Origin of the sequence: Streptomyces sp. NPDC053048 (assembly GCF_044547045.1) — a bacterium.
Lineage (GTDB): Bacteria > Actinomycetota > Actinomycetes > Streptomycetales > Streptomycetaceae > Streptomyces.
This window is the reverse complement of the sequence record NZ_JBITZS010000002.1, coordinates 1-56944: the sequence shown is the minus strand read 5'-3', so window position 1 is coordinate 56944 and position 56944 is coordinate 1. Positions and strand designations below refer to the sequence as shown.

Sequence of the window (56944 nt, the reverse complement as noted above, 5' to 3'; positions counted from 1 at the left end):
GTGTCGCGGGCGTTGGCGAACAGCTGGTTCAGGGCGCGGCGCAGGTTGTTGCGGGTGACGCCCTGGGGGCCGACGCCGGTCATCAGCTGCGTGTCCCAGTTGCGGTCGCCGTTGGCGTGCCGGGACAGCAGATCGGTGAGCGCCACGGCGTCCCTGACGCAGCCGTTCAATGACCCGAGGGTCGGATAGTCGTCGATCCCGACCAGAATGGCTCGCTTCACGCCGGCCCCCCGCTGACACGGTCCGAAGGCCACCACCATAGGGGACCGGACCGACACGTGGGGGGCGTCCGGAACGGACGCCCCCCGAAGCGGATCGTTCAGATATTGGTGAACGCCAGCTTCGCGCCCAGCGCCACGAACGCGCCCGCGAACGTACGGCGCATCCACGTGAGCACCCGCGGCCGGGAGATGACGTGGTCGCGGACGGCGGCGGCCAGCAGCCCGTAGCCGACGAAGATCACGAACGTCATCAGCATGAACACGGCGCTCAACTCGAGCATGCGCGGCACGGGATGGGCCTCGTCCGTGCTCACGAACTGCGGGAGGAAGGCCAGGAAGAAGATCGTCAGCTTGGGGTTGAGGATGTTGATGAGAACGGCCGTCACCGTCACCTTGGCCGCCGAGTGCTCCTCGCCCTCCGTCTCCACCTTCAGCGTGCCGCTCTCGCGCAGCGTGCTCCAGGCCACGTACAACAGATAGGCCACGCCCGCGTACTTGAAGATCTGGAAGGCGAGCGCGCTGGTGTGTAAGAGCGCCGCCAGGCCCATGATCGTGGCAGCCATGTGGGGGACGATTCCCAGGGTGCAGCCGAACGCGGCCACGATGCTCGCGCGGAAGCCGCGCGAGAGGCCGGTGGCCAGGGTGTACAGCACGCCGGTGCCCGGTGAGGCGGTGACGATGAACGACGTGACCAGGAATTCGATGCCCACGTTTGACGCTCCTCCTGTTGCGCTCGGCTCCCGGTCAAGTCGCGGTTCACCGACCGGAGTTCACTGTGCGGTTCCGGGCGCGAGTATGGCACGGGTCGCCGTCTCGATGTCCGGCGCACGCATCAGGCTCTCGCCGATCAGGAAGGCGGAGACGCCGGCCCGGGAGAGGCGGGCGAGGTCGTCGGGCCCGGTCAGCCCGCTCTCGCCGACGACCACCCGCCCGTCCGGGATCCGCGGCGCCAGCGACTCGGTCGTGGCCAGCGAGGTCTCGAACGTCCTGTGGTCGCGGTTGTTGACGCCGATGAGCCGGGTGCGCAGGCGCAGCGCCCGCTCGAGCTCGTCCGCGTCGTGGACCTCCGCCAGCACGTCCATGCCGAGCGAGAACGCGGTGTCCTCCAGGTCCTTCGCCGTCGCGTCGTCGATCGCGGCCATGATGAGCAGCACGCAGTCGGCGCCCCAGGCGCGGGCCTCGACGACCTGGTAGGGGTCGTAGAGGAAGTCCTTGCGCAGCACCGGCAGCGCGGTCGCGGCACGCGCGTCCCTCAGATGGTCCAGGCCGCCCTGGAACGACGGGGTGTCCGTCAGCACCGACAGACAGACCGCCCCGCCCGCCTCGTAGGCGCGGGCGATCGCGGGCGGGTCGAAGTCGGCGCGGATGAGCCCCTTCGACGGGCTCGCCTTCTTGATCTCGGCGATCAGCGCGTACTCGCCCCGCTCGCGCCGGGCCTCGAGGGCGGCGAGGAAGCCGCGCGGCGCGGGGGCCCGCTCGGCCTCGTTCTCCAGCGCGGCGAGCGGGCGCACGCGCTTCGCGGCCGCCGTCTCCTCCCGCTTGTAGGCCTCGATCGTGGACAGAAAGCCGGCCAATGCTGTTCCTTTCAGCAGTAGGGGGCGGTGGTCACGCGCTGGAGATCGCGACGAGGCGGTCGAGTCGGCGCCCGGCCTCGCCCGAATCGATCGACTTCACGGCCAGCTCCAGGCCGTCCGCCAGGTCCGCGGCCCGGCCGGCGACCACCAGGGCCGCGGCCGCGTTGAGCGCCGCCACGTCGCGGTAGGGGCCGGGCTCGCCCCGCAGGACGGCGAGCAGCGCGGCCGCGTTGTGCCGCGCGTCCCCGCCCTTGAGGTCCTCCGGCCGGGCCCTGGCCAGCCCCAGCTCCTCCGGCGTCACCCGGAAGACGCGCACGGTGCCGTTCTCCAGGGAGGCGACGGTGGTCGGCCCGGTGGTGGTCATCTCGTCGAGCCCGTCGGAGCCGTGGACGACGAAGGCGCGCTCCGAGCCGAGCCTGCCGAGCACCCGGGCCAGCGGTTCCACCCACGCCTCGGCGAACACGCCGACCATCTGCCGCCGCACGCCCGCCGGGTTCAGCAGCGGTCCCATCAGGTTGAAGATGGTGCGGGTGCCGAGCTCGACGCGGGTGGGGTGGACGTGCCGGGCCGCCGGATGGTGGTCGGGGGCGAACATGAAGCCGATGCCGGCCTCGACGAGACAGCGCTCGATGGTGGCGGGCGGCAGGCCGATGCCGACGCCGAGCGCGGCGAGCACGTCGGCCGCGCCGCAGCGGGACGAGAACGCCCGGTTGCCCATCTTGGCCACCGGCACGCCGGCACCGGCGACGATCAGCGCCGCACAGGTGGAGATGTTGTACGAGCCCGACGCGTCGCCCCCGGTGCCCAGCAGGTCGATCGCCCCGTCGGGCGCGCTGACCCTGAGCATTTTCGCGCGCATCGTGGTCACCGCGCCGGTGATCTCCTCGACGGTCTCCCCGCGCAGCCGCAGCGCCATCAGCAGGGCGCCCATCTGTGAGGGCGTCGCCTCGCCCGAGACGATGAGGTCGAACGCGCGGGCCGACTCCTCGAAGGTCAGCGCGGCGCCGCCGGCGACCTTGGCGATCAGGGGCTTGAGTTCATCCATGGGCCTCTCCTCGGGTCTCCGGGCGTGCGCGGGTCAGCTGGGCACGCCCCTGGCGGCGGCCCGCGCGTCCGCGCCGCCCGGCGGCAGCGGCAGGTCCAGGCCGAGCTCGACGTTCTCGCGCCGGTAGGGCGTCCAGTCGGTCAGGGCGGTGTCCAGGGTGCGGGCGAAGAGATGGCCGCTGTGGACGGCCGCGGCGATGATGCCGGGCCCCAGGCAGTCGCCGAGCCGCACCACGCGCCGGATTCCGGCCGCGCCCAGCACCGCCTCGCCCCGCGACTCGAGGTCCCGGTACAGCTCGTCGCGCGGCACCATGCCGGTGGTCAGCACGATCGCGTCCGCCGCGACGGTGCGCTCGCGGCCGGTGTAGACGCAGGCCAGGTGCGCGAGACCGGCCTCCGCCCGCGCCAGCGTCGTCGAGGGGTGGACGGCCGCGCACGACTCCAGCAGGCGCCGCTGGATACGCTTCTGCTCGGCCGTCAGCTGGGTGTAGGCCGACACCAGGCTCTCGGGCGTGACGAAGGTGACCTCGCAGCCCTGCTCGACGAGCCGTTCCGCGATCACGCCGCCCATGTAGTAGTGGTCGTCGTCGAACACGACGACGCGCCCGGAGGGCAGGCGGGAGTCCATGACGTCGTCCGGGGTGAACACCGGAATCCGGTCCAGCCCGGCGATCGGGTCGGCGTGGTTGCGGCCGACGCCGTCCGCGCGCCAGGTGGCCCCGGTGGCGACGGCCACCAGCGAGGCCTCGGCCTCGAGCACCATGTCGGCGGTGATGTCGTTGTCCGGCAGCAGCTGCACGTTGCGCATCCTGCGCAGCTGGGTCAGCCGCCAGTCGCTGACCCGGGCCCAGGCGCCCAGCCCCGGCAGCCGGCTCTCGCGGACGACCCGGCCGCCCAGCAGCCGGCTCCGGTCGGCCAGCAGCACGCTGTAGCCGCGCTGGCCCAGCGCGCGGGCGGCCTCCAGACCCGCCGGGCCGCCACCGACGATCATCACGGTGTCGTCGGTGTCCTTGGGCGGGATGTACTCCGGGTGCCAGCCGCGCCGCCACTCCTCGCCCATGGCCGGGTTCTGCGTGCAGCGCATCGGCACGCCCGACCGGTCGCCGGCCACGCAGATGTTGCAGCCGATGCACTCGCGGATGTCGTCGAAGCGCCCTTCCTCGATCTTGCGGGGCAGGAAGGGGTCGGCGATCGAGGGACGGGCGGCGCCGATGAGGTCGAGGGTGCCGCTCCTGACCATCGCGGCCATCGTGTCGGGGGAGGTGAAGCGGCCGACCCCGACCACGGGCTTCGTCGTCACGCTCTTGACGAACTTGATGTACTTCTCCTGGTGGCCCTCCTCGCCGAACCGCGAGGTCACCCCGTCGTCGTCGAAGTTGCTGAGGTTGACGTCCCACAGGTCGGGCAGTTCCGCGAGCATCTCGACGACCTCGCGGCCCTCGTCCTCGCCGACGCCGTGCGGCCCCGCCAGCCCGTCGACCCCGAAGCGGATGGCGACCGCGCAGGTGTCCCCGACGGCCTCCTTGGCGTCCTCGACCAGCTCGCGCAGGAAGCGGGCCCGGTTCTCCAGGCTGCCGCCGTACTCGTCCGTGCGGCGGTTGTGGCGCCGGGAGAGGAAGTGGATGGGCAGCGTCATGTCGTGGCCGGCGTAGACGTAGACGATGTCGAAGCCGGCGCGCTGGGCGTTGATCGCGGCCGTGCGGTACCAGCGCCGGGCGGCACGGATGTCGCTCTTGTCCATGGCCCGCGCGGTGACGGGGTTGATGCCCCTGGTCAGCTCGAGGCTCGGTGCTATCGGCACGGCACGGCTCTCGAGGTTGGCGACGTGCGAGCTGTTGTGCACCAGCTCCACGGCCGCCAGGGAGCCGTGCTCATGGATCAGGTCGGTGGCGCGGGCGAGGTAGGGGATGTCCTGCTCGTCCCAGAGCCGCAGTTCGCGCTGGTGGTTGCCGGAGTGGTGCACATCGCACTGCTCGGTGCAGACCACGCCCCAGCCGCCCTCGGCCTTCACCCCGCGCATCGCGGCCATCGGGCCGGGATAGGCGCGTCCCATGCCGTTGCAGTGCGGCACCTGGAAGAAGCGGTTCCTGGTCGTGACCGGACCGATCCGCACGGGCTCGAAGAGGATGTCGAAGCGGGAGGGCCGGGTCATACGGCTCCGCCCCGGGCCGGCGGCCGGGAGCCGAAGATCGCGCTGCCCACCCGTACGTGCGTGGCGCCGCAGGCGATCGCCTCCGCGAAGTCGGTGCTCATGCCCATGGACAGGCCCGCCAGGCCGTTGCGGGCGGCGATCGAGGCCAGCAGCTCGAAGTGCGGCTCCGGGGGCGCGCCGGCCGGGGGTATGCACATCAGGCCCACGACGTCGAGCCCGTAGCTCTGTCGGCAGGTGGTGAGGAAGGCGTCGGCGTCGTCGGGCAGGACGCCGGCCTTCTGCGGCTCGGCCCCGGTGTTGACCTGGACGAACAGCCTGGGCCTGCGGCCCTGCCGCTCGCTCTGCCGGGCCAGGGCCTCGCACAGGCCGGGCCGGTCCACCGAGTGGATGACGTCGAACAGGGCCACCGCCTCGCGGGCCTTGTTGGACTGCAGCGGCCCGATCAGATGCAGTTCGAGCGCGGGGAACCGCTCCCGCAGGGGTGGCCACTTCGCCTTGGCCTCCTGGACGCGGTTCTCGCCGAAGACACTGAGCCCGGCCTCGACGGTCCGCTCCAGGACCTCGGCGGGAACGGTCTTCGATGCGGCGACGAGCGTCACCGACCGGGGGTCGCGGCCGGCCCGGGTACAGGCGTCTTCGACGGCACGGCGTACCGTCTCGAGCCCGGTCGTGGGATCGGGGCGGTGCAGAATCTCGGTGGCCCTCATGGAACCTCCTTCCGGTCTGGCGGCCACGGAGGCACGCGCGACGCGCCCGCCTCCGTGGCCACGGTGAAGTGGTGCGGTGTTCCGTCGAGTTCAGCGCCGGGGCGTCACGCGGACGGGAACTCCAGCCGCCGCTCGGCGGAGTGAAGCGTCCGGCCGCCGACGACGCGCACGCCGGCCTCCGTCAGCCCGGCGGTGATCTCCTGCTCGAGGGCCGCCAGGTCCTGCGGCGCCCCCGCGTGCAGCGCCTCCGCCACGATCAGCACGCGGTCGGTCCGCGGCGAGACGACGGACCGGGCACTCTGCCGGAACGTCCAGCGCCGGGAATGCGCGTGACCGGCCGGGTCGGCGAAGACGATCTCGTCCGGCACCGGGTGCTCGATGCCGCCCTGGAACGTCTCGTAGGACTCGGAGCCGTCCGCCGGGCGCACGGTGATGCCTTCGGAGACCCTGGCGCAGTCGAAGACGGCGATGGGGATCGCGAAGGACATCGAGACGAAGTTGAGGTAATCGACCAGGGGATGGAATCCCGGCAGGTTCCTCTCCTTGCGGTAGCGGCGCAGCAGGGCCTCGGACGCACAGCGGTACTGGGTCGGCTTCAGCCCCATCTTCGAGAACGCCTCGCGCCATGCGGCGATCTCGGGCATCTCCGATTCGGTGCTCGCGGCCAGGCGCTGCTCGACCCGGGGGGCCAGCTTCTCCTGACGCGTGGGGTCGTCCTTCATGCCGAGTACGTTGTCGACGGCCAGAGTGAGCGCCCGCAGCCGCGGATGGGCGGTCCAGACCTCGTCGGCATGGGTGAAATACATAGAGCTTTTCCTTGCTTCGATGCTTCGGTTGCTTACGGGTACAGACGTCCTCGGTTCCATGGCCCGTCCGGACGTTCCCTGGTGAAAACGAGCCGGTCGTGCAGACGGAACGGCTGTTCGGTCCAGAACTCCATGGAGACCGGAACGATGCGGTAGCCCGCCCAGTGGGGCGGGCGCGGCACGTCGTCCGCGCCGAAGCGGGCGGATGCGCGTGCCACGGCCTCTTCGAGCTCCGAGCGGTCCGCCAGCGGCTGGGACTGCAGGCTGGCCCAGGCGCCGATGCGGCTGTCGCGGGCGCGGGAGGCGAAGTAGGCGTCGGCCTCGGCGGCGGTCGCGGGCCGGACCGGGCCGCGGAAGCGGATCTGCCGGCGCAGGGACTTCCAGTGCAGGACCGCGGCTGCCTGCATGTTGTCGGCGAGCTCGGCGCCCTTGCGCGACCGGGTGTTGGTGTAGAAGACGAAGCCCCCGGGGTCGTAGCCCTTGAGGAGCACCATGCGCACGTCGGGCAGTCCGTCGTCGCCGGTGGTGGCCAGTGCCATGGCGTTGGGGTCGTTGAGCTCGCTCGCCTCGGCCTCGGCGAGCCATTGGAGGAAGAGCGCGAAGGGGTCCCGGTCGTCGGCTCCCGGTAACGCGGCCGCGGACCCGGTGGCTGTGGTCGATTGCTGCAATGGAGGCATCCTCGCTGGTGAGCGGTGTCCCGACGGGGGGCTAGGGCTTGACTTCCTGCTTCGCTTCCAGCAGGTGGCGCCACTTGTCGAGCTCGTCACCGCGCGAGGTGACCAGGTGCGCGGTGCCGGAGGTGTCGACCAGCACTTCCGCGGCGGGCGGGATGTTGAGGAACTCCATGTGCTGCGTCGCGCAGTACGCGCCGACGTCGAGGATCAGCATGTGGCTGCGGGCGTCGACGGCCGAGGGAACCCAGTACTCGCCGGGCAGGATGTAGTCGTGCCGCAGGATGCTGCGGCCGCGCAGCGCGGCCCGGGTGCCGTCGGTGCCCTCGCGCGAGGGGATCTCGGCCATGTCCGCGTCGAGGAAGACCACGTTGTGGCGCCGGTCGCGCAGCTGGGCCGAGGGCATCAGCATTCTCGAGCCGTCGGTCACCACGAGGCTGCCCACCGAGTTGGTGATCACAGCGCGCTCGACGCTCAGCAGCAGTACCCCGGTGTCCGCCAGGACGTCCCGCGCCGGCTCGAAGAGGAACTTCACATGGCCGGGGATGCCCATGCGGTCCGCGATCTCGCGCAGGGCCCTGAAGTACTCGGCCCAGTCGAAGTGCTTCTCCGACTCGTCCCAGCTCTCGTAGACGAAGCCGTGGCCGCCCGCGAAGTTGATGGCGCGGGCCTCGGGGAAGTGGGTGTTGAAGATCTCGAACTGCTTCTCGATGATGCCGATCATCGCGTCGCGGGAGTTCCCGCTGCCGCAGTACACCTCGAAGCACTCCAGCTCGCGCCCGTACTCCTTCAACAGGGCGGAGAGCCGGTCGAGTTCGCCGTACTTGATGCCGGGCTTCCCGGAGTCCAGGCTGTCGATCCGCACGCTGATCGAGGGGGCCTCGGTGCGCAGCGAGTAGGTGACCTCGTCCAGGCTCGACAGGAAGGTCGGATGGCCGGCCCGGTCCCAGAAACCTATCTCCTCGTCGGACACGTGCCCGGGGGAGACGATGAACTTCTCGAATCCGAACCGGGTCAGGAGCCGGTACTCGCTGGGGAGTTGGAGCAGAATTCCCACTCCCGCGTCCCGCAGCGGCTTCAGCACGTGGGGGTTGGAGTTCGGGAAGAAGGGGACGTACAGCTCGACGCGTTCGCCGAGTCCGACGGCACGGGCGGCATCCTGGACGCGGCCGATGTTCTTCAGTATCTGTGCTTCGCTGTAGACAAAGGCCGGGGTTCCGACCTGTTCGCCGATCAGTTTGAGGTCGACCTCGTTGATCCAGGAATGGGTCAACTTACAGTCGCCCTGACAGTCGCTCTCGGTCATGTGCCCTCTGTTCTCTGGTCGCGGAAAAGGTGCGCCTGTGCTCAGGGGGTGCGATGAGTGCGGTACGACGTGCGAAGTGAGCGCTACTGGGTGGGATCTGATGGGATCGTCAGTGCGAATGCCGGACGCATGTTCGCCGACGTCCCGGCGGTCGAAGTCTACATACAGATCGGCCGGTTGGCAGCGACTGATGTCAGAAGCGGTCCGCTGAGCGGGCCGCCTCGATGAACTGCCTGATCAGGGCGGGATCCTTGACGCCGCGCCGGGACTCCACGCCGCTGGAGACGTCCACGCCCCAGGGCGCGGTGGCCCGTACGGCGTCGCCCACGGTGCCGGGAGTCAGCCCGCCGGCGAGCAGCCAGCGCCCGGCCGGCGGGGCGAAGGTGTCGGCGCCCCAGTTCCAGGGGACGCCGGCGCCGGGTGCCGGGGCGTCGAGCAGCAGCAGGTCCTCGCCCAGCTCGCCGCAGCGCGGGGTGCGCTCGCCGGCGGAGGTGGCCCGGATCAGCGTCCACCCGCCGGGCCGCAGGGCCTCGTAGTGGTCACGGCCCTCGTCGCCGTGCAACTGGACGGCCCGGACCCCGGAGGCCAGCGTCAACTCCCGCACCTCCTCGAGCGGTTGGTTGCGGAAGACCCCGACGGTCAGCACGCCGTCCGGCACCCGCCGTGCCAGCTCGCGGGCCGTCGCGACGTCCACCGTGCGGGGGCTCGCGGCGAAGACGAAGCCGATCGCGTCGGCTCCGGCCCGCACCGCGGCGTCCACGTCCGGGGCGGTCCGCAGGCCGCAGATCTTGATGAACAGTGGCGAGGAGGTCACGGGCCACAGCGTACGCCCGGCCCACCCCGGCGGGACGGGAGGGCCGGGCGTACCCGGTGGCTCAGTGCGTCAGTGGTTCAGTGCGTCAGATGGGCGTCCTCGTGCATGACCTCCCTGATGTCGTCACTGGCCTTGCCCAGCAGCTGCTCGGCGAGCCCGGTGAGCGCGCGGGCGGCCGCGACCTCCTCCCCGACGCGCTGCTGCCGGCGGTCGTCCGGGTTGCGGTTGGCGATGCCCTGCGCCGACAGCCGGGAGCCGTCGTGCATCCGCAGCCGCACGTCGGCCTGTGTGGTCGCGTCGATCTCGCGGAACTCCATCTCGATGTTGCAGTCGACGATCTTCTCCATGGTGATCACCTGCGCTGTGTGGTCGGTCCGCTGCCGGGTCCTGTCGTGCTGCGTCCTGTCGTGCCGGGTTCTGTCGTGCCGGGTTCTGTCGTGCTCCGCTGTTCGCTGTGCTCAGGTGCCGAGGTGCCGGGTGAACCAGTCGCGGGCGAGGTCCGCCACGCTCTCCAGCGCCCCGGGCTCCTCGAAGAGATGGGTGGCGTCCGGCACCACGGCCAGTTCGTTGTCGCACCGCAGTTGCTGCGCCGCCCGCCGGTTGAGGTCGAGCACCACGTCGTCCCGCCCGCCGACGATCAGCAGGGTGGGCGAGGTGACCTCGGCCAGGCGCTCCCCGGCGAGATCGGGACGGCCGCCGCGCGAGACCACGGCGGCGATGTCGCCGGCCTCCGGGTCGGCCGCGGCCCACAGGGCGGCCGCCGCGCCGGTGCTCGCCCCGAAGTAGCAGACGGGGACGGTCTCGCGGCGGCGCAGCCAGCGCGTGACCTCCGTCAGCCTGCGGGCCAGGGGCCCGACGGCGAACACGTTCGCCCGGTCGTTCTCCTCCAGCGGGGTGAGGAGGTCGAACAGGAGCGTGCCGAGCCCCGCGTCGTTGAGCGCCCGCGCCACGGCGCGGTTGCGGGGGCTGAGGCGGCTGCTGCCGCTGCCGTGCGCGAAGACGACGAGGCCGGGGGCGCCGGCGGGCATCGTCAGGTCACCGGCGAGCGTGACCGTGCCGTCGTCCACCGGGATGCTCAAGGGGCCGGAGTGGGCCTCGCCCGGGTTGTCGCCCGCGGCCTCGGCGGCGTTCCGCTGCAGGAGTTCGACGACCTCCTCGTCGGTGGTCTGGGTGAAGTCGTGGTACCACTCGCCGACCGCGGAGAAGGCGGGCGGCGTGCTGAGGCAGACCAGCTCGTCCACCTCGCCGCGGAACGCCGCGGCCGCGTCCGGGGGCGCCACCGGCACGGCCAGGACCACCCGCTCGGCGCCCTGCGCCCGCACCACCTGGCAGGCGGCCGCGGCGGTGGCGCCGGTGGCGATGCCGTCGTCGACCACGATCGCCGTGCGGCCCTCCAGCGGGATCCGCTCCCGTCCCTCGCGGAACTGCTCCGCGCGCCGGGCCAGTTCCGTCTCCTCGGCGCGCTCCACCTCGGCCAGGTCGTCGTCGTCGACCCGGCTCATCCGGACGATGTCGTCCCGGATGACGCGCACGCCCCCCTCGCCGATGGCGCCGAAGCCCAGCTCGCGGTGGTACGGCACGCCGAGCTTGCGGACCAGGACGACATCGAGGGGCGCGCCCAGCGCGTGGGCCACTTCGAAGGCCACCGGGACGCCGCCGCGCGGCAGGCCGAGGACGACGGGACGCTCGCCGCGCAGGTGCCCGACCCGTTCGGCCAGGCGCCGGCCGGCGTCCACTCGGTCGATGAATCGCATGAGATCCACCTCTGGCACCGGGGCCCGGCTCCGGAGAGCTCCGGAAGACGAGTGCGGCCGTGGTTCCAAGGAGCCTTAATTCCAATATGACGGGATTCAGGTGGATAGTCCATATCGGCCCGTGGGGCCCGCCGCGGGCCCGGGGCGCGTCCGGCGGGCCGCTGGTCTAGTCCGCCAGCGCCGCCCGTACCCGCGCCGCGACCGCCGCCGCCTCCTCCTCCGAGGCGTAGCGCGTACGCGGCCAGAAGAAGCCGCGCAGACCGTCCTTGCGGTTGCGCGGCACCACATGCACATGGAAGTGCGGCACGGACTGGCTGACCCGGTTGTTGGCGGCCACGAACGAGCCCGTCGCCTCCATGGCGCGCTCGACCGCGCCCGTGATGCGCTGGACCCGGGTGAAGAAGGGCCCCACCTCGCCGGCGGGCAGATCGGTGAGCGTCTCGGCGTGCACCCTCGGCACCACGAGCACATGGCCGGGGAACAGCGGCCGGGCGTCCAGGAAGGCCACCGCCGTCCCGTCCCCGAAGACCCGGTGACCGGCCGACTCGTCCGCCGCGATCGCACAGAAAACGCAGTCCACGACACCCAGTGAACCCCCCGGCGGGCCGGGCGCCACCCGCCCCGCCCGGCAACCGGCTGGAATCGCGCCACCGGCCGTGACGACCCTCCCGCCCCGGGCAGTGATCACCCATGCCCCTCCTCGTCGGAACCTCCGGATGGCAGTACAAGGACTGGCGCGGCGACCTCTACCCCGCCGACACGCCCCAGCGGCTGTGGCTGGAGGAGTACGCCGCCCGCTTCGCGACCGTCGAGAACAACAACGCCTTCTACCGCCTGCCCACCGAGGAGACCTTCACCGACTGGCGCGAGCGCACCCCCGAAGGCTTTGTGATGGCCGTCAAGGCCAGCCGCTACCTCACCCACATCAAGCGGCTGCGCGACCCCGAGGAGCCGGTGGCGCGGCTGATGCGGCACGCCGCCGGGCTGCGGGAGAAGCTGGGGCCGGTCCTGCTGCAGCTGCCGCCCACGCTGCGGGCCGCCCCCGAGGCACTGGACGCCACCCTCGCCTGCTTCCCCGAGGGCACGCGGGTGGCCGTCGAGCCCCGGCACGATTCGTGGTGGACGGACGGGGTACGCGCGGTACTGGAGCACCACGGCGCCGCGTTGTGCTGGGCCGACCACGACTCCCGGCCCGTGACGCCGCTGTGGCGCACGGCCGACTGGGGATATGTGCGCCTGCACTGCGGCAGGGCCCGGCCCTGGCCGCGCTACGGGCGGCAGGCGCTGGCGAGCTGGGCCCGGCGGGTCGCGGAGACCTGGCCCGACCGGGCCGACGTCTACTTCTACTTCAACAACGACCCGGGCGGTGCCGCCGTCCACGACGCGGCCGGCTTCGCCCGCGCCGCCGGCCGGCTGGGACGCACGGTGAGCCGGACAGCGGACGTGCACGGCTGAGTCCGCCGTTACAGACTGAAAGGTGAAAGGAGCGGCGTATGCCCAGAGGATCCAGCCCCAAGCGAGAGAGGCAGTACGAGCACATCAAGGAGAGCGCGAAGGACCGCGGCGAGGGCGAGAAGCGCGCCAAGGAGATCGCCGCCCGTACCGTCAACAAGGAACGGGCCCGCTCGGGCGAGTCGAAGACCGCCAGCCGCACCTCGCTGCAGGACATGTCGTCCTCCCGGCGCGGCGGCCAGCGCTCCCACTCCGGAGCCCAGGGCCCGACCAGGGACCAGCTCTACAACGAGGCGAAGAAGAAGAACATCCACGGCCGGTCGGACATGACCAAGGCCGAGCTGAAGAAGGCCCTGGGCCGCTGACGGCCCGCACAGCGGCCGGACCGCGAGAGGCCCGGCCGCTCGGGCCTGCCCTGCACCTTGTGGAAACCCGGCACCTTGTGGAAACCGCACAAGTCTGCCCGGTCAGCACTGCATAGGACCCCACCGCCGGAACCGATCGTTCATCGGTGAGGATGTGCAGATGCCAGCACACCTCGATCCCGCGGACCCCGGCTTCGCGCGCGACCCCTACCCCTACTACGCGCGCCTGCGCGAGCAAGGGCCCGCGGCACGGGTGGCACTGGCCAACGGCAGCCACGCCTGGCTCGTCACCGGCTACGAGCAGGCACGGGCCGTCCTGTCCGACGCCCGCTTCTCGAACGTACCGCCGCGCGGCGCCGGCCGGCCCAAGCCCGACTCCCCGGCGGAGCGCGCCCGCGGCTGCCTGGCACGGCACATGCTCAACACCGACGCCCCCGACCACGTCCGGCTGCGCCGCCTGACCACCGCCGCCTTCACCCCGCGCCGCGTGGACGCGCTGCGCCCGCGCATCGAGCGGCTCACCGACGGCCTGGTGGCCGAACTGTCCGGGCGCCTCGCCCGGGAGCGGACCGCCGACCTGGTGGACGCGTTCGCCTTCCCGCTGCCCGTGCTGGTGATCGGCGAGGTTCTGGGCGTGCCGGAGGCCGACCGGGCCGACCTGCGGGAGTGGACCTACCGCGTCGGCTCGCCCGCCGACGCGCTCGAGCGGGGCGCCGTCGACGAGGCCTGGAGCAGCCTGCACGCCTACTTCACCGCCCTGATCGGGCACAAGCGCCGAAGCCCCGGGGACGACCTCTTCAGCACGCTGGTGCACGACGCGGCCGAGGGCGGCCTCGACGACGGCGAGCTGCTGGCCATGGCCTTCCTGCTGCTGTTCGCCGGCTACGAGACGACCATGAACCTGCTCGCCTCGGCGTCGCTGCAGCTGCTCACCCACCCACGGGAGCTGGCGGCCGCGCGGCGCGGCGGCCCCGAGCGCTGGGCCGCCGTGGTCGAGGAGACGCTGCGCCACGGCAGCCCCCTGGAGGGCACCACCTGGCGGCGTACCACCGAGCGGGTCGACCTGGGCGGGGGAGCGGTCATACCCGCCGAGGCCTCCGTCCTCGTCGTCCTCGCCGCCGCCAACCGCGACCCCGCACACTTCCCCGACCCCGACGCCTTCCGGCCGGACCGCCATCTGGCCGCCACCGGACGCGCCGCCCCGCACCTGGCCTTCGGCCACGGCCCGCACTTCTGCCTCGGCTCCCGCCTGGCCCGGCTGGAGGCGGCGATCGCCCTGCCCCGCCTCTTCGAGGCGCTGCCCGATCTGACGCTCGCCGCCGACCCGCTCGAGCTCCCCTACCGGCCGGGCCTGCTGGTCCGGGGGCCGCGCAGGCTGCCCGTCCGCTGACGGCCCGTCGACGCGCCCGTCGGCCCGAACGGGTGAGGCGAATCGCGCCCCGGCGCCCGCTGCCCGAAGGTGGGGTGTGTGCAGGCCACCACCCACGACCGGCCGGATCCCGGTCCGGACCGCCACCGGACCGGCGCCGGCACCACCCCGGACGACCACATCGTGGTGATCTTCGGGGCCACCGGCGACCTCGCCCGGCGCAAACTGCTCCCCGGGCTCTTCCGCCTCGCCCGGTCGGGCCTGCTGCCCGCAGGGTACCGCGTCGTCGGCTCCGCGCCCGCCGCGGACGCCCTCGGCGACGAGGCGTTCCGCGCGCACGCCAGGGACGCCGTCGAGGAGTTCGGCGACAGCGAACCCGCCGGAGCGGACTGGGAGGCGTTCGAGAAGGCCCTGAGCTTCGGCGCCTGCGACCCCGGCGACCCCGGGCCGCTGCTCGCCGCCGTCGCCGCGGCCGAACGGGCCGTCGGCGGCCGCCCACGGCGGCTGTTCCACCTCGCCGTGCCGCCCGCCGCCTTCGCGTCCGTCATCGGCACCCTCGGCAGCACGGGACTGGCCGAGGACGCCCGCGTCATCATCGAGAAGCCCTTCGGCACCGACCTCGCCTCCGCGCGGGCCCTCAACGAGACCGTGCACGCCGTCTTCGACGAGTCCCGCGTCTTCCGCATCGACCACTTCCTCGGCAAGGAATCGGTCGACAACATCCTCGCCCTCCGCTTCGCCAACGGCCTCTTCGAGCCCGTCTGGAACCGCGACCACATCAGCCACGTCCAGATCGACGTCCCCGAGACCATCGGCATCGAGGGCCGCGCCGGGTTCTTCGAACAGACCGGCACCTTCCGGGACATGGTCGTCACCCACCTCTTCCAGGTGCTCGGCTTCGTCGCCATGGAGCCGCCCCCCTCCCTCGACGCCCAGGACCTGCGGGACGAGACCGCCAAGGTCTTCCGGGCGCTGCGGCCCGTCGACCCCGCCCACGTCGTGCGCGGCCAGTACGACGGCTACCGCCGCGAGCCCGGCGTCGCCCCCGGCTCCGACACCGAGACCTTCGTCGCCCTGCGCACCCACGTCGACAACTGGCGCTGGTCCGGCGTCCCCTTCTTCCTGCGCTCCGGGAAGTCGCTCGGCGAGCGCCGCCAGGTCGTCACGCTCCACTTCCGGCAGCCGCCGCTGGGCATGTTCACCGACGCCCCGCACAGCGGGGCCGCCCTGCGCTGCAACGCGCTGGTCGTCGACTTCGACGACCCCGGCTGGATCGCCGCCGACTTCCTCGCCAAGGAACCCGGACCGGCCATGCGCCTGGCCCCCGCCCGGATGACCTTCCGCTACGCGGACTCCGTCCAGCGCCGCCACGGCCTCGAGGGATACGAACGGCTGATCCTGGACGCCATGCTGGGCGACCAGGCCCTGTTCACCCGTTCCGACGGCATCGAACGGCTGTGGGAGGTCGCCGGCCCGCTCCTGCGCTCACCGCGCGCGGTGGAACCCTACGCCCCCGGATCGTGGGGGCCGGCGTCCGTCGACGCCCTCGTCGCCCCCCACCACTGGTACCTGCCGGACATGCCCCCCGGCGGACAGGGAAGCGGAGCCTCATGACGGACCTCGGCCTGCCCCACGACATCCGCGCCTGTCTGTTCGACATGGACGGCGTCCTGACGCAGACGGCCACCGTGCACGCCGCCGCCTGGAAGGAGACCTTCGACGCCTTCCTCGAGCGGCGCGAGGGCCCCGGCTTCCGGCCGTTCGACGCGGTGGACGACTACGACCGGTACGTCGACGGCATGCCCAGGGCCGACGGCGTGCGCTCCTTCCTCGACTCCCGCGGCATCCACCTCCCCGAGGGCGGCGACGACGACCCGCCGGACGCCGACACCGTCCACGGCCTGGGCAACCGCAAGAACACCCTCGTCCTCCGCAAGATCGAGGAACTGGGGGTGCAGGCCTACCCCGGGTCGGTCCGCTACGTCCGGGCCGCCCGCGACGCGGGACTGCGGCGGGCCGTGGTGTCCTCCAGCGCCAACTGCCATGCCGTCCTCCTCGCGGCCGGCATCGACGACCTCCTCGAGGTCCGCGTCGACGGGCTGGTCGCCGCCGAACAAGGGCTGCCGGGCAAACCCCACCCGGACACCTTCCTCGCCGCCGCCCGCGCCCTGGGCGTGACCCCGGACGAATCCGCCGTCTTCGAGGACGCCCTCGCCGGCATGGAGGCCGGGCGGGCCGGCCGGTTCGGCTTCGTCGTCGGCGTCGACCGGGCCGGCCAGGCCGAGGCGCTGCGCCGGCACGGGGCGGACATCGTGGTGGACGACCTCGCCGACCTGCTGGGAGAAACCCCGTGATCACTCATCCGGCCTTCAGGGTCGAACCCTGGTGCCTGCGCGAGACCGAACTCAACCTCGACGTGCTCTCCCAGAGCGAATCGGTCTTCGCGCTCGCCAACGGGCACATCGGCTGGCGCGGCAACCTCGACGAGGGCGAACCGCACGGCCTGCCCGGGACCTACCTCAACGGCGTCTACGAATTCCGCCCGCTGCCGTACGCGGAAGCCGGCTACGGCTACCCGGAGTCCGGGCAGACCGTCATCAACGTCACCAACGGCAAGCTGGTCCGCCTCCTCGTCGACGACGAACCCTTCGACCTGCGCTACGGAAAGCTGCACAGCCACGAGCGGGTGCTCGACTTCCGCACGGGACTGCTGCACCGCACCGCCGAGTGGACCTCCCCGAGCGGACGCAGCGTGCGCGTCCGCTCGACCCGGCTGGTCTCCTTCACCCAGCGCGCCGTCGCGGCCGTCGCCTACGAGGTCGAACCGCTCGACGGCGAGGTCCGCATCGTGGTCCAGTCCGAGCTGGTCGCCAACGAGCCGCTGCCCCGCTCCGGCGGCGACCCGCGGGCCGCGGCCCTGCTGGAGTCCCCGCTGGTCGCCGAGCAGCACGCGGCCCACGGGCCGCGGATCCGGCTGCTGCACCGCACCCAGCGCAGCGGCCTGCGGCTCGCGGTGTCGGCCTCGCACATCGTCAGCGGCGGCGAGCGGACCGAGATGTCCTCCGAGAGCAGCGAGGACCTGGCCCGCTTCACCATCACCTCGCGGGTCGGCTCCGGGCAGCGGCTGCGCGTGGAGAAGTTCGTCGCGCACGGCTGGTCGGCGATGCGCTCGGCGCCCGCCGTCCACGACCAGGTGGACGCGGCCCTCGCCGGGGCCGTCAGCACCGGCTGGAAGGGCCTGGTCGACGAACAGGGCGGCTACCTCGAGGACTTCTGGGCGCGGTCGGACGTCGAGGTCGACGGCGACGCGGAGATCCAGCAGGCGGTGCGGTTCGCCCTCTTCCACGTCCTGCAGGCCGGCGCGCGCGGCGAGGCACGGGCCCTGCCCGCCAAGGGCCTGACCGGCCCCGGCTACGACGGGCACTGCTTCTGGGACACCGAGACCTTCGTCCTGCCGGTGCTCACCTACACCGCGCCGCAGGCCGTGGAGCAGGCCCTGCGCTGGCGGCTGACCACCCTGCCCGCCGCCTGCGAGCGCGCCCGCCAGCTCGGCCTGCAGGGGGCGGCCTTCCCCTGGCGCACGATCAACGGCGACGAGTGCTCGGGCTACTGGCCGGCCGGTACGGCCGCCTTCCACATCAACGCCGACATCGCGGACGCCGTCGTGCGCTACGTCAAGGCCACCGACGACCAGGCCTTCGAACAGGAGGTCGGGCTGCCGCTGCTGGTGCAGACCGCCCGGCTGTGGCGCTCCCTGGGCCACCACGACCACCACGGCGACTTCCACATCGACGGGGTGACGGGCCCGGACGAGTACAGCGCCGTCTCGGACGACAACCTCTACACGAACCTGATGGCACAGCACAATCTGCGCGAGGCCGCGGCCGTCGCCGAGCGCCACCCCGATCTCGCGGCCCTGATGGAGGTCGACGACGAGGAGACGGCCGCCTGGCGGGACGCCGCCCAGCGCATGAGCCTGCCGTACAACCCCGAACTCGCCGTGCACGAGCAGTCCGAGGGCTTCACCCGGCACCAGCTGTGGGACTTCGCCCACACCGGCGACGACCAGTACCCGCTGATGATGCACTTCCCCTACTTCGACCTCTACCGCAAGCAGGTCGTCAAGCAGGCGGACCTGGTCCTGGCGATGTGCCTGCGCGGGGACGGCTTCACCCCGGAGGAGAAGGCCCGCAACTTCGCCTACTACGAACAGCTGACGGTGCGGGACTCCTCGCTGTCCGCCTGCGGACAGGCCGTCATGGCGGCCGAGGTCGGCCACATGCGGCTGGCCTACGACTACCTGGGCGAGGCGGCCATGATGGACCTGTCCGACCTCGAGGGCAACACCCGCGACGGCATCCACATCGCCTCGCTGGCCGGCACCTGGTTCGCCCTGGTCATCGGGTTCGGCGGGATGCGGGAGTACGACGGCCTGATCGCCTTCTCGCCCCGACTGCCCGAGCAGCTGGGCCGCCTGGCCTTCACGGTGCAGTTCCGCGGGCAGCGCCTGCGAGTGGAGATCACCGGCACGACGGCGACGTACACGCTGCTGGACGGCAAGTTCCTGGAGATCCGCCACTGCGACGAGCGGGTGACGGTCTCCTCCGAGACCCCCGAGTCCCGCCAGGTGCCCCCCATGCCGCCCGGCGCCGCCCCCGAGCAGCCCGCCGGCCGAGCCCCCGCCCGGCGCGGCCGCGTGCTCGGCCACGGCGAGACGGAGGCGCTGCGCTAGGGCGTGTGCTGGGTCGCCTTGCCGCGCCAGGTGCTGCGCCAGCCGTAGCCGCTGCGGCGCAGGCGGCGTCTGATGCTCGAGAGCACCGGGTGGCGGTCCTGCTGCTCGCGCGAGCGGCGGTCGAGCTCCTCCGCCAGCCGTTCGGTGCGCTTCTCCACGTCGAGTTCGTCCAGGATCCGGTCGATCTCGGCCAGCAGCGCCCCGTGCAGTTGCCACTGGCGGGGGTGCCGCCGTACCCCCTCGAGCAGCAGATGCGCGGCGCGGTCCCGGCTGGCCCGGCCCTCGGCGAGCTCCCGCACCAGGCGGTCCTCCGCCTGCTCGGCGTTGGCGGTGACCTGCGTGGTGATCAGCACGGCGAAGGCCTCGATCGCCCGGCCCAGGTGCATGAAGACCTCCTCCAGGGCCGGCGCCACCTCCGGGGCGAACAGCGGCTCGTCCCTGCGCTCCTTGGCGAGGTCGGTCAGGGTGCGGCAGATGACCCGCAGGACGACGGCGGCGATCTCCAGGGCGTCCAGCCCCGTCCGCAGCACGACCCGGAACAGCAGTCCCTCCTTCACCCGCGGGTTGAGCCGCAGACTGTCCTCCGCCTGCCTCAGCGAGGCGTCCACCTGCACGATGTCGTGGTCCAGCCTGCGGGCCTCGTGCAGCCGGGCCGCGGCCTCCTCGACGGTGGTGTGGCCCGAGACCTCCTCGCCGACGCGCTGCAGCAGCCGCCGCATGCGGCGGGCCAGGTGCTCGATGGCCTCGCCCGCCGGCTGCACCCACACCGGGGGAACGAACAGCACGTCGAAGAGCAGGCCCACGACCGCCCCGATCAGTGTCTCCAGCACCCGGTCCCACGCCGTGTCCGCCACCCGGGTCACGCCCAGGACGAGCATCGCGCTGATCGCCACCTCGGGAACGAATTCACCCACCCGTACGAAGCGCCCGATGACCAGCGACGCCAGGATGATCAGCCCCAGGCTCCACCAGGTGAGCCCCACCATCGCGCTGAAGCCGATGGCGATCAGCACCCCCGCCACAACGGAGTTCACCCGGCGGACGCTGGTGGTCAGCGTCGAGTACAGGGTGACCTGGACGACGAGCAGCGCGGTGAGCGGCGCGGTCAGCGGCGCCGGCTCACTGCTCAGCTGCAGTGCCACCACATAGGAGATCACCGCGGCCAGGGTGGAGCGCACCGCCTGCACGAAGGCGGGTTCCCTGCCGCGTCGCACCAGGGTGGTCAGGGGATCGGTGAGTTCGCGCACGCACTCCGTCTTCCCGCCGGGCGGTGCCGGGGACACGGTGGCGTCACCGTGTGGAGTAAGCGGAGGCCGTGCGCGGCACGGCTGGTTCGATTGGTTCAATCACCCCATGGACGATCTTCGCGTGGTACGGGTGTTCACCGGTCCGGACGGCGGGGGAGGCAATCCCCTCGGCGTCGTCATGGACGGGCGGGCCGTGCCGGACCCCGCGGCGCGGCAGGCGATCGCCGCCGGACTCGGGTTCAGCGAGACGGTGTTCGTGGACGACGCCGAAACCGGACGGGTGGACATCCACACGCCCAGCACTCGCCTGCCGTTCGCCGGGCATCCGCTGGTCGGCGTCGCGTGGCTGCTGCGCCGGCAGGGACGGCCGGTGTCCGTGCTGCGGCCGCCGGCCGGGGAGGTGCCCGTCTGGACGGAAGACGGGACCACCTGGATACGGGCACGGGCGCAATGGGCGTCCGGGCGGCGGACCGAGCGGTTGGCCACGGCGGGCGACGTCGAGGCGCTGCCCGGACCGCCGCCCGGCCAGGGCTGGCTGTACGTCTGGGCGTGGGAGGACGAGGCCGAGGGGCGAGTGCGGGCGCGTGGGTTCCCGCGGCGCGGCGACGGCATCGTGGAGGACGAGGCCACCGGCGCCGCGGCCCTCGAACTGACCGCACAGCTGGGGCGGTCGCTCGTGGTGCGCCAGGGCACCGGCTCCCGCATCCTGACGCGCTGTCACGACGACGGCACGGTGGACCTGGGCGGCAGCGTGAGCGACCTCGTCAGAACCGGCAGTGCCGGGCCGACGCCTCCCGGTTGGTCGTCACCGCCCGGTCCAGGTTGGTCGCCGCGCTGATCAGCGCGAGGTGGGTGAACGCCTGCGGGAAGTTGCCCAGGGCCTCCCCGGCGGCGCCGATCTCCTCGGCGTACAGGCCGAGATGGTTGGCGTGCGTCGTCATCTTCTCGAAGATGTAGCGCGCCTCGCCGACCCGCCCGGCCCGGCCCAGGGCCTCCACGTACCAGAACGAGCACAGGTTGAACGTGCCCTCCTGGTACGGCAGGCCGTCGGTGCCGTCGGACTGGTAGCGGTGGACGAGGCTGTCGCTGACGAGCTCGGACTCCAGCCGCCGCACCGTCGACAGGAACCGCGGATCGCCCGGCCCGGCGAACTTCACCAGCGGCATCACCAGCAGGGACGCGTCCAGCGTCGAGCCGTCCGCGTACTGGACGTACGCCCCCAGGTCCGGCGCGTAGCACCGGTCCTGGACGTACCGATAGGCGGCCGCCGCCGCGTCCCGCCAGCGCTCGACGGGGGCCGGCATGCCGCGGTGGCGCGCGATGCGCATGGCGCGCTCGAAGGCGACCCAGGTCATCAGCGCCGAGTAGGTGAAGCGCCGACGGCCGCCGCGGGTCTCCCAGATGCCGTCGTCGGGCTGCTCCCAGTGCTTCTCCAGCCAGTCCAGCTGCCGGCTCAGGGCCTCCCACAGGTCGTAGGAGATGGGCTCGCCGTGCTTGTTGTAGAGGTAGACCGAGTCCATCAGCTCGCCGTGGATGTCGAGCTGCAGCTGGCGGGAGGCGGCGTTGCCGATCCGGACGGGCCGGGAGCCGCGGTAGCCGCAGAGGTGGTCCAGGACCGTCTCCGGCAGCTCGGCCCGGCCGTCGATGCCGTACAGCACCTGCAGCCCGGTGCCCGGCGGCGCCTCGACGCAGCGCCGGTGCAGCCAGTCGATGAACGCGGCCGCCTCCTCCGTGAAGCCCAGCCGCATCAGCGCGTACAGGGTGAAGGCCGCGTCCCGGACCCAGGTGTAGCGGTAGTCCCAGTTGCGTCCGCCACCCAGCGACTCGGGCAGCGAGGTGGTCGGCGCGGCGACGAGCGCGCCGGTGGGCTGGTGGACCAGCAGTTTTAGAACCAGCGCCGAGCGTTCGACCGCCTCCCGGTAACGCCCCCGGTAGGTGGACCGGCGCAGCCAGCCGTCCCAGTACCGCAGCGTGTCGTCCAGCAGCCGGGACGCCTCGCCGGAGTCGAAGGGCCGTACCTCGCCGCCCCACTGGGCGGCCAGCTCCAGGGTCTCCCCGGGGCCGAGGACGACCGTGGCCCGCGCCCCGCCGTCGTCGGCACGCAGCGGCACGGACGAGCGCAGCACCAGCGTGCCGGCCGGGCCGCTGAAGACCGCCCCGACGCCCTCGACCACCTCGACCTCGTGCGGCGCGCGGGCGTAGTCGAAGGCCGGCCGGCACTCGAGCTCCACGGTGGCGCTGCCGCGCACCATCCGTACCTGCCGCACGATCTGCCGGACGTCGCCCGCCGGGCAGGACGGATGGTCGGGCACCATGAAGTCGTACAGCTCGGCGACGGCCCGCTGGGCGAGGAACCGGGTCAGCAGCACATTGGAGTCCGGCAGGTACATCTGCTTGGTGCGCTCGACGTCACGCACCCGCACCGAGAACGAGCCCCCGCGCCCGGCGTCGAGCAGCGAGCCGAACACCGAGGGCGCGTCGAAGCGCGGCAGACAGCACCAGTCGATCGTCCCGTCGACCCCCACCAGCGCCACCGTGTGCAGGTCGCCGATGACGCCGTGGTCCTCGATCGGCAGGTAGGTCCCGGGCCCCGGACGTGGCCCGACATCGTGCTTCATGTCCCGGGCCGCGACGTCAGCCGGAGCCGGGCCTCGAGTTCGTGCTCGCCGGGGATCGTGCCGTGGTCCTCGACGGCGAAGGCCGCCGCCAGCTCCTCCTTGACCTGGCGCACGGGGTCGGCGGCGCCGAACAGGTCGACGGTGACCGCCCCGGCCAGCGCGGGCGCGGTGATCCGCAGCGGGCGCCGGGTCCGCGCGTCGACGACCATGCACCAGACCGTGGGGGCGGTCGCGCCGGGATGGGCCGCCCGGCTCTCGCTGCGGGGCGGCGTGGGCACCTCGGGAAAGGCCTCCTCCAGCGCCGCGAACACCGCGCCCGCGTCGTCGTCGGCGCATCCGGTCAGATGAACGCTGACGTGGTCCGGACTCTCGGGACGGCTCATCACCCGTGCTCCTCTGCCGTAGTGAGCGCTGCGGCGCCGGCTCTTCCCCCGCCGACCCTACGAGTACCCCGCCGGCCCGGCGCGGTGGCGGCGGCCATCCGGGCGAGCGACGCCGCTGGTCTATGATTTCGATTCGGTATCGAACGTCGTCACCAGCCCGGTGAGGCGCACGAGGTGCCGAGAGATGCTCCTTCGGAGGCATTCCACCGTGTCCATCCAGCTGAACCACACCATCGTCCACTCCCGGGACCGCCAGGTCTCCGCCGAGTTCCTGGCGACCGTCCTGGGGCTGGAAGTCGGCCCGCCCATGGGCCCTTTCCTCCCCGTCGAGACCGGCAACGGCGTCACCCTGGACTTCGCGACCGTCGACCAGGGCGACATCGCGCCGCAGCACTACGCCTTCCTGGTGCCCGAAGAGGAATTCGACGGGATCTTCGCCCGGATCCAGGCGGCCGGGGCCGACTACTGGGCCGACCCGGCCCGGACGCTGCCCCGGCAGATCAACCACAACGACGGCGGCCGGGGCGTGTACTTCGCGGACCCCAGCGGCCACTACATGGAAGTGCTGACGCGCCCCTACGGCAGCGGTAGCGAGTAACGAAAACGCAGGCACAGCAAGACCTCAAAGGAATCCTTTGAGGTCTTGCTGTGTTTCTTTATTCGACTTATAGAACAAATCTCGGTAGCTTCGGCGGCGTCCGAAGGGGACGGAAAAATTCCGGGCCTCTTCCGCATCTCCGACCGAAGGCGGTGTTTCCGTTGGTGGGCGAGCGTCGAGCGGCGACTCCTTGGAAGTTCATGGCCGCGACAGCGATCCTGTGGGGTTCCGCGTTTCCCGCGATCCGCGTCGCACTGGACGACTACCCGCCGACGGCCATGGCCGTCCTGCGCCTGGTCTTCGCCGTCCTCTTCCTGCTCCCGTGCCTGTTCACCGGCCGCGTCAGCCGCCTCCGCCGCAGCGACATCCCGCGCATGGCGGCCTTCGGCCTCACCGGCATGACGGCCTACCAGCTCCTGCTCTACGCGGGCGAACGCCACGTCGAGGGCGGCACGGCGGCCATGCTCGTCGCCACCTCACCCGTCTTCGCCACCGCGCTCGGCATGCTCGTCCTGCGCGAACGCCCCGGAGCCTGGGGCGTTGCCGGACTCCTCGTCGCCCTCTGCGGCGCGCTGATCGTCGCGACGGCCGGCGGTGACGGAGGCGGCTCGCGGTCCGGCATGGTGATGATCGTCCTCGCTGCCGCCGCCCAGGCGACCTCCTTCGTCCTCCAAAAGCCCCTGCTGCGCCGCTACTCGGGCATGGACTGCATCTTCTACGGCAGCCTCTTCGGCCTCCTGCCGCTGCTCTTCTTCGCGCCGGAGGCGGCCGGCCACGTGATGGCCGCCGGCTGGCAGCCGACCGCCGCCGTGATCTGGCTCGGGCTCGGCTGCACGGTTCTCGCCTTCTGCACCTGGTCGCGCGTCCTGGCCGCCGCCACGGCGTCCACCAGCTCCCTCGTCCTCTACGCGGTGCCCGTCGCCGCCCTCGCCCTGGACGCCGTCCTGCTCGGCACCCTGCCGACGCCCATGGCGGGCCTGGGCGGCCTGACGGTGCTGGCCGGCGTCGGCACAGCCGCCGTACGCCGCCCCGCGGCACGGCCGGCGCCCGCGCCGCGTCCCGAACCGGAACCCGAGACGGCGCCGGAAGCGGCGACGGCCGGCGAGGCGACGAGGGACCGCACGCCGACGACCGTCTGAACGCCTGGACCACGGCCTGAACCTCCGCCTGGACATCGGCAGCCCGAGCACCCGCGGTCACCTGTGTGGACCAGCGGGTGCTTCAGGCATTCGCGGGTGCGGAAGGCAGGAGGTCATGTTCAAGAACACCAAGGCGTTCAGCGGCTTCGCGGTGAACGACATCGGCTCGGCCCGGCAGTTCTACGGCGAGACCCTCGAACTGGAGGTGTCCGGCCAGGACGACCTGCTGTTCCTGCACCTCGCCGGCGGCGCGAAGGTGGTGGTCTACCCCAAGCCCGAGCACACTCCGGCGACGTTCACGATCCTCAACTTTCCGGTGGACGACATCGAGGCGGCGGTCGACGAGCTGGGACGGCGCGGGGTCACCTTCGAGCGCTACCCCGGCATGGAGGCCGACGAGAAGGGCATCTTCCGGGGCGACGGCCCGCTCATCGCCTGGTTCACCGACCCCGCCGGGAACATCCTGTCCGTCCTGCAGGAGGGATAGGCCGGTCCCGCGTTGTCAGACCCCGGTGCGAGACTTCCCGAGTGAGATGGGCAGTGGCTGATGCGGGGGACGAGGGCGTTCGGCTCTGTCCGGTCGACGGTGAGGGGCGGGCGGCCGGGCCCGCGACGACGGAACCGAGCCTGGCCGAGGCGGTGCGGGCGCGGCCCGATGTCGAGCGGTGGGTGTGGCGGTCCACGGCCGGGACGTACGGCCGACTGCTCGCGGCGGGCGTCCGCGTGGAGCGTTGCTACGACGTGGAGGCCGCCGAGGCGCTGCTCATCGGCCACGAGGAGGGCCAGTCGGGCCAGCCGCGCTCGCTCGCCGCGGCCTGGGCGCGCTCGCGCGGGCTGCCGGTCCCGGCGGATCCGCCGGTGCGGGCGGCCGACGCCCAGCCCTCGCTGTTCGAGCCCGGCCCCGTGCCGCTGCCGCCGGGGACCGACGCCCTCGAGGCGCTGCTCGAGGTGTACGCCGGCCAGCTGGCGCGCACGGAGAGGACGGCGGAACCCGGGCGGATGCGGCTGCTGACCGCCGCCGAGTCGGCGGGGATGCTCGTCGCCGCCGAGATGGGGCGGGCGGGCCTGCCGTGGCGCGCCGACGTGCACCGGGCCCTGTTGCACGAGCTGCTGGGGGAGCGCTACCCCGGCGGGCAGGAGACCCGGCGGCTGGCCGAGCTGGCCGACGAGGTGTCGCGGGCGTTCGGGGCGCGGGTGCGGCCCGATCTGCCCGCCGACATCATCAAGGCCTTCGCCCGCGAGGGCATCGCCCTGTCCTCCACCCGGGCCTGGGAGCTGGAGGCGATCGACCATCCTGCCGTGCCCCCGCTGCTGGAGTACAAGAAGCTCTACCGGCTGCACACCGCCCACGGCTGGTCCTGGGTGCAGTCGTGGGTGCGCGACGGCCGCTTCCGTCCCGAGTACCTGCCGGGCGGCACGGTCACCGGGCGGTGGACCACCAACGGGGGCGGCGCGCTGCAGATTCCGCGGGTGGTCCGGCGGGCGGTCGTCGCCGATCCGGGCTGGCGGCTGGTCGTCGCGGACGCCGACCAGATGGAGCCGCGCGTCCTGGCCGCCGTCTCGCGCGACCCCGGCCTGATGGACGTCGCCGGCAGCGGCCGTGACCTGTACGCCGACCTCGCCGAGCGCGCCTTCGCCGGCGACCGCGACCGGGCCAAGCTCGCCGTGCTCGGGGCGATCTACGGACAGACCTCCGGCGACGGCCTCAAGCACATGGCCGATCTGCGGCGCCGCTTCCCGCGCGCGGTCGCGTACGTGGACGACGCGGCCCGTGCGGGGGAGGAGGGCCGCCTGGTGCGGACCTGGCTGGGCCGCACCTGTCCGCCCTCGACCACCTCTCTCGCCGACGAGGCGGGCATCCCCCAGGACGATCCGGCGGACGCCCCCGCCTACGGCAGTACGGCGAGCGCGCGTGCCCGGGGGCGCTTCACGCGCAACTTCGTCGTCCAGGGCAGCGCGGCCGACTGGGCGCTGATCGTGCTCGCCGCCGTCCGCCAGTCGGTCGCGGGCCTGCGCGCCGAGCTCGTCTTCTTCCAGCACGACGAGGTGATCGTGCACTGCCCGGAGGAGGAGGCGCCCGCCGTGGTGGAGGCCATCCGCACGGCGGGGGACCGCGCCGGGCGCATCGCCTTCGGCGACACACCCGTGCGGTTCCCCTTCACCACGGCCGTGGTGCGGTGCTACGCGGACGCCAAGGCGTAACGATTCGCCGCCTCCTGCCGCAGCGCGTTCTTGTCCGGCTTGCCGGCCTCGGTGAGCGGCAGGGAGCCGGCGAAGACGATGGACGCCGGCTCGTACATCGCCCCGCGCTCCTTGCGCACCAGCTCGCGCAGCCCCCGCTCCAGGCCGCCGTCGTCGCCGCCGGGCCGGGCGACGACGACGGCGTGGACGCGTTCCATGTGGTCGGCGTCCCGCACCCCGAAGACGGCGCTCTGCAGGACGTCCGGATGCGAGTTGAGGAGGTCCTCGAGCTCGGAGGTGTAGACGTGGCCGCCCACCACGATGATCATGTCCTTGAGGCGGTCGACGACCGTGAGGTAGCCCTCGTCGTCCAGGCGCCCCACGTCACCGGTGTGGATCCAGCCGTCGCGCAGCACCTCGGCGGTCAGCTCGGGCTGCTTCCAGTAGCCCCGCATGATCTGGGCGGACCGCACGCAGATCTCGCCGTGCGCGCCGCTGGGCAGTTCCGCGCCGGACTCGTCGCGAATGCTCACCTCGACGCCCGGCATCACCTTCCCCACCGTGCGCAGCAGGTGCGGGCGTTCCAGGTCGTGTTCCCCGGCCGTCAGCAGGGTGATGCCGCCCGCCTCGCTCTGCCCGTAGAACTGCACCAGCACCGGGCCCAGGCGCCGTACCGCGTCGGCGATCCGGGCGGGGGAGGCCTGGCAGCCGCCGTAGATGACGGCGCGCAGGGCGGAGGCGTCGGTGCTGTCCGCGGCGGGGTGGTCGAGCAGCTGGTACAGCAGCGGAGGCAGGAGGAAGAGGTGGGTGATGCGCTCGCGCTCGATGGCGGCGAGCACGGCCGCGGGGTCGAAGTCCTCGAGGAGGACCACCGTGCCGCCGTGGTACAGGGTGGAGTCGGCGAACATGCCGGCCGCGTGGGCGAGCGTGGTGCACACCAGCTGGCGCCGCTCCTCGCCCAGCGGGATCAGCTCGTGCGTCTGGGCGCCACTCAACTGCGCGAAGGTGCTGCAGATGCCCTTGGGGCGGCCGGTGGTGCCGCCGGTGTGCCGGATGGCGCACACGTCCTCCGGCCGGGCCCGGCTCGCGACGGGCTCGTCGGACTGCCGGGCGGCCTCCTCCAGCAGATCGGATCCGCTCCCGGCCGGGCCGAGGGTCAGGACGGTGTCCACCGGGGCCTGCGCGACGATCTCCGCCGCCCGGTCCGCATACCGCGGGTCGACGACCAGGGCGCGCGTCTCGACGTCGTGCACGATGGTGGCCTGGGCCTCGGCCGACAGCTTGTTGTAGAGGTGATTGACGCGGCAGCCCAGCAGGTGGGCGGCATAGCGGACGGCGATGGCCTCCGGCAGGTTGCCGCTCAGCAGCGTGACGGTGTCGCCCCGGCCCACGCCCCGCTCCCGCAGGGCACGCGCCAACCGGTGGACCAGCGCGCGCAGTTCGCCCCCGGTGACGCGCCGGTCCCCGTGGACTAAGACCTCCCGCTCGGGGGCCGCGCCGAGAATGTCGAGGTTGTTCTCCACGTAGTTGCGGAAGGGGGGCTGGGAGCCGGGCATGTTCATCTCCTGACGACGGTCCATATGGTTACCTCAGGCAATCATGATGCCATGGGTGATCATGGCCCCATGGACCGACAGAACAGCTTGACGCACATTCCGGCCCCCGAAGGCGTCGCCCCCGCCAAGGGCTACACCCACGTCGTGACGGGCTCGGGCCGCATGGTCGCGATATCCGGCCAGGTGGCCCTCGACGCGCACGGCGACGTCGTCGGCGCGGACGACGTGACGGCGCAGACGCGGCAGGTCTTCGAGAACCTGCGGCGCTGCCTCGCCGCGGCCGGCGCGACCTTCGACGACGTCATCAAGCTCACCTACTTCGTCACCGACATCGCCCATCTGCCCGCCATCCGCACCGTGCGGGACGACTTCGTCGACGTCGAACGCCCGCCCGCCAGCTCCGCCGTCCAGGTGGCCGCGCTCTACCGGCCCGAACTGCTCGTGGAGATCGAGGCGTTCGCGCTCGTGTGACGGGTGCGTAGTCGCCGCCTATGACGAACCGTTTCCGCCCGGCGGGCCGCTCACCCACCCCCGCCGTTTAGCAGCCCCGCCGCCACCCGGAGGTCCGACACCAGGCCCGCGTAGGCCTCGGCCCGTGCGGTGGGGTCCGAGCGCAGCACGGCCGACGGGTGGATGGTGGCCACCAGCACGCCTTCCCCCTCGCCGTCGCCGTCCAGCGACGGCAGCGGGAGCGCCACCCCGCGCTGCTGGGTCACCCGGAACGACGGGCCCAGCAGCGACTTGCCGGCCGTGGCGCCCAGCGCGACCACCACCTCGGGGTCGAGCAGCCGCAACTCCGCCGCCAGCCACGGCTTGCACGCGCTGATCTCGCGCAGGCCCGGCGCCTTGTGGATCCGGCGCTTGCCGCGCGCCGCCCGCTCGAACTTGAAATGCTTGACGGCGTTGGTGATGTAGGCGTCCCCCGGATCGATCCCGGCCTCCTCCAGCGCCCGCGTCAGCACGCCCCCGGCCGGCCCCACGAACGGCCGCCCCTGCCGGTCCTCCTGGTCGCCGGGCTGCTCCCCGACGAGCACCACCCGTGCCGAGGCGTCGCCCGCGCCGAACACCGTCTGCGTGGCCTCCACGTGCAGCGGACAGCCCCGGCAGCCCGCCGCGGCACCCCGCAGCGCCTCCAGTCCCGCCTTCGGGGGGACGAAGGGGCTCGCATCGTAGGCGGCCTCACCGTTGCCGGGGCCGCCGGGAGCCGGATCCCGCACGGAACACCTCCGGTGCCTGCTCACCACCAGTGTCCCCCCGGACGGCCTCGCCCGCCGCCCGCCGCCCGGCTACGGACGGCGGCTACGCACCGGGAGCGGGCGTCACTCCAGGTCGGCGCCCATGACCCGGGCGAAGGCCGCCGGATCCGTGTCGAACCCCTGCACCGTCCCGCGGAACTCCCACGCACCGTCGGCGTTCCGGGCGAACTCCGCGACGGTCGCGGCCGTGGCGTCCGCCACCCCGGCGAAGCCGTCCCGCCGCAGCTCGGTCGTCCCCTCGGCTATCCGCACCTGGGTGCCCTCTACGTCGGCGAACGTCCTGCGCCCCCAGCGTTGCTGGATGGCCACGCCGACCACCACGCGCGCGTACTCGGGCGCCAGCCGGCCCAGCTCCAGGGTCATGACCTCGTCGAAGCCGAAGCCCTGCCCCGTACGGCTGTCGCGGTTGAGGGTGATGGTGCCGTCGGGCGAACGGCTCTCGAAGTGCACGAGGTACGCCGGCGCTCCGTACGGCTCCTCCGCGCGGTAGGTCGCGGCGATGATGTCGAGGTCGTGAGCAGGCGATCCGGCGGGGCTCGGATCCCACTTCAGGGCCACCTCGACCACCTGGATCCCCTTGTTGAGACTGCTCATCCCGTCACTCTCCCCTCCCGCCGCCCCCGGCCCGACAGGGCGGGCACACAGGACCGCTGCCCGTCCGTCAGCGCATCATGCCACGCCGCCCCTCGCGCAAGGGCCGCAATCGGCTCCCCCGGTACGACCACCCGCCACCACCCGTACCGGGCGGTTTCGACCTCCGACGAACACCGGTGACCCGCCGGGCGGAGGCCGTCCATCATCGCGACACACCACCCCGCGAACCGTCGGAGGGAAACGTTGTCCAGCGCCCCCATACGCCTCGAGGTGCCGCCCGGAGTGAGCGCGGGCGTCGCGGTGTTCGACCGGCAGGCCGGTGCCTTCACCACGACGCACGACGCCCACGCGCGCTTCCGCTCGGCCTCGGTGGTCAAGCTGCTGATCGCCCTCGACCACCTCTGGTCGAGCGGGCGGCACCCCCTGCCCGCGGGCGACGGGGAACGGCTCGATCTCATGCTGCGCAGCAGCGACGACGACGCGGCGAGCGAGCTGTGGACCCGCAACGGCGGTGCCGCCATCGTCGAACGGGCGGCGGCACGGCTGCGCCTGGCCGACACCGTCCCGCCCCCCTCGGCCCATCCCGGCTACTGGGGATACACCGGCCTCTCGGCGGCGGACGTCGTCACGGTCTACCGGTACCTGCTCGACGAGGCACCCGCCTCGGTCCGCGAGCGCGTCATGGGCAGCCTGCGCGGGGCGACCCGCCTGGGCACGGACGGCTTCGACCAGTCCTTCGGCATCGCGGCCGCCTTCGACCGTCCGTGGGCGGTCAAGCAGGGCTGGTCGGGCTTCGATACGGACGGGCAGCCCCGGGGGAGGGCGGCGAGGCCGACGGCCGCCGCGGCCGGCGACGTGGACCTGGCGCGCGCCGCCCTGCACACCACCGGGACCGTCGGCGTCGCCGACCGCGGCATCGTCGCCGTCCTCACCCTCCACCCGAGGGGCACCGCCTACGGCAGGGCCCGCGCGGACCTGGGCAGGCTGACCCGCTCGCTGAACGTCCCCGGCGCCGTGCCGGCCGCCCCGCCGAGCCCCGGCGCGTAGGGCGCGCCCAGCAGTCCGGTGAGCCGCGTGGCCGAGGTGCCCAGTCCGGTGGGCACTCCCCAGGACGGTGCCGCCGGCCGCGCGGCGTGGTGCCGCAGCAGGTCGGCCTCGCCGTAGCGGCGGCAGTCGCGGTGCCAGGTGAGGATCGCGGACATCCAGTTCTTGAGCTCTTCCGCGTACCCCTCCAGCGTGGCGCGGGCCTCCGCGTCGAGGTCGAATTCCTCGAAGAGGGCGGGCAGTTGGGTGGCCAGGACGTGCTGGAATTCCCGCATGCGGGAATTCATCAGGTCACTGACGATGGCCAGGGCCTCGGTCCGCCCGCAGTCGAAGAAGTTCTCCACGACGAGGACGGCGTTGTGCACCTCGCCCTCGAACTCGATTTCCTTCTGGTACGAGAAAATGTCGTTGATCATGCAGGCGTAGTCGGCCGCCGCGTTCTCCATGGCCTGGACGGGCCGCGAGCGGTAGACCTCCGGCGGCACGGTCCTGCCGTGGCCGATCCGGGACAGGGCCATGGTCAGTTCCGAGCCGAAGGTCCTGCGGCGCATCTCGATGTAGTCGACGGGCTCGGGAACGCGGTTCTCCTTCTGGTTCGCCAGCTCCCACAGCCAGCTGTCCACCATGGTCTCGATGGCGGCACGGAACGTCCGGCGGGCCTCCTCCGTCATGGGGCCCGCCATCCGGGTCCACAGGTCGGCCAGCGAGCGCTCCAGCACGTTGGCCGGATGCGGCATGGCGTCGACGTCCAGCGGCATGAACTCCAGCAGCCGGGCGTTGCAGGCCTTCGCGGCCGTCATGTCGTGGGTGCGGCCGAAGACGGCGGGGTACAGGTCGTCGCCGTACGTTCCCCAGGTGAGCCAGTCCGTGCCCATGTCGAGCTCGTCCGGGGTGGCCTCCGGGTGGAGCCCGGCGGCGCACAGGGCGAAGTCGTAGTCCCGCAGCTTGCCCTCGTCCCAGAGCCCCGAGAAGGGGTCGTCGGGGGAGTGGGCCAGCATCCCCATCCGCTCGCCCCAGGCGATGTTGTTCCGGCGGGAGCCGTCCAGGTGGGGGCTGAGCCGGGTGGGGTAGGGCATGTCGAAGTCGGGCAGCGGCAGCGGGCCGACCTTGCGGAACGGCACATGGCCGTGGCTGCGCAGTCGCGCCGGCAGGGTCGCCACGACCGAGGGCACCAGGCGGGCCGCCGAGGTGCCCAGCCCGAGCGGGCCGCCGAGCAGCGGGCCGGCCGTCGTGCCGCCCCCGGCGGCCCCGTTCATGTACCGGCTGGAGCGCATGTGCCACTCGTGGCCGCCCGACTGCCAGTCCTGCAGGCCCTTGACGTAGGCGAAGACGTCGGCGCACTCCTGCGCGCCCAGGCCCTGCTCCAGGAGCAGCGGCCCGACCTCGGTGAGGGCGGTGTGCTCGAACTGCTGGAGCCGGGAGGTGAGCAGGTCGTTCACGGAATTCGCGGCCTGCTGGGTCTCGCAGCCCAGGAACCGCTCGAGGACCAGGACGGCGTTGGCCAGTTCGCCCTCGGACTCCGTCTCCCGCTGGTACGAGAACAGGTCGTTGCGCAGGTGCACCCCGTCGGCGAAGGTGTCCCTGAGCACCCGCATCGGACGGCTCGCCGCGATGCCGTCGGGCACCTCCGCGCCGGCCGCGTACTCGACGAGATTGGCGGACCAGGGTGCCCCGCCCACCTTGCGGCGCATCTCGATGTACTCGACGGGGTTGGAGATCCGTCCCTCATTGATGTTCGACAGCTCCCACAGGGATTCCTCGAGCAGGTGCCAGGTGCTCTCGCGGAACCGCCGGCGCCAGGCCTCCGACATCGCGGGGACGGTACGGGCCCACAGGTCCGCCAGCCCCGCCTCCACCGGATTGGTGGCCTCCGGCGGCGCGGGATCCCCGCTCAGCGGCATGAAGGCGGGCAGCCGGTCGAGATAGGCCTGGGCGCCGGCCGTGTCACCGGTGCGCTTGAACAGGTCCAGGAAGTGGTCGTCGAAGAAGAACACCCACACGTACCAGTCGGTGACCAGGTCCAGCTGCGGACCCGACGCGTCGGGGTGGGTGTACGAGCACAGCAGCGCGTAGTCGTGGGAGTCGAAATCCCCCTCGTCCCAGATGCCGGAACCCTCGACCATGCCGAATTCCCGGGCCCACGCCTTGGAATGCTCGCGGGCGCCCTCGAGATGGGGATTCAGCCGGGCCGGGTACGGCACATAGAAATCGGGCAGTTCAAAGGGGTTCGGCATCGCGTGCGCGGCCTTTCGGTACGGAGCCGGGAAAGGGCAGTCACCACGGCACGCTAGGCGCCGGGCCCGTGGACGAGCACAAGGAAAGTCGGATTTCCCCTCAATATGGTGAAGGGTGGGGCGTCCCCGGTTAACGATCTTGAAGGTGGGTGGGGCCGGGCACGTCGTCCGCCTGCCGCCGGATCACGGGCGCCGCCGGCGCACCCCGGCGTACGGTGCGCATCCGCAGCCCTCGCGGGCTCATGACCACGCCCAGCGCCGGCCGTACCCGCTCGCCGGGCACGGGCTCCAGCCGCCACGCGGCGGCGATGGAGGCCAGCGCGAGGGTGGCTTCCGTCCGGCCGAAGGCGTCACCGATGCACTTGCGGGCCCCGCCGCCGAACGGGACGAACGCCCCGCGCGGCCGCTGCGCGCCGGGACCGGCCTCACCGGCCGCGGACCAGCGGTCCGGGTCGAAGCGCCCGGGATCGGCGTACAGGTCCGGACGGCGGTGCAGGAGGTAGGGGCTGAAGGCGACGGTGGTACCGGCCGGAACGGTGTGCCCGCCCAGCCGGGTGTCCGCCGTGGCGACCCGGGTGAGCAGCCAGACCGGCGGATACAGCCGCAGGCTCTCGGTGACGATCCGGCCCGTCAGGTCCAGGCGGGGCAGGTGCTCGAGCGTGGCGGGCGCGCCCCCGAGGACGGCGTCGGCCTCCGCGCGCAGCCGCCGGGCGAGCCGCGGGTGGTGGCCGAGCGCGTGCAGCGCCCAGGCCAGGGTGCTGGCGGTGGTCTCCGTCCCGGCGATGAAGAACGTGAGGATCTGGTCGTCGATCTCGGCGTCCGAGAAGCCCCGTGCGGCCCCGCCGCCCGCCGCGTCCCGGGCCGCCAGCAACGCCGACAGCAGGTCGCCGTGGTCGGTCCGCTCGGCGCGCCGCTCGGCGATGATCCGCCGGACCGTCCGGCGCAGGCGCGCGTGGGCCCGGACGAACCGGCGGTTGCCCGGCGTGGGCAGCCGGTCCGGGCCGGCGGGCATCAGGGCGCGCCGGGTGATGCCCGCCATGACGGTCGCGAAGTCGTCCATGACCGTGCCCAGGGCGGACGGCGGAAGCCCGTCGGCGAACATCGTCGCGACGGCGGTCCGCGCGGTGAGGGTCATCATCTCCGCCAGGACGTCGACGGTCCGCCCGTCGTGCCAGGAGCGGGTGACCGTCGCGATCTGCCCGGTCATCACCCGCGCGTAGCCCGGCAGCCGCGTGGGGTGGAACGACGGCTGGATCAGCCGCCGTTGGCGCCGGTGCTCGCGGTACGGGCAGGTGCCCAGGCCGTTGCCGCCCACCTCCCGGATGCGGTCGTACAACGGCCCGCCCTTGTCGAAGGCCCGGTCCTCCAGCAGGACTTGGCGGGTCAGCTCCGGATCGCACACCACGACGGCCCGGAACGGGCCGATGCGCACCCGGACCAGATCGCCGCGGGCGGGCAGGGAGGACAGGAAGTCCAGCGGGCCGCGCAGCAGTGGCACCGCGTGGCCGAGCAGGGGCAGCGCGCCGGGCGCTGTGGCAGACGTGTACGTGGGCTTCACCATGGCTCCGAGGAATCGTCACGACCGGATCGAAGCTCAAACCGCCTCGTTCACGACCGTGCCCCCCGTTTTTGCCCTCAACCCTCAGTAACGGGAAACAGCGGGAGAAAGGGGTGCGAAATCGTTGGCCAGTGCACCTTTTCGCGCCCCCGGGCCGTCCGCCCGCCGCGACGCCCGGGACGCCCGGGGCCCGTAGCGCCGCGGGACCCCGGCATTGGCCCGTGCGGGCGCGTACGACTGGCCGCGCGGCCGGGACTCTGGTGACCTGGAGACATCCTGTGGGCCCGAGGAGGATGACCGATGGACATCGGCGCACTGACCGACGAGACACTCCGTGACCTGCGCCGTCCGCGCGACTACCCGGCTGTGTCACTGCTGCTGCCCACGACCCGGCGCTCGCCGTACAGCCCCGAGGACGCGGTACGGCTGCGCAATACGGTCGCGGAGGCCAAGCGGCGGCTCGCCGAGGATCCCCGGGTGACCCGGGCCGCCCGGACCGACGTCGAGAACCGCCTGGACGCGGCCGCCGCCGAGGTCGACCTCACCCACTCCACCGACGGGCTGCTGATCCTGGCCGCCCCCGGCGAGCACCAGGTCTGGTACCTGCCGCGTTCGGTGCCCCAGCGCGTGGTCGTCTCCGACACCTTCCTGACCCGCAACCTGGTCGCCGCCCGGATCGTCGAGGAACCCTACTGGGCGCTGGTCCTCTCGGAGAGCGAGACCCGGCTGTGGGACGGCGCCGGGGAGAACCTGACCGAGGTCGCGGGCGGGGGCTTCCCGGTCCGGCCCGAGCTGCCCGACCACCAGGACGCCCTGCCCGGCCGCAACTTCGACAAGGTCGGCAACCACCCGCTGTCCTCGCGCGAGGAGTCGCACGTGGAGCGCGAGCGCCAGTACATGCGCGCCGTCGTCGCCGCCGTCACGCCCGTCCTCGACACCCGCCCCCGGCCCCTGTACGTCGTCGGCCTGCGCGAGACGATCGCCCTGTTCGAGAAGCTGTACCCCAACCCGGGCGCCATCACGGCCCGGGTGGAGAGCGGCGGGGCGAACGGCAAGTCGGCGCACGAACTCCTCGGCGTCCTGCACCCGGCCTTCGAGGAGCGCCGAACCTCGCGCCGGGGCGACGTACTGCGCCGCCTCAGCGACGCCCGCGGACAGAAGCTCTTCACCTCGGGCCTGGACGAGATCTGGCAGACCGTACGGGAGGGCCGGGTGGCCCTCCTCGCGGTCGAGGACCACTACCAGGTCACCGCCAGGGTCGACGGCAACGGCGGCCACCCGCAGCGCGTCGAGGCCCCCACCGAGCCGCTGCTGGCCGACCCCTCCATCCACGAGGACGTCGTGGACGAGATCGTGGAGAACGCCCGCAACAGCGGAGCCGAGATCGAGTTCGTCCCGGACGACACCCTCGCCCAGGAGGACCGCCTCGCGGCCGTCCTGCGGTACTGACGAAACCGACGCGAACAACCCCGGCCGGAGGTTCCCTCAGCCGGGGTTGTTCGCGTGGGTGAGGGCCTCCCAGGCCACGAAGAGGTTGTCCGTCCCCCGGTACCGCCCCTCCCGGGCGACCTGCTCGGCGTCCGGGATCCTGATGCCCCGCCGGTTGCGCAGGTGATTGAGGACGACCTCGGTGTCCGGGCCCATCGCCGGCTTGACGCTTCCGTCGCACAGCCAGGACGGCACGGGGTCGCCCAGCTGGTAGCGGGCATGGAAGGCCAGTGCCGCGCGCAGCCGTTCACCGGCCTCGTCGTAGAGGTCGACACCCTGGTGCCAGGCGGTCTCCGCGATGTGCGCGGTGGCCGCGATGCCATAGCCGACGTGGGTGAAGTTGCGGCAGGTCTCCTGGGCGATGCCGTCGACGAACGTCTCCTGGCCGAACCAGTACCGCGTGATGTCCGCCCGGTTCCTGATGCGACTGCCCGGCGGACGCTCCGGCAGCCGCCCGTCCGAGTCCAGGTAGAAGTAGGCCGGGACGCGGTCCCGGAACCGGCGGACAGCCGTGGCGAACGCGTCCTCGTCGTCGAGGAACACCGCGATGCCCATCGTGGCGTCCGCCATGGCCAGGTCCCAGTTGCCGTTGTGATCGGGGGCGCCGGCCTCGGTCAGCGGCAGATAGGCGGTGCGCAGCATCGCGGCCGTGCGCCGCACCCGGCCGCGCGGCCAGTCGTCGTAGGTGTACCGCATGATCTCCGCGGCCCGTGCCCAGGAACTCCCGGCCCACGCCGCCTGCAGGGGCGCGTTGCCCTCGGTGTGCTCCTCCACCACGGCCGACCAGGCGTCCATGATCTCGACGGCCTTCCGGGCGTGCGCGCGGTCACGGGTGACGTACCACAGCAGCGCGTGCGTATACGCGGCGATGGCGTCCCGGCGCTCCTCCACACACCCGTGGCCGGGCCGGGATCCGGGCGGGCACCGCACGACGGCGACCGGCGCCGGGGTGTAGTCCAGCGACCCGTACCGGCTGGACCGCATCGTCTCGAACGCCGACTTCCACGGCTCCGCGCCACGGGCGACGCGGGCCCGCACACGGTCGAGCTGCGCCCGGGTGAGCAGCACGCCGGGATGCCGGAACGCCTGCCCCGGAGCCCGCTTCCGCACCGGCCCGCGCAGCGCCTCGGCGACGGGCTCCGTCACGGGCCGCTCCGGCGCCCGCTCGGGCGCCGGAGCCAGCAGGGGTATCAGGGCGGCGGTGAGGGCGGCGGCGAGGGATATCCGCGGCAGAACGCCTCTGGGGCACGGTCCGGGCAAGGCCCACCTCCGGTGCGACTCCCTGCAAGCCTCACGCCCCGCCGCCACCGCCGCCGGATGTGTTGCGCCGATCGGTGGCAACGGGCCGCGCGCCCCGGTGTGCCCGTCAGTGCGCGTGACCGCCGTGGTGGCCTCCGCCGCTGCCGTGGTGGAACGCCAGCACCTCACCCGGCATCACCACGAACGGCCGCATCATCCCCATGTCCTCGTGCTCCAGCACATGGCAGTGGTACATGAACCGGCCCTTCGCGCCGTGGAACCGGCCGATGACATCGACCATCTGCCCGGCCGGCACCTGGATCACGTCCTTCCAGCCCGCGTCGCTGTCCGACACCGGCACCTCGCCGCCGTACTCCAGCGGCGAACGCGTACCGCCCAGCGCCGTGTCGAAGGAGCCGTCCGGGGCGGCCGGGTAACGGAGCCTGCCGAGCACCTGGAAGTCGATGAGGTGGATGTGCATCGGGTGCGTGGGCCCGCCCAGGTTGAGGAAGCTCCACTGCTCCCACGCGTCGTGGGCGACCATGAAGCCGAGCGTCTCGTCGAAGGACCGGGCGCCCCTGCGGTACGTGCGCACCGCGCCGTCCACGCCCCTGAGCTGGATCACCCCCTCGCCCGGCACCGTCACCGAGCCCGGCTCCACCGGGTGCATCTCCCACATCCCCGGGTGGCTGTCGCCCGCGGTGCCCGGCGGGGTGAGGGCGATCAGACGGTTCCCGTGGCGCGGCGCGTTCCCATGGGTGATGCGCCGGAAGGACGCCGAGATCACCTCCGGCAGCACGAACGGGTCGTGCGCCTGTGCCTCGTCCACCCGGAACTGCATCACCTGCGGATACGGCACCCCGGCCGCGGCGTTGACCAGCCGCAGCCGGCGCCCGCGCAGCGCACGGAAGTCCATCAGCAGGTCCACGCGCTCGGCAGGGGCCACCGGCAGCGGCTCGTCCAGCGGCACGGGCCGCGGCAGCAGCCCGCCGTCCGTGCCGATCTGCCACACCGCGCCGCGCACCGGCTCCCCGCTCGCGTCGTCCACCAGCCGGAAGCGGAACGTCCGGGCGTTGGCCGCGTTCAGCAGCCGGAACCGGTACCAGCGCGCCGCCACGTCCAGATGGGGCCAGATCACGCCGTTGACGAGCGTGTACGGGCCGGAGAAGGCCCGGGTGACGTTCCTGCCCTGGGCGTCCTGGCCGGTGACGACCGTCTTGTGGAGCAGCCGGCCGGAGAGCCGGCCGCCGTCGTCCTGGTCGAGATTGCGGTCCTGGACGATCAGCGGGATCTCGTGCTCCCCGTCGGGAAGCCGCAGCGCGCCCTCCTCGTCGTCCCGTACCAGGTACATCCCGGCCAGGCCCGCGAAGACGTTCCAGCGGGTGATGTCCATGGCGTGGTCGTGGTACCACCAGGCCACCGCGCGGTGGTCGTTGGGGTACTCGCACAGCTGGCTGTCGCCCGGCGAGACGCCGTTCTCCGACCAGCCGTCGTTGCCGCCGCCGGTGGGCGCGCCGTGCACATGCGTCACCGTCCACGGCGGCAGCGCCGCCACCTCCTCCAGCGGCCGGGCGCCACTGCGCCCCGGCACCTCGGAGGGCGAGGGCGCGCCCGGCACGGGCACGGCCTCGACGGCCGTCACCGGGTGACGGCCCGTCAGCCCGTTGTGCCAGCCGATCCGCAGCCGGCGCCCCCGGCGGACGTCGATGGTCGGGCCGGGAAACTGCCCGGCGTAGGCCCACACGCGGGTCGGCGGCAACTGCGAGTGCAGCCGGACCCATGTCGTGGTCAGGTCGATGCCGATGCCCTCGAGCGCCTCGTCGGCACAGGGCCGGATCACCCGCGGCACCCGCAGGGCGTCGAGAAAGGGTGTCAGTCCGGCGGCGGTCTCCTCCTCGCCGGCCGGAACGCCCGCAGGCCTGATGGTCGTATCGGTCACGCGATGGCCCCCCGTCAACATTTCCCCCCGTGCCGACCGGACTCCCGGCGGCAGCTGTCACACATCCCACAGACGCGTGGCACACATCCCACAGCCGCGTGGAGTGCTCGTCGGGTTCGCTCCCTCCCGCGCGCCCCGGATCCCGCCGGGTCTACCGGGCGTGCAGCGTGGCCCGCAGGGGCACCGCGGGCTGCAGGAGCAGACCCACCGAGGGTCTGCCGTCGTGCGGGTCGGTCTCGAGACGGAAGCGCTGGGCCAGGGTGGCCAGGACCAGGGCCGCCTCGACGAGGGCGAAGCGCGCGCCCAGGCAGGTGCGCTGGCCCCCGCCGAAGGGGAACCAGGCGTGGTCGGGCACGGCGTCGGGCGCGTCGGCGTCCCAGCGCTCGGGCCGGAACTCGGTGGGGCCCGGGAACCAGCGGGGGTCGCGGTGCGCGGACCACTGGCTGCACCACACGACCGTCCCCGCCCGCAGCGGCACGCCGGCGAGAGCGGCGCCCTTGCCGGCCACGGCGGGGATCAGCCACGCCGGCGGGTAGAGGCGCAGCGCCTCCTTGACGACCTGCCGGGTCCACGGCAGTCGCTCGTAGTCCTCGTACACCGGGGGCCGTCCGCCGAGCACGCGGTCCAGCTCCTCGGCGAGCCGGGACCGGGCGGCCGGCGACGTGGAGAGCAGCAGCCAGATCCAGGTCAGGGCCGTGGAGGTGGTCTCGTGGCCGGCGGCCCACAACGTCACCGCCTCGTCCCGCACCTCACGGGGCGTCAGGGCTCGGCCGCTCTCGTCCCGGGCGGCCAGCAGTCGGCTCAGCAGGTCGTCCCGGTCCGCCGCGCTGTCGGTGCCGGCGGCGCGCCGCGCGTCGATCAGCCGCTCCACCTCGGCGTCGACCACCTCGACGGCGGCGAGCATCCGCCGCCGCGAGGGGGTGCGCACCCAGGACGGCAGGAACAGGTTGACGCCCCGCAGCTCGGTCCCCAGCTCGTGCTGGATCACGGTCATCGCGTCGCCGAGGCGGCCGCCCTCGCCCTCGAGGTCGTTGCCGAAGAGCGTGCGGACCACGATGCGCTGGGTGAGCCGGGTCATCTCGTGGCGGACGTCGACGCGTTGGCCGTCCCGCCAGCCGTCGGCCAGCGTCACCGAGCAGTCGACCATAGTGGCCGCGTAGGTACGCACATGGCGGGGGCGGACGGTCGGCTGGACCAGGGCCCGCTTGCGGCGCCAGTCCTCGCCCGTGCTGAGCAGGACACTGTCGCCGACGAGCTGCTTGAGGCCCCAGCCGATCCGCAGGGGCTCGTAGCCGTGCTCGACCGCCCCCAGGAGTTCGGCGATGTGGTCGGGGCGGGAGACGAAGACGCTGCGCAGCGGGCCGAGCGACCAGGTCACGAAGTCCCCGTAGTCGTCGCGCAGCCGGGTGAAGAACCCCAGCGGATCCCTGCCGAAGGCGGGGAGGTTGCCGAGCAGCGGCAGGCCGCGCGGGCCCGCGACAGGGCGTACGGGGGCTTCGGACGCGGCCATGGGGGAGGGCTCTCCGGACGTCGGGGCGGCGGACGGGCGGGACACGGGCGGTACGTCCATTCTGAGGCCGCCCACAAGGGTATGAAATACAGCTTTCGGGTGATAGCGCGGCGCGTTCGTGCGCGGCGCGTTCATGCGCGGCGCATGCCGCGCAGGACCTTGCCCTCGGTGCTGAGGTAGCCGTGGGCGTAGTCGAAGCGCGGGGCGCCGGCGAAGGTGAGGTAGAGCCATTTGAAGTTCTCGGCGAAGACGTAGGCGGGGCAGTGGTCGCCCTTGGGCATGGACCGGCGGGTGACATCGGTGACGACCGTGTAGCCGCCGGGGACGCGGTGGTGCTTCCTGAGGTTCTGGAAGTACCGCCAGGCCGTGGTCCGGTAGTAGGACTCGCCGGTCTGCCAGTACAGCTGGAAGGCGCAGTTGGCGTACTCGGGACGCAGCTCGTTCCCGGGGCGGACGGCCTCCAGGCGCGTGTAGTCGATCTGCTCGGGGATGACGGCGTACTTGTCGAGCACGGCCGTCCACGACCGGTAGTAGTCGGCCGCCAGGTCGTTGTCCCCGCCGACGGGCAGGATGGCCACGGCCAGCGAGGACTGCCGGCGGCTGATCACCGCGCCGGTGCCGAAGTCGACGTGCTTGAACCACAGCAACCCGTCGACGCGCTCGGCCTGGTGCCGGCGCAGCGCGTCGGCGAACATCCGGAACCAGTCGTGGCACTCCTCGTCGTCGAACATCATCCAGGCGCCCCACAGGTACTCGTAGAACGAGTCCACCGGCGGGTCGACCGCGCTGGACCGCCGGTCGGCCCATCTGCCGGTCTCCACGTCCATGCGGGTGGCGAGCAGGTCCAGCGCCGAGCGCCGCCGCACCAGCGCGCGCAGGGCGCGCTTGGCGGCCCGCTGGTACCGGGGGTCACCGGTGAGCTCGGACAGGACGCCGAACTCGAGGATGCTGGTGCCGATCTCGGCCACCGGGAGGATGCTGCCCGACACCCGGCCGGTGCGCAGGTTGACGTACCGGAAGGGCATGTCGGTGGGCGACTTGGTGAAGGCGGGCAGCAGCCGGTCCGTCAGGTCCACGCACAGGTCGAGCAGGCTCCGCCTGCCGGTGGCGAGATAGCCCGAGAGCAGGCCGCCGACGAGGCGGATGGTGGTCTCGAAGACCTGGAAGTCGGCGTCGATGTCGAAGTCCAGGTGGTCGACGATCCACCGGACGCACCGGTCGGCCTCGTCGTCGAGGCCCATCAGGTGGTGGGTGTCGAGCGCCTCGACGATCGACAGGCCCACCGGGTGCCCCTTGGCGAAGAACTCGCGGTGGCGCCCGGAGACCGGCAGCACCTCGTCGTGGCCCCAGGCGTACCGCTTGTACCCCTCCCAGGCGTGGAGGAATTCCGCGCGGATCTCCCGCGCCTTCTCCGGATCGGGCCGCAGATCGGCCGTCGCGGGGACGCCCCGCCCGGCCGCCGCCGCGGGTCTGCCGAGCGTGCCGCCGCCCGCCATGAGGCCGCCCGCGCCTGCGAGCGCGTACAGCATGCCGCGGCGGGTCGCGTGCGCCCCGAACGATGTGTTGATCATGACGGGAGGGTCCTCCTGACCACTGCCTCCGGGCCCGGTAAGTGATCGGTGTTGGCAGTATGGAACGCCGTGGCCGCTCTCCCCGGCAGGCGCGGCGGCGGGCGCACCGAAGGCACGACCCGTGCGCGGGGCACGGGCCGGCCGGTCAGGAGGAACCCGGTGCGGTGGTGGCGGGGCGTCAGGCCCAGGGCGCCAGCGGGTACCAGATGAGATCGCGGCGGGCCAGGATCCGGACGTCCCAGTACAGGACCATGAACACGCCCGCCGCGATGAACGCCGCCGCCGTCACGGCCGAGGCACGGCTGGGTCTGGCGGCGAACCAGCCGTGCAGCCTGTCGCCCGCCAGGCCCGCGACGAGCAGGAACAGCACGGCCATGATCAGGATGTTGCCGAGCGCCTGGAGGCTGAACGCGGCGGCGCCGTAGAGGACGTTGTGGCTCTCCGCCGCGTCGCGGAACAACTGGCGGAACAGCGGGTAGGGGCGTCCGACGAGGAACGAGCCGATCAGTACGCCCATGACGACCATGGGGGCGCCGGGGAAGCGTCGTGCGAGCCGCGCGAGGGGATCGCGCACCAGACCCAGCGAGGCGAGGCCGAGCCAGGCCATGACCAGGCCGATGCAGCCGAAGACCACCATGGACTGGATGAGCCGCGGGGAGATCCCGCCCGCCCCGGCGGTGCTCGCCTGGAACTGGGGCATGCGGGTGCCGACCGCCGCGACGACCACGCCGTAGGCCGCCGACACCGCGACCGCTCCGGCGGCCAGCAGGCCGAGCGGCTTCAGCATGCGGGCCATCCGCCCCCGCCGGCCCGGTACGCCGCCCGCCAGCGGGGCGATGGCGCTGAAGGCGGCCACGTTGCAGGCGGTGAACGTGCCTGCCACGCCGGTGGCCAGGGCGAACGCTATGCCGCCCAGCGCCCCGGTGATGGGTGTCTCGCGCGCCTCGTGGCCGAGCAGGGTGTCGGCGACGTTGCCCCCGATGGTCCGGTCGACGAACTCCGCCGACCACACCACCGTCAGCGCGAACCCGAACAACGCGCCCAGCCCGACGATCAGGGCCCTGCGGCCGGGGAAGTGCCCGTTGACGAAGAGAGAAGTTCCTTGCGGGGGAGGGGAGATGGACGTTCTCCGGGTCTCGGGTCGGTGCGGTGCCTGGGTCATTCGGTGACCTTTCGCGGGGCATCGGGCCCGTCGGTCCGTCGGGCCGTCGGTCCGGAAAGGTAATCGCGGATCGTCGCCCCGAGCACCGGCTGGACGGCGATACAGCACGCCGGAAGAAGGCCCCGCACCGGTCGGGGCCGAGTGCGCCCTAGAGCTCCGGCCAGTCGTCCAGGGAGACGGAAACACCTGGCCGGTCGTCGGTGCCGGGCATCTGCTGCTCGGCCCAGATGACCTTGCCGCCGGGGATGTAGCGGGTGCCCCAGCGCTCGGCCAGCTGGGCGACGAGGAACAGGCCCCGGCCGCCCTCGTCCTCGGCGGCCGCGTAGCGCAGGTGCGGAGAGGTGCTGCTGGTGTCGGAGACCTCGCAGATCAGGGCGCGGTCGCGCAGCAGGCGCACCCGGATCGGGCCGGAGGCGTGGCGGATGGCGTTGGTGATCAGCTCGCTGAGGATCAGCTCGGTGGTGAACACCGCCTCCTCCAGGCCCCACCGTGTCAGCTGGCGGGTGACGTCGGCGCGCGCGCCGGCCACGACCGCCGGGTCGGAGGGCAGCTCCCAGGTGGCGACCCGCTCGGTCTCCAGGATGCGGGTACGGGCGATGACCAGGGCGATGTCGTCGGTCTGGCGGGCCGGCATCAGGGCGTCGAGCACCGCGTCGCAGGTCTCCTGCGGCGACCGGCCCGGATGCGCAAGCGTGCGGGAGAGGATCTCCAGGCCGACGTCGATGTCCCGCTGGCGGTCCTCGATGAGACCGTCGGTGTACAGGGCCAGGCTGCTGCCCTCGGGCAGCCGCAGCTCCACCGCCTCGAACGGCAGCCCGCCCAGCCCGAGCGGCGGGCCGGCGGGCAGCTCGGGGAACTCCACGACGCCGTCCGGATGGACGAGCGCCGGCAGCGGATGGCCGGCCCGCGCGAGCGCGCACGTCCCGTCGGACGGGTCGTAGACCGCGTACAGGCAGGTGGCACCCGCGATGGCGGCCTCCCCCTCCGCCCCCGTCTCCTGGTCGATGCGGCCGACCAGCTCGTCCAGGTGCCCCAGGAGCTCGTCCGGTGGCAGGTCGAGGGAGGAGAAGTTCTGCACGGCCGTGCGCAGCCGGCCCATCGTCGCGGCCGCGTGCAGCCCGTGCCCGACGACGTCGCCCACCACCAGGGCCACCCGGGCGCCGGGCAGCGGGATGACGTCGAACCAGTCGCCGCCCACCCCGGCCTGCGCGGGGAGATAGCGGTAGGCGATGTCGAGGGCGTTCTGCTCGGGCACGCCCCTCGGCAGCAGGCTGTGCTGCAGTGTCACGGCCATGGCGTGCTCGCGCGTGAAGCGGCGGGCGTTGTCGATGCACACCGCCGCACGGGCCGTCAGCTCCTCCGCCAGGGACAGGTCGTCCTCCTCGAACGGCTCGCTGTCCTGCGTCCGCCAGAAATTGACGATCCCCATCAGGACGCCGCGCGCCTTGAGGGGAACGGTGATCAGCGAGCGGAACCCGTAGTCCAGGATCGCCTGCGTGCGCTGGGGATCCTGGGTGCGCCAGCCGGCCGAGACCCGCAGATCGGGCACGAGCACGGCGTGCCCGCTGACGAAGCCCTTGGCCTGCGGGGTGGACGACGCGAAGCGGTGCACCTCGCCCGCCCGGTACAGGGGGTGGTCGTCGCGCACACCGCTGAACGCCACCCGGCGCAGCTCCGGCGCCTCGCTGCCCACGGCCGTCCGGGGTTCCTCGCCGCGCAGCACGGGCTCGGCCAGGTCGACGGAGACGTAGTCGGCGAAGCGGGGCGAGGCGACCTCGGCCAGCTCGTCGGCGGTGCGCTGGACGTCGAGGGTCGTGCCGATGCTCACGCTCGCGTCGTACAGCAGCCGCAGCCGGCCGCGCGCGACCTCGGCCCGGCCCGCCAGCGCGCGCAGTTCGGTGGAGTCGCGCAGCGTGGCCACGCTGCCCGGCGGCCCGCCCCGGCGGTCCGTCGGCCGCTGGTTGACCGCCAGCAGCAGCTCCCCGACGGGCACCACCTCGTCGGTGGCCACCCGCCGGGACTCCAGCAGCTCGGCCATCTGCGGGGCGAGGCCCAGCGCGTTGACGGGGCGCCCCTCCACGTCCGCGGGCAGGTCCAGCAGCCGGCGCGCCTCGTCGTTGACGAGCAGGACCCGGCCGTCGCCGCTGACGATGACCACACCCTCGCGCACCGCGTGCAGGACCGCGTCGTGGTGCTCGTACATCCGGGTCATCTCGATCGGGCCGAGCCCGTGCGTCTGCCGCCGCAACCGCCTGGTGACCAGCGCCGTGCTGCCCGTCGCCAGCGCCAGTGCGGCGGCACCGGCGCCCAGAACGACCGGAAGCTGCCGGTCCACCGCGCTGCTCACCGAGCTGACCTTCAGGCCGGAGGAGACCATGCCCACGACCCGCCCGTTGTCCGTCACCGGGACCACGACCTGCAGCTCCTCGCCGAGCGGGCCGCTGACGTCCTCGACGGTGACATGGCCGGACAGCGACGGCTCGATGGTGCCGACGAACTTCCGGCCGATCTCCTCCGGGGCCGGGTGGGTGTAGCGGATGCCGTCGCGGTTCATCACGACGATGAAGTCGACCTTGCTCTCCCTGCGGGCGGCCTCGGCCAGCGGCTGGAGCACCGCCGACGGATCGGGGCCGCGCATGGTCTGCACCAGGCCGGGGGAGTGGGCGAAGGACTCGGCGGCCGCGAGCGAGCGGTCGCGCGCCGCCTGGAACCGGTCGCTCCGAGACTGCAGCAGCAGGGCCGTCACGGCGGCCACGACGAGCAGCAGCACGATGAGCACCTGCAGTACGAACATCTGTCCGGCGAGGCTGCGGTGTGCCACCGACCGCAGGCGCCGGGCCCACGGCACCCCTGAACCGCGGCGCCACTGTCGCCGCTCACCCCGGCCACCTCGGCGCCGACCGGCGAACCAGCGACGGGCCATACCCCATGTCTACCCCGCGCCCTTCCGCCGCGCGAACCGTACGCGCCACCCTGTGGGCCTCTCCGGATGCGTCCCCCGCCCGCAGGGGGCACCGTTGAGCGTACGAAGGGATGGACCGGCATGCCGCGGAACGGAGCACACGACGGCGGCGCAGCGGACCCGCCCGGCGGGCGGCGGGGGCAGGGCCCGGAGCACGAGGGGGAACGGGCGGCGGAACGGCGCGTGGGGCGTCACGAATCACCCGAGGAACGGGCGGACCGGCGCTGGGGCGAGCTGCTGCAGGAGGTGCGCGTCGCCCAGACGGGCGTGCAGATCCTCTTCGGCTTCCTGATGACCGTGGTCTTCACCCCGAAGTTCTTCGACCTGCCGACGACGGACAGGAACATCTACGTCGTCACGGTCGTGCTCGGCGCCGCCACCATGGGCGCCCTCATCGGCCCGGTGTCCTTCCACCGCCTGGTCACCGGCCACCGCCTCAAGCCCGAGACGGTCACCTGGGCCTCGCGGCTGACCATCGTCGGGGTCGTCCTGCTCCTGGCGACGATCGTCTCGGCGCTCCTGCTCATCCTGCGCATCGCCCTGCGCAACTCCGCGGTGCCCTGGCTGGTGGCGGGGCTGAGCGTGTGGTTCGTGCTGTGCTGGTTCGGCCTGCCCGCCTGGGCGCGGCACCGGTACGCGCGCAGGGAGCGGCGGGAGTAGGGAGCGGCGGGAGTGGGGCGGCCCGCGCCCCGGGCCGGCCTTCAGCCTTCAGCCTTCGTAGGCGTCCACGAGCGCCTGAATGTCGATCTTCTTCATCTGGAGCATGGCCTTCATGACCCGCTCCGCCTTGACCGGGTCGGGATCGGCCAGCAGCTCGGACAGCTTCCTGGGGTTGACCTGCCACCACAGGCCGAACCGGTCCTTCACCCAGCCGCACTGGCCCTCCTCGCCGCCCTCGCCGAGCCGGGCCCACAGCTCGTCCACCTCCTCCTGCGTCCCGCAGTCGACCGACAGCGAGACGGCCTCGTTGAAGGTGAAGTGCGGGCCGCCGTTGAGGGCGATGAACTGCTGCCCGGCGAGTTCGAAGGTGATGGTCATGACCGTGCCGGGCCTGCCGGGCCCCGCCTCGCCGTACCGCGTCAACACGGTCCGGGAGTCGTCGAAGATCGAGAGGTACTGGCGCACCGCTTCCTCGGCCTGGTCGTCGAACCACAGAAAGGTCGTGATCTTCTGCATGGCGTCTCCCTGCTGACCGATGGCTGACGCGGCGAGAATATCGCCATATCATGGCGATTCAGCGGCATTTCATCACTTGTGCCCCGCTGTCCGCCGGGCGGACGTCTCCTACGGCTTCACCGCGGTGACGAGCGCGGTACGCACGAACGGCCCGCACCACCACATGCGCGGTCCCAGGTTGCGGCGCTCGACAGAGCGCATGCCGAGCTCCGCCAGCGTCGCCGTACGGCCCCGCACCCAGATGTCGACCATGACCAGCCGGCCGCCCGGCCGCAGCACCCGCACCGCCTCCGCCAGTGCGGCGCGCCGCCGCCCGCGAGGACGAAGATTGTGCACGGCCATGCTGGTCACCACGATGTCGAAGCGGGCGTCGGCGAAGGGCAGCGCCGTCATGTCGGCGGTCAGCAGCTCCACGCGCTCGCGCAGCCCCTCGGCGAGGGCATTCTCGCGCAGCGCGCCCGGGTCGCTCCGCCACTGGTCCCGCAGCCGCCACAGGTCGACTCCCACGGCGCGCCCGGTCGTCAGACGACGGCCGACGAGCAGCACGACGGCGCCGCTGCCGCAGCCCAGGTCCAGGACGTACTCGTCACCGCGCAGCGCGAGCCCTTCGGCCAGTTCGCGCCAGACGACGAACTTCCCCCGGAGCGTGGTGTGCGCGTAACCCGCGGCGCAGCCCGCGAGGACCGCCGTGACGACGGTGGAACCGAGGAGAGCGGCCGACGGGGCCTCGACCAGCAGCGCCGCCACCGCCACCAGGGCCGTCAGCCCCGCCCCCGCCAAGAGAGCCGCCAGTTGCGGCGGCCCGTCGATCCCGTACGGGAACACCCTGCGTTGCTTCACCCGTCAACCATGTCCGGGGCCCGGCCACGGCCCCAGGTGGCAACGGCGCGGCCGGGGTTGTGCGGGAGGCCTGCGTGCGCGGGGGCGAGTCGGAGGCCATCTACGGGGGTTGAGGGCCCCGCGCGGGCGACGGACCCGGACACGCCCTAGGCTGCCGTGGCACATCGCTGGACCACGGGGAGCCGAGACATGCAGAGCAAAGCCACAGAAACGGTGCGTTCCGTCAACGCGTTGACCGCGGACTGGGCGCGCATCGCCGTTCGCGAGGGCGACCGGCCCGGCCAGGGCACCGTCTTCTCGGCGGCCGGGGTCTGGCCGCTGCTCGCGCTGCTGGCGGGCGGTGCCCACGGCCCGGCGCGCGGCGAGCTGCACGGGGCCCTGGGCATAGCCGACGCCCACAGCGCCACCGCCCTGGGCCGCCAGGTGATCGAGGCGCTGCAGGCGATGGACGGAGTCGACGCCGCCACCGGTCTGTGGACCCGCGCGGAGCTGCCCGTCCGGCCGGTGTGGCGATCCTGGCTGCCGGACGGGGTGCACGGCACGCTGACCGGCGACGCCGAGCGGGACCGCGCCGAGCTGGACGCGTGGGCGGCACGCCACACGCAGGGGCGCATCACGACGATGCCCGTGCCGCTCAGGCCCGACCTCATGCTCGTCCTGGCCGGGGCGCTGCTGATCCGGACCACGTGGACGACGCCGTTCAACGAGGGCTGGCTCATGCCCCGGCACGGCGCGTGGGAGGGCCGGCGCCTGGGCGGGCTCTTCCGCTCCACCGGCGAGCTCGACCAGGTGCGGCTGGCCCCGCACACCCCGGCCGGCCCGCTCACCCTCGCCGAGGTCCGCGGGGACAACGGCCTGGACGTCCATCTGCTGCTCGGCGACGAGGGTGTCCCGGGCGGCAAGGTGCTCGAGGCCGGCGTGGCCGTCCTCGACGGCGACCACGCGACGCTGCCCGGCTCGGCACTGGACTACGGGACGCCCGGCCCGGGGCTCACCGTCGCCGACGTCATCGGCTGGGACGAGCGGCCGAAGCTCAACGTCGCCACGCCGGCCTTCACGGTGCGCGCCGAACACGATCTGCTCCAGAACGCCGGTCTGTTCGGGCTGCTGACGGCCGTGGACGGTTCCCAAGGCCACTTTCCCGGCATCAGCACCGTGCCGCTGGCGATCTCCTCGGGGCGGCAGAGCATGACCGCGGGGTTCTCCGCCAAGGGGTTCGAGGCGGCGGCCGTGACCGCGTTCGCGCTGGCGGCGGCCGGAGTGCCGCAGCGGCGGTCGAAGCAGGTGGGCGCCTGCTTCGACCGGCCGTTCGGCTTCCTGGCCGTGCACCGGGCCTCCGGCCTGGTGCTGGCGGCGGGCTGGGTCACCGACCCCGACGAGGCCCCCGACCCGTCCGGCCCCGGGCTGGGCCCGGGGCTCGGGTGGTAGAACGGGCCGGTCGGCTCTCAGGCCGTGACCCGGCCGGCCGTGTGCTCCAGGATCGCGGCGGCCAGCGGCGCGTGCACCTCACGCGGCAGCGCGTGGCCCATCCCGGCGACCTCGACGACGCGGGCCCCGCGGACCGCCTGCGCGAGGTGCTGGGGGTGCGGCGGCGGGAAGACCGGTTCGGCGGGGGCGGAGACGACGAGCGTGGGAACGCCCGTCGTCGCCAGCTCGTCGGTGCGGAGCATGCCCGAGGGGTCGGCACTGCCGTGCGCCGTGCTGACGGAGTAGTGGCCGGTGTGCTCGACGATCCTCCGCTCGAGGGCGCGGAAGTACTCGGCGTCGAACGGCAGTCGACCGCCGCCCAGCACCCTCCAGTGCTCGACCCGTCGGTCCAGCTCGGCCTCCAGCCCGTGGTCCTCGACCGGCCGCGCCCACATCTCCAGCACCTCGGGAGCGATGCCGGGCAGCTCGCCGACCGGCGTCACCGTCCCGTCGGGGTGGGTGTACGGGGCAGTGCTGAGCGCGCACGTTCCCATCAGGGTGGCGCTCAGCAGCCGCTCGGGGTGGTCGGCGATCAGCAACTGGGCCAGCATGCCGCCCAGTGAGAGGCCGACGACGTGGGCGCGCTCGATGCCCAGGCCGTCCAGAACCGCGACGGCGTCCCGCGCGAGGTCGGTGACGCGATAGGGCGCGCTGTCGAACGACCAGGTGGAGCGGCCGGTGTCCCGGTGGTCGTACCGGATCACGCGGTGGTGCTCGGCGAGCGCGTCCACCAGCTCGTCCGGCCAGCCCATGCCCGAGGCCTGCGCGCCCATGATCAGCAGCAGCGGCGGGGCGTCGGCGGACCCGCGCTCCTCCACCCAGAGACGGATGCCGGGCGCCGCGTCGATGAAGTGCTGCATGTGTTCCCCCTGAGAAGTCGGTCGTGCCGTCGAGATGAGAAACGATACGAGACGTTGCGTCTTGCGGTCAAGCCTCGGCGGGTGCCGGATTGTGAGGCCGCTCATGGGGCGTGGATCACATACGAAAGTGATTAGTGAAGGGCTGGGTGCCGAATTCGGAGATTTTCGGGTGCGGGGTGTTCTTGAATACGGCGTTCTGCCGTAGGTCGCACCTTTGCCAGCGGGTTTTTCCGTTGCTAACAATTGCGGGGTCGCACGGCGCCGTCGATCGAGACGCGGCGCTCTTCTTTTGCGCCGAGGACGGCCACTGCGACTCTCGCGATTGGAAGGTTCAGCTCTTCATGCGCTCCACCATCTCCGGTTATACCCGTCTGCCCAAGGCTCACAAGTTCTCCGCCGCTGCTCTGGTGACCGCGGCCGGTGCTGCCGCTCTCACGTTCGCCGTCGTGCCGCAGGCTTCTGCCGCTGATGCGCACTCGGTGGCTGTGAAGCCGGTGGCGCAGAGTGTGAACGAGTTCGGTGAGACGCAGGCCGGTGAGCTGGCGAAGGCCGTGGATGCGGCTGCTGAGCAGGCCCAGGCTGCTGCCAAGGGCAAGGTTGCCGCTGTGGCGAAGGCCGAGACCGAGGCGAAGGCGAAGGCCGATGCCGAGCGTGCGAGCCGTTCCACCGAGCGTCAGGCCCTCAAGCCCGCCGCCGCCAAGCCCGCCGCCAAGCCTGCTGCGAAGCCGGCTGCTCCGGCGAAGAAGGCCTACGCGGACAATCTGGACGGCTGGATCAAGGAGTCGCTGGACGTCCTGAAGTCGAAGGGCATTCCGGCTTCGTACGAGGGCATCAAGCGCAACATCATGCGTGAGTCGACCGGTAACCCGCGTGCGATCAACGACTGGGACGTCAACGCCGTGAACGGTGTTCCGTCGAAGGGTCTGCTGCAGATCATCGACCCGACCTTCAAGGCGTATCACGTCGAGGGCACGTCCTGGGACATCTACGACCCGGTCGCCAACATCACCGCGTCCTGCAACTACGCGGCCGACAAGTACGGCTCCATGGACAACGTCAACTCCGCCTACTGATCTGATCCAGAACTGATCCAGCCCAGTCGGCACCAGCCTTCCGCCTCGGCCCCCGGGACTCCTCCCGGGGGCCGAGGCATGCGCGTTCCGCAAGCCCCCACGGCGGGCGCCCCCGCACCACTAGGCTCCCTGGGCGTGCCGGAGACAAGCGGGCATCACGAGGGCGGGGGCGTGACAGCGGGCGGGCGCCGTCGCCACGCGGCTGTCGCGGGGCGCTCGTCGACGACGCCCGGGACTCGCTCGACGCCTCGGTGCGGCTGAGCGTGACCGGCGGCGTCACCGCGCTGGTCGCCGCCGTCATGCTGTGGGGCACCGGCTGGTGGGCGGCCCTGGCCCTGGTGCCGTCGGCCGTCGCGGCCCTCGCCTACCACGGGGCCGTCCAGGCGGCCGTGGCCTACGGCGAGGCCGTACGCACCGCGTTCGACCTGCACCGCTTCGATCTCCTGCGCGCCCTGCACCAGCCCCTGCCGGCGGACCTGGCCGAGGAACGGGCGCGGGCCGCCGCCCTGTGTGCCTCCTGGCGCCAGGGCCTTCCGCCACCGGACCGCTACGAGCACCCGGGCGAACCGCAGGGCTCCTGAACCCCGTCCGGCCCCCGGAGTGGTCCCGTCGAGCACACGCTCGAGTTTCCCCGGCCTCCTGCCCCCGGGCGAGTGGTCCGACCGTCCACCGGGCACCGGGCCGTTCGCCCCTCGTGAGACTGAACCGCGACAACCTGATCATCGCGACAACAGGGGGACGACATGGCCGGCGGCACCGTACTGTTCGCACTGCCGGAAGACCCGCTCGGGCCGGATTCGGGGACCGAGCAACTGCGCAGGATCCGCAAGGCCGTGGAGGAACAGGGCCTGGAAGTGCGCTGGGCCCGCACCGCGACCGACGCACGGGCGGTGCTGCGCACCGAGGCCGGCCTCGCCGCTGCGGTCGTGGCCTGGGAACTGGCCCCCGGCGAGAACGGCGGGAACGCCAAGAACGGCGGGAACGGCAAGGACGAGCCGGGCGGCGCCACCGTACTGCGCCAGATCGGCCGGCGCTTCAAGAACCTGCCCGTCCTCCTCGTCATGACCGACGAGGCCGACGAGGACCTCGACCACCTCCCGCTGTGGGTGTCGGAGACGGTCGTCGGCTATATCTGGCCGCTGGAGGACACCCCGGCGTTCATCGCCGGGCGCATCGCCGGCGCCGCCCGCGCCTACCAGGAGGCCGTCCTCCCGCCGTTCTTCAAGGCACTGCGGCGCTTCGACGACGCCCACGAGTACTCATGGCACACCCCGGCCCACGCCGGAGGCGTCGCCTTCCTGAAGTCCTCGGCCGGACGCGCCTTCTTCGACTACTACGGCGAGCGGCTCTTCCGCAGCGACCTGTCCATCTCGGTCGAGGAACTCGGCTCCCTCTTCGAACACACCGGCCCCATCGGGGACGCCGAGCGCAACGCCGCCCGCGTCTTCGGCGCCGACCGCACCTACTTCGTCCTGCACGGCAACTCCACCGCCGACCGCATGGTCGGCCACTACTGTGTCTCCCACGACGAGATCGCCCTGATCGACCGCAACTGCCACAAGTCCGTCCTGCACGGTCTGGTGCTCTCCGGCGCCCGCCCCGTCTACCTGGTGCCCACCCGCAACGGCTACGGGCTCGCCGGACCGTTGCCCCCGGCCGGGATCGGCGCGACGGCCGTCGCCGACCGCATCGCCCGCAACCCGCTGGCACAGGGCGCCGTGTCGCCCCGTGCCGAGTACGCGGTCGTCACCAACTCCACCTACGACGGGCTGTGTTACGACGCCGTACGGGTGGCACGGGAACTCGCCCCCAGCACACCGCGCCTCCACTTCGACGAGGCCTGGTTCGCCTACGCGCGCTTCCATCCCCTGTACGCCGGGCGCTACGGCATGTCCGTCGGACCCGACACCTTCGGCGGCCCCGAACGCCCCACCGTCTTCGCGACCCAGTCCACGCACAAACTCCTGGCCGCACTGAGCCAGAGCGCGATGGTGCACGTCAAACCCTCGCCCAGGGCCCCCGTGGAGCACGAGCGGTTCAACGAGGCGTTCATGATGCACGGCACCACCTCACCGCTCTACCCCGCCATCGCCTCCCTCGACGTGGCCGCCGGAATGATGGACGGACCGCAAGGACACTGGCTCGTCGACGAGGCGGTCACCGAGGCCATCCGCTTCCGCCAGGCCGTGGTCCGCACCGGCCGGCGCATCGCGGTCGCCGGGGACCGGCCCGCCTGGTTCTTCGGCGTCTGGCAGCCGGAGACGGTCACCGACCCGGCCACCGGGCAGCAGCACACCTTCGCCGACGCCCCCGCCGACCTGCTGCGCTCGCAGCCCTCCTGCTGGCGGCTGGAACCCGGCGCCGACTGGCACGGCTTCCCCGGGCTCGGCGAGGACTACGCACTGCTCGACCCGGTCAAGGTCACGCTCACCTGCCCCGGGATCGACGCCACCGGCCGCTGGGCCGACGAGGGCATCCCCGCCCGGATCCTCACCGCCTACCTGGCGACCCGGAACATCGTGGTGGAGAAGACCGACACCTACACGACCCTCATCCTCTTCTCCATGGGCATCACCAAGGGCAAATGGGGGACCCTCCTCGACGCCCTGATGGACTTCAAGGCCCTCCACGACTCCGACGCGCCCCTCGACCGCGTCCTGCCCGGCCTCCTCGCGCAGCACCCGCTGCGCTACGACGGCATTACCCTGCGCGAACTGTGCCGGTCCATGCACGACCACCTGCGCCGGACCGACCTGGTCACCCTGCTGGACCGGGCCTTCCATGAACTGCCCGAGCCGGTCACCCCGCCCCAGTGGTGCTACCAGCAGCTCATCCGCGGCGGCACCGAACGCGTCCGGCTCGCCGACGCGCCCGGCCGGGTGGCCGCGGCCATGGTCACCGTCACACCGCCCGGAATCCCCGTCCTCATGCCCGGCGAGTCCACCGGCGCCCCCGACGGACCGCTGCTGCGCTACCTCGGCGCCCTGGAGTCCTTCGACCGCGCCTTCCCAGGCTTCCGCAGCGAGACCCACGGCGTCACCACCGACCCCGAAACCGGCGACTACATGATCGAATGCGTCCGCCCGGACCGCCGGCCCGGCCTCGCCGAAGGCGCGCTGCCGCGCCAGGCGGCGGGCGAGGCGGATCGGACGACTGGCTGAGCGCGCCGGGGCGGCCACCGCCGCCCCGGCCCTTACGGTGCGTGCATGGTCTTCGGCGTGGTGATGGCGTTCTGTGCCGCGGCGTGCATGGGCGTGGCGACGGTGCTGCAGGCCATGGGAGCCCGCACGGCGGCCGACGCCGACACGTCGGCCACGGGCGGATCCACGCTGCTGCTGACCCTGCGCCGGTGGCCGTTCCTGGCCGGCATCGCCCTGGACACGCTGGGCTTCCTGGCCGAGCTGGTGGCGCTGCGCTCGGTGCCGCTGTTCGTCGTGGAGGCGGCCCTCGCCTCGTCCCTGGCGGTCACGGCCGTCGTCGCGGCCGCCGTGCTCGGGATCCGGCTGCGACCGGTGGAGTGGGGCGCCGTCGCCGCGGTGTGCTGCGGCCTGGCCCTGCTGGCCCTCGCCGCCGGACACGAGGGCACGGGCGCCGGTGACACCCTTATGCGCCTGGTGATCCTCGGTGCCTCACTCGCGCTCGTCCTGCTCGGGTGGGCGGCGAGCCGGCTCGTGCGCCGAGGGCGAGCGGCCGTGCTCGGCGGGATCGCGGGCCTGAGCTTCGGCGTGGTCGCCGTCGCGGTGCGCCTGCTGCCGGACCTCGCCGTGCGCCCGCTGCTCGTCGCGCCGTCGGCCTACGCCGTGGTCGTCTGCGGCATCGGCGGCTACCTCCTGCTGATCGAGGCGCTGCGCTCCGGAGCGGTGACCGCGGCGACAGGGGCGATGGTGATCGGCGAGACGGTCTGGCCCGCCGCGTACGGGGTCCTCTGGCTCGGCGACACGACGCGGCACGGGCTCGGGCCACTGGCCGTCGCGGGCTTCGCCGTCTCGATCACGGGCGCCCTGGTGCTGGCGCGGTTCGGTGACGCGGAGCAGTACGCGGCATGAGGGCGTACGAGCGGTCACGCCGGGTGAGAGACGAGGGGGCCGGCTGTGAGGCCGCTCATGGGGCGTGGATCACATACGAAAGAGGGCAGTGGTGACCGCAGGCCGAAAATAAAGATGTGAATGGGCTTCCGTGACGTTGAATACGGCGTTCTGCCGTAGGTCGGACCTTTGCCAGCGGGTTTTTCCGTTGCTAACAATTGCGGGGTCGCACGGCGCCGTCGATCGAGACGCGGCGC

At 72.6% G+C, this 56944-nt stretch carries 50 protein-coding genes (1 of these 50 cut by a window edge); 20 read left to right on the top strand and 30 right to left on the bottom strand.

Annotated features, from left to right (window positions below):
• The 13 genes from ACIG36_RS05460 to ACIG36_RS05400 form a co-directional block, all read right to left on the bottom strand.
• On the bottom strand, window positions 1-221 hold the 5' portion of the coding sequence (locus ACIG36_RS05460) for a caspase domain-containing protein (RefSeq protein ID WP_399922380.1). 778 nt of this gene lie to the left of the window's left edge; the window shows 221 of its 999 coding nt (coding positions 1-221); the start codon lies at window positions 219-221; its stop codon lies off the left edge, out of view.
• Window positions 222-319: 98 nt separating this feature from the next.
• Window positions 320-931, bottom strand: a complete 612-nt coding sequence (locus ACIG36_RS05455; protein ID WP_399922377.1) for a LysE family translocator — start codon at window positions 929-931, stop codon at window positions 320-322.
• 60 nt (window positions 932-991) lie between these two features.
• Entirely contained in the window at window positions 992-1795 is an 804-nt protein-coding gene (gene trpC, locus ACIG36_RS05450; RefSeq protein ID WP_399922374.1) for an indole-3-glycerol phosphate synthase TrpC, read from the bottom strand.
• 31 nt (window positions 1796-1826) lie between these two features.
• A complete protein-coding gene (gene trpD, locus ACIG36_RS05445; protein ID WP_399922371.1) occupies window positions 1827-2840 on the bottom strand; it encodes an anthranilate phosphoribosyltransferase in 1014 nt (337 codons plus the stop codon).
• A gap of 33 nt (window positions 2841-2873) precedes the next feature.
• The gene (locus ACIG36_RS05440; RefSeq protein WP_399922368.1) at window positions 2874-4991 is read right to left on the bottom strand and encodes an FAD-dependent oxidoreductase; all 2118 of its coding nucleotides are present in this window, start codon (window positions 4989-4991) and stop codon (window positions 2874-2876) included.
• Window positions 4988-5698 carry a YggS family pyridoxal phosphate-dependent enzyme gene (locus ACIG36_RS05435; protein WP_399922365.1) on the bottom strand — a complete coding sequence of 237 codons (711 nt, stop codon included), beginning with the start codon at window positions 5696-5698 and terminating at the stop codon, window positions 4988-4990. The genes ACIG36_RS05440 and ACIG36_RS05435 overlap by 4 nt, the downstream gene beginning before the upstream one ends.
• Window positions 5699-5802: 104 nt before the next feature.
• Window positions 5803-6504 (bottom strand): B3/4 domain-containing protein, encoded by a 702-nt coding sequence (locus ACIG36_RS05430; protein WP_399922362.1) that lies wholly within the window; start codon window positions 6502-6504, stop codon window positions 5803-5805.
• Between the two features lie 32 nt (window positions 6505-6536).
• Window positions 6537-7172, bottom strand: a complete 636-nt coding sequence (gene pdxH, locus ACIG36_RS05425) for a pyridoxamine 5'-phosphate oxidase (protein WP_399922359.1) — start codon at window positions 7170-7172, stop codon at window positions 6537-6539.
• 40 nt (window positions 7173-7212) lie between these two features.
• Entirely contained in the window at window positions 7213-8448 is a 1236-nt protein-coding gene (locus tag ACIG36_RS05420) for a hypothetical protein (protein WP_399922357.1), read from the bottom strand.
• 226 nt (window positions 8449-8674) lie between these two features.
• A complete protein-coding gene (locus ACIG36_RS05415; RefSeq protein WP_399922354.1) occupies window positions 8675-9295 on the bottom strand; it encodes a phosphoribosylanthranilate isomerase in 621 nt (206 codons plus the stop codon).
• Window positions 9296-9372: 77 nt separating this feature from the next.
• Window positions 9373-9642: a DUF1876 domain-containing protein gene (locus ACIG36_RS05410; RefSeq protein ID WP_399922351.1), complete on the bottom strand. Its 270-nt coding sequence runs from the start codon at window positions 9640-9642 to the stop codon at window positions 9373-9375.
• Between the two features lie 111 nt (window positions 9643-9753).
• Entirely contained in the window at window positions 9754-11049 is a 1296-nt protein-coding gene (locus ACIG36_RS05405; RefSeq protein WP_399922348.1) for a phosphoribosyltransferase family protein, read from the bottom strand.
• Window positions 11050-11215: 166 nt separating this feature from the next.
• A complete protein-coding gene (locus ACIG36_RS05400) occupies window positions 11216-11629 on the bottom strand; it encodes an HIT family protein (RefSeq protein ID WP_399922345.1) in 414 nt (137 codons plus the stop codon).
• Between the two features lie 110 nt (window positions 11630-11739).
• Between ACIG36_RS05400 and ACIG36_RS05395 the strand changes: the two genes are divergently transcribed.
• The 6 genes from ACIG36_RS05395 (at window position 11740) to ACIG36_RS05370 (ending at window position 18967) form a co-directional block, all read left to right on the top strand.
• Window positions 11740-12504 (top strand): DUF72 domain-containing protein, encoded by a 765-nt coding sequence (locus ACIG36_RS05395; RefSeq protein WP_399922342.1) that lies wholly within the window; start codon window positions 11740-11742, stop codon window positions 12502-12504.
• A 38-nt stretch (window positions 12505-12542) separates the two neighbouring features.
• Window positions 12543-12866, top strand: a complete 324-nt coding sequence (locus ACIG36_RS05390; RefSeq protein ID WP_399922339.1) for a plasmid stabilization protein — start codon at window positions 12543-12545, stop codon at window positions 12864-12866.
• Window positions 12867-13026: 160 nt separating this feature from the next.
• Complete coding sequence (locus ACIG36_RS05385) at window positions 13027-14256, top strand: cytochrome P450 (RefSeq protein ID WP_399922336.1); 1230 nt, start codon at window positions 13027-13029, stop codon at window positions 14254-14256.
• 78 nt (window positions 14257-14334) lie between these two features.
• Complete coding sequence (gene zwf / locus ACIG36_RS05380) at window positions 14335-15849, top strand: glucose-6-phosphate dehydrogenase (protein WP_399922334.1); 1515 nt, start codon at window positions 14335-14337, stop codon at window positions 15847-15849.
• Window positions 15846-16589 carry an HAD family hydrolase gene (locus ACIG36_RS05375; protein ID WP_399922331.1) on the top strand — a complete coding sequence of 248 codons (744 nt, stop codon included), beginning with the start codon at window positions 15846-15848 and terminating at the stop codon, window positions 16587-16589. Before zwf ends, ACIG36_RS05375 begins: the two co-directional genes overlap by 4 nt.
• The gene (locus ACIG36_RS05370; protein ID WP_399922328.1) at window positions 16586-18967 is read left to right on the top strand and encodes a glycoside hydrolase family 65 protein; all 2382 of its coding nucleotides are present in this window, start codon (window positions 16586-16588) and stop codon (window positions 18965-18967) included. Before ACIG36_RS05375 ends, ACIG36_RS05370 begins: the two co-directional genes overlap by 4 nt.
• On the opposite strand, the gene ACIG36_RS05365 is transcribed toward ACIG36_RS05370, so the two are convergent.
• Window positions 18964-20214 (bottom strand): FUSC family protein, encoded by a 1251-nt coding sequence (locus ACIG36_RS05365; RefSeq protein WP_399923937.1) that lies wholly within the window; start codon window positions 20212-20214, stop codon window positions 18964-18966. The two genes, ACIG36_RS05370 and ACIG36_RS05365, sit on opposite strands and share 4 nt — an antisense overlap.
• Window positions 20215-20320: 106 nt before the next feature.
• On the opposite strand from ACIG36_RS05365, the gene ACIG36_RS05360 reads away from it, so the two are divergent.
• Window positions 20321-21052 carry a PhzF family phenazine biosynthesis protein gene (locus ACIG36_RS05360; protein WP_399922325.1) on the top strand — a complete coding sequence of 244 codons (732 nt, stop codon included), beginning with the start codon at window positions 20321-20323 and terminating at the stop codon, window positions 21050-21052.
• Here ACIG36_RS05360 and ACIG36_RS05355 read toward each other — a convergent pair.
• Both ACIG36_RS05355 and ACIG36_RS05350 read right to left on the bottom strand, forming a co-directional pair.
• Window positions 20979-22832 carry a glycoside hydrolase family 15 protein gene (locus tag ACIG36_RS05355; protein WP_399922323.1) on the bottom strand — a complete coding sequence of 618 codons (1854 nt, stop codon included), beginning with the start codon at window positions 22830-22832 and terminating at the stop codon, window positions 20979-20981. The two genes, ACIG36_RS05360 and ACIG36_RS05355, sit on opposite strands and share 74 nt — an antisense overlap.
• Window positions 22829-23215, bottom strand: coding sequence for a hypothetical protein (locus tag ACIG36_RS05350; protein WP_399922320.1), 387 nt, complete (start codon window positions 23213-23215; stop codon window positions 22829-22831). The genes ACIG36_RS05355 and ACIG36_RS05350 overlap by 4 nt, the downstream gene beginning before the upstream one ends.
• A gap of 208 nt (window positions 23216-23423) precedes the next feature.
• Here ACIG36_RS05350 and ACIG36_RS05345 point away from each other — a divergent pair, with 208 nt between their 5' ends.
• The 4 genes from ACIG36_RS05345 to ACIG36_RS05330 all read left to right on the top strand — a co-directional run bounded on the left by ACIG36_RS05345 (window position 23424) and on the right by ACIG36_RS05330 (window position 27154).
• A complete protein-coding gene (locus tag ACIG36_RS05345) occupies window positions 23424-23813 on the top strand; it encodes a VOC family protein (RefSeq protein ID WP_399922317.1) in 390 nt (129 codons plus the stop codon).
• Between the two features lie 200 nt (window positions 23814-24013).
• Window positions 24014-24952, top strand: a complete 939-nt coding sequence (locus ACIG36_RS05340; RefSeq protein ID WP_399922314.1) for a DMT family transporter — start codon at window positions 24014-24016, stop codon at window positions 24950-24952.
• Between the two features lie 115 nt (window positions 24953-25067).
• Window positions 25068-25439: a VOC family protein gene (locus tag ACIG36_RS05335; RefSeq protein WP_399922311.1), complete on the top strand. Its 372-nt coding sequence runs from the start codon at window positions 25068-25070 to the stop codon at window positions 25437-25439.
• Between the two features lie 53 nt (window positions 25440-25492).
• Entirely contained in the window at window positions 25493-27154 is a 1662-nt protein-coding gene (locus ACIG36_RS05330; protein WP_399922308.1) for a bifunctional 3'-5' exonuclease/DNA polymerase, read from the top strand.
• Here the strand turns inward: ACIG36_RS05330 and ACIG36_RS05325 are convergent.
• A complete protein-coding gene (locus tag ACIG36_RS05325) occupies window positions 27133-28689 on the bottom strand; it encodes an AMP-binding protein (protein WP_399923934.1) in 1557 nt (518 codons plus the stop codon). The two genes, ACIG36_RS05330 and ACIG36_RS05325, sit on opposite strands and share 22 nt — an antisense overlap.
• Before the next feature lie 69 nt (window positions 28690-28758).
• Between ACIG36_RS05325 and ACIG36_RS05320 the strand changes: the two genes are divergently transcribed.
• Window positions 28759-29160, top strand: a complete 402-nt coding sequence (locus ACIG36_RS05320; protein WP_399922305.1) for a RidA family protein — start codon at window positions 28759-28761, stop codon at window positions 29158-29160.
• 50 nt (window positions 29161-29210) lie between these two features.
• Here ACIG36_RS05320 and ACIG36_RS05315 read toward each other — a convergent pair whose 3' ends face one another.
• On the bottom strand, window positions 29211-29906 hold the full coding sequence (locus ACIG36_RS05315; protein WP_399922302.1) for a UdgX family uracil-DNA binding protein: 696 nt from the start codon (window positions 29904-29906) through the stop codon (window positions 29211-29213).
• 102 nt (window positions 29907-30008) lie between these two features.
• Window positions 30009-30539 carry a TerD family protein gene (locus tag ACIG36_RS05310; RefSeq protein ID WP_399922299.1) on the bottom strand — a complete coding sequence of 177 codons (531 nt, stop codon included), beginning with the start codon at window positions 30537-30539 and terminating at the stop codon, window positions 30009-30011.
• Window positions 30540-30782: 243 nt separating this feature from the next.
• On the opposite strand from ACIG36_RS05310, the gene ACIG36_RS05305 reads away from it, so the two are divergent.
• Window positions 30783-31586: a hypothetical protein gene (locus tag ACIG36_RS05305; protein ID WP_399922296.1), complete on the top strand. Its 804-nt coding sequence runs from the start codon at window positions 30783-30785 to the stop codon at window positions 31584-31586.
• On the opposite strand, the gene ACIG36_RS05300 is transcribed toward ACIG36_RS05305, so the two are convergent.
• Both ACIG36_RS05300 and ACIG36_RS05295 read right to left on the bottom strand, forming a co-directional pair.
• The gene (locus tag ACIG36_RS05300; protein ID WP_399922293.1) at window positions 31493-33817 is read right to left on the bottom strand and encodes a family 2 encapsulin nanocompartment cargo protein terpene cyclase; all 2325 of its coding nucleotides are present in this window, start codon (window positions 33815-33817) and stop codon (window positions 31493-31495) included. The genes ACIG36_RS05305 and ACIG36_RS05300 overlap by 94 nt on opposite strands.
• A 130-nt stretch (window positions 33818-33947) precedes the next feature.
• Complete coding sequence (locus ACIG36_RS05295; RefSeq protein WP_399922290.1) at window positions 33948-35378, bottom strand: cytochrome P450; 1431 nt, start codon at window positions 35376-35378, stop codon at window positions 33948-33950.
• A gap of 297 nt (window positions 35379-35675) precedes the next feature.
• On the opposite strand from ACIG36_RS05295, the gene ACIG36_RS05290 reads away from it, so the two are divergent.
• Window positions 35676-36824, top strand: a complete 1149-nt coding sequence (locus ACIG36_RS05290; protein ID WP_399922287.1) for a hypothetical protein — start codon at window positions 35676-35678, stop codon at window positions 36822-36824.
• A gap of 36 nt (window positions 36825-36860) precedes the next feature.
• Here ACIG36_RS05290 and ACIG36_RS05285 read toward each other — a convergent pair whose 3' ends face one another.
• From ACIG36_RS05285 to ACIG36_RS05260, 6 genes are all read right to left on the bottom strand, one after another.
• Window positions 36861-38123: an alginate lyase family protein gene (locus tag ACIG36_RS05285; RefSeq protein WP_399922285.1), complete on the bottom strand. Its 1263-nt coding sequence runs from the start codon at window positions 38121-38123 to the stop codon at window positions 36861-36863.
• Between the two features lie 106 nt (window positions 38124-38229).
• The gene (gene phsA / locus ACIG36_RS05280; protein ID WP_399922282.1) at window positions 38230-40041 is read right to left on the bottom strand and encodes an O-aminophenol oxidase PhsA; all 1812 of its coding nucleotides are present in this window, start codon (window positions 40039-40041) and stop codon (window positions 38230-38232) included.
• A gap of 151 nt (window positions 40042-40192) precedes the next feature.
• Window positions 40193-41551, bottom strand: a complete 1359-nt coding sequence (locus ACIG36_RS05275; protein ID WP_399922279.1) for a cytochrome P450 — start codon at window positions 41549-41551, stop codon at window positions 40193-40195.
• Between the two features lie 131 nt (window positions 41552-41682).
• Window positions 41683-43122: a glycoside hydrolase family 47 protein gene (locus tag ACIG36_RS05270; protein WP_399922276.1), complete on the bottom strand. Its 1440-nt coding sequence runs from the start codon at window positions 43120-43122 to the stop codon at window positions 41683-41685.
• 178 nt (window positions 43123-43300) lie between these two features.
• Window positions 43301-44284 carry a hypothetical protein gene (locus ACIG36_RS05265; protein WP_399922273.1) on the bottom strand — a complete coding sequence of 328 codons (984 nt, stop codon included), beginning with the start codon at window positions 44282-44284 and terminating at the stop codon, window positions 43301-43303.
• Window positions 44285-44432: 148 nt separating this feature from the next.
• Complete coding sequence (locus tag ACIG36_RS05260) at window positions 44433-47078, bottom strand: SpoIIE family protein phosphatase (protein ID WP_399923932.1); 2646 nt, start codon at window positions 47076-47078, stop codon at window positions 44433-44435.
• Window positions 47079-47327: 249 nt separating this feature from the next.
• Here ACIG36_RS05260 and ACIG36_RS05255 point away from each other — a divergent pair, with 249 nt between their 5' ends.
• Complete coding sequence (locus tag ACIG36_RS05255; RefSeq protein WP_399922270.1) at window positions 47328-47906, top strand: DUF6328 family protein; 579 nt, start codon at window positions 47328-47330, stop codon at window positions 47904-47906.
• Window positions 47907-47954: 48 nt separating this feature from the next.
• Here the strand turns inward: ACIG36_RS05255 and ACIG36_RS05250 are convergent, their stop codons facing one another.
• Window positions 47955-48422 carry a VOC family protein gene (locus ACIG36_RS05250; RefSeq protein ID WP_399922268.1) on the bottom strand — a complete coding sequence of 156 codons (468 nt, stop codon included), beginning with the start codon at window positions 48420-48422 and terminating at the stop codon, window positions 47955-47957.
• Between the two features lie 108 nt (window positions 48423-48530).
• Complete coding sequence (locus ACIG36_RS05245; RefSeq protein ID WP_399922265.1) at window positions 48531-49262, bottom strand: class I SAM-dependent methyltransferase; 732 nt, start codon at window positions 49260-49262, stop codon at window positions 48531-48533.
• Between the two features lie 189 nt (window positions 49263-49451).
• Between ACIG36_RS05245 and ACIG36_RS05240 the strand changes: the two genes are divergently transcribed.
• Window positions 49452-50690 carry a serpin family protein gene (locus ACIG36_RS05240; RefSeq protein WP_399922262.1) on the top strand — a complete coding sequence of 413 codons (1239 nt, stop codon included), beginning with the start codon at window positions 49452-49454 and terminating at the stop codon, window positions 50688-50690.
• Window positions 50691-50707: 17 nt separating this feature from the next.
• Here ACIG36_RS05240 and ACIG36_RS05235 read toward each other — a convergent pair whose 3' ends face one another.
• Window positions 50708-51589, bottom strand: a complete 882-nt coding sequence (locus ACIG36_RS05235) for an alpha/beta fold hydrolase (protein ID WP_399922259.1) — start codon at window positions 51587-51589, stop codon at window positions 50708-50710.
• A 341-nt stretch (window positions 51590-51930) separates the two neighbouring features.
• Between ACIG36_RS05235 and ACIG36_RS05230 the strand changes: the two genes are divergently transcribed.
• The 4 genes from ACIG36_RS05230 (at window position 51931) to ACIG36_RS05215 (ending at window position 56708) form a co-directional block, all read left to right on the top strand.
• Window positions 51931-52662, top strand: coding sequence for a transglycosylase SLT domain-containing protein (locus ACIG36_RS05230; RefSeq protein WP_399922256.1), 732 nt, complete (start codon window positions 51931-51933; stop codon window positions 52660-52662).
• A 263-nt stretch (window positions 52663-52925) separates the two neighbouring features.
• On the top strand, window positions 52926-53243 hold the full coding sequence (locus ACIG36_RS05225; protein ID WP_399922253.1) for a hypothetical protein: 318 nt from the start codon (window positions 52926-52928) through the stop codon (window positions 53241-53243).
• Between the two features lie 162 nt (window positions 53244-53405).
• Window positions 53406-55823, top strand: coding sequence for an Orn/Lys/Arg decarboxylase N-terminal domain-containing protein (locus ACIG36_RS05220; protein WP_399922250.1), 2418 nt, complete (start codon window positions 53406-53408; stop codon window positions 55821-55823).
• Window positions 55824-55868: 45 nt separating this feature from the next.
• Window positions 55869-56708, top strand: coding sequence for a hypothetical protein (locus ACIG36_RS05215; RefSeq protein WP_399922247.1), 840 nt, complete (start codon window positions 55869-55871; stop codon window positions 56706-56708).
• Window positions 56709-56944: the final 236 nt, after the last annotated feature.

What these genes read in the sequence shown, in the direction of transcription:
- ACIG36_RS05300 (WP_399922293.1), bottom strand. Translation starts at nt 33,817, where the DNA reads ATGCCGAACCCCTTTGAACTGCCCGATTTCTATGTGCCGTACCCGGCC.
- ACIG36_RS05235 (WP_399922259.1), bottom strand. Translation starts at nt 51,589, where the DNA reads ATGCAGCACTTCATCGACGCGGCGCCCGGCATCCGTCTCTGGGTGGAG.
- ACIG36_RS05255 (WP_399922270.1), top strand. Translation starts at nt 47,328, where the DNA reads ATGCCGCGGAACGGAGCACACGACGGCGGCGCAGCGGACCCGCCCGGC.
- ACIG36_RS05390 (WP_399922339.1), top strand. Translation starts at nt 12,543, where the DNA reads ATGCCCAGAGGATCCAGCCCCAAGCGAGAGAGGCAGTACGAGCACATC.
- ACIG36_RS05410 (WP_399922351.1), bottom strand. Translation starts at nt 9,642, where the DNA reads ATGGAGAAGATCGTCGACTGCAACATCGAGATGGAGTTCCGCGAGATC.
- ACIG36_RS05220 (WP_399922250.1), top strand. Translation starts at nt 53,406, where the DNA reads ATGGCCGGCGGCACCGTACTGTTCGCACTGCCGGAAGACCCGCTCGGG.
- ACIG36_RS05405 (WP_399922348.1), bottom strand. Translation starts at nt 11,049, where the DNA reads ATGCGATTCATCGACCGAGTGGACGCCGGCCGGCGCCTGGCCGAACGG.
- ACIG36_RS05395 (WP_399922342.1), top strand. Translation starts at nt 11,740, where the DNA reads ATGCCCCTCCTCGTCGGAACCTCCGGATGGCAGTACAAGGACTGGCGC.
- ACIG36_RS05275 (WP_399922279.1), bottom strand. Translation starts at nt 41,551, where the DNA reads ATGGCCGCGTCCGAAGCCCCCGTACGCCCTGTCGCGGGCCCGCGCGGC.
- ACIG36_RS05360 (WP_399922325.1), top strand. Translation starts at nt 20,321, where the DNA reads ATGGACGATCTTCGCGTGGTACGGGTGTTCACCGGTCCGGACGGCGGG.
- ACIG36_RS05240 (WP_399922262.1), top strand. Translation starts at nt 49,452, where the DNA reads ATGCAGAGCAAAGCCACAGAAACGGTGCGTTCCGTCAACGCGTTGACC.
- ACIG36_RS05290 (WP_399922287.1), top strand. Translation starts at nt 35,676, where the DNA reads ATGGACATCGGCGCACTGACCGACGAGACACTCCGTGACCTGCGCCGT.
- ACIG36_RS05340 (WP_399922314.1), top strand. Translation starts at nt 24,014, where the DNA reads ATGGCCGCGACAGCGATCCTGTGGGGTTCCGCGTTTCCCGCGATCCGC.
- ACIG36_RS05250 (WP_399922268.1), bottom strand. Translation starts at nt 48,422, where the DNA reads ATGCAGAAGATCACGACCTTTCTGTGGTTCGACGACCAGGCCGAGGAA.
- ACIG36_RS05355 (WP_399922323.1), bottom strand. Translation starts at nt 22,832, where the DNA reads ATGAAGCACGATGTCGGGCCACGTCCGGGGCCCGGGACCTACCTGCCG.
- ACIG36_RS05435 (WP_399922365.1), bottom strand. Translation starts at nt 5,698, where the DNA reads ATGAGGGCCACCGAGATTCTGCACCGCCCCGATCCCACGACCGGGCTC.
- ACIG36_RS05270 (WP_399922276.1), bottom strand. Translation starts at nt 43,122, where the DNA reads ATGATCAACACATCGTTCGGGGCGCACGCGACCCGCCGCGGCATGCTG.
- ACIG36_RS05430 (WP_399922362.1), bottom strand. Translation starts at nt 6,504, where the DNA reads ATGTATTTCACCCATGCCGACGAGGTCTGGACCGCCCATCCGCGGCTG.
- ACIG36_RS05215 (WP_399922247.1), top strand. Translation starts at nt 55,869, where the DNA reads ATGGTCTTCGGCGTGGTGATGGCGTTCTGTGCCGCGGCGTGCATGGGC.
- ACIG36_RS05440 (WP_399922368.1), bottom strand. Translation starts at nt 4,991, where the DNA reads ATGACCCGGCCCTCCCGCTTCGACATCCTCTTCGAGCCCGTGCGGATC.
- ACIG36_RS05335 (WP_399922311.1), top strand. Translation starts at nt 25,068, where the DNA reads ATGTTCAAGAACACCAAGGCGTTCAGCGGCTTCGCGGTGAACGACATC.
- ACIG36_RS05230 (WP_399922256.1), top strand. Translation starts at nt 51,931, where the DNA reads ATGCGCTCCACCATCTCCGGTTATACCCGTCTGCCCAAGGCTCACAAG.
- ACIG36_RS05265 (WP_399922273.1), bottom strand. Translation starts at nt 44,284, where the DNA reads ATGACCCAGGCACCGCACCGACCCGAGACCCGGAGAACGTCCATCTCC.
- trpD (WP_399922371.1), bottom strand. Translation starts at nt 2,840, where the DNA reads ATGGATGAACTCAAGCCCCTGATCGCCAAGGTCGCCGGCGGCGCCGCG.
- ACIG36_RS05260 (WP_399923932.1), bottom strand. Translation starts at nt 47,078, where the DNA reads ATGTTCGTACTGCAGGTGCTCATCGTGCTGCTGCTCGTCGTGGCCGCC.
- ACIG36_RS05375 (WP_399922331.1), top strand. Translation starts at nt 15,846, where the DNA reads ATGACGGACCTCGGCCTGCCCCACGACATCCGCGCCTGTCTGTTCGAC.
- ACIG36_RS05295 (WP_399922290.1), bottom strand. Translation starts at nt 35,378, where the DNA reads ATGGTGAAGCCCACGTACACGTCTGCCACAGCGCCCGGCGCGCTGCCC.
- ACIG36_RS05310 (WP_399922299.1), bottom strand. Translation starts at nt 30,539, where the DNA reads ATGAGCAGTCTCAACAAGGGGATCCAGGTGGTCGAGGTGGCCCTGAAG.
- ACIG36_RS05320 (WP_399922305.1), top strand. Translation starts at nt 28,759, where the DNA reads ATGGACCGACAGAACAGCTTGACGCACATTCCGGCCCCCGAAGGCGTC.
- ACIG36_RS05385 (WP_399922336.1), top strand. Translation starts at nt 13,027, where the DNA reads ATGCCAGCACACCTCGATCCCGCGGACCCCGGCTTCGCGCGCGACCCC.
- ACIG36_RS05350 (WP_399922320.1), bottom strand. Translation starts at nt 23,215, where the DNA reads ATGAGCCGTCCCGAGAGTCCGGACCACGTCAGCGTTCATCTGACCGGA.
- ACIG36_RS05325 (WP_399923934.1), bottom strand. Translation starts at nt 28,689, where the DNA reads ATGCCCGGCTCCCAGCCCCCCTTCCGCAACTACGTGGAGAACAACCTC.